Origin of the sequence: Brevibacillus nitrificans, from assembly GCF_003710965.1 — a bacterium.
Lineage (GTDB): Bacteria > Bacillota > Bacilli > Brevibacillales > Brevibacillaceae > Brevibacillus > Brevibacillus centrosporus.
On sequence record NZ_RHHU01000007.1, the window covers coordinates 57672 to 115342 of the forward strand.

Sequence of the window (57671 nt, forward strand, 5' to 3'; positions counted from 1 at the left end):
GCAGCTTTTGATGCTTTGCTAGAGAGCCAGAAATTTCAATAAGTTTTATGAACGATTACGTTTAGCACATGTAATATTGTGTCTATTTGGAAATCGATTAAACGGATAAAGTAGCCGTACTAAGGAGGCACCCACTTGTCTCAAAAATTCACTTACCACGATTGGGTATTGGAGCAAAAGTTATCTCCCGAGCAAAATATTGCCCTATCTATTTTACTTCGTTTAATGGCAGGTAAATTAGAAGGAGAGATTCTACCAGAAATTGAAAAAAAGATACGATCAAAACACCCAGGGTTGGCCCATATTCTGGATATTCCCGAAATCAGTCAGGAAATGGTCTTTACAACTCTCGAAGCGAATCTTTCTCTACCTAGAGTCCAAATATCTCGTATGTTCGAGGGTATTCAAAATCAAGGCAATTTCGCAAGACTTGCAGAATTTATGAGATAGTGAGGGTGATTTATGGTTTCTGCCCCACAATTCACTGTTGTACTGTCCAATCATTTTCCCGTTGTAAAACACAATAACCTGCAAGTATTCTCGCATTCTACTTATCTTTTCACTTGGTATTGCCAGCACTTATATTCAAATAGGTTTAATGTCGCAGCCCCTCAAATAAGCCATGTTACATTTTGCTAAACTGGCCTATAAGCACATAAAAGCCACCCGTCAATCTGAACTGCACCCCGTCAAGTAGACATAACAAATAATAAAAATCGGTTAAGCGGCCTTGGCCCTGAATTCCATGGGACTAAGGCCGTAGATAATCTTGAACGGCTCGAAGCTTAAGCTCCACCGAGTAAGTTCGATTGCGAGATTGAATCTCTAGCCCTTTGTATCCGTACACCATGAAAAAGCTCCCCTTTTTTAGCAGGTTTTATTATTTCACCTGTCTACTTAAAGGGGAGCATATCATTAGCACCAGCAGCCTCTATTTGTGTTTGCTCCGCTATCGATCCCGCTGGTTCAATAACCAACCGCTTAATTTGGGATGGCTTTTGACAGAGCACGAACCATGTTGAGCAGCGATGACAATGTGGTAGAATCCGTTACACTGCCATCCACCCCCATCACCCTGCTGACGAATGGTACCGCAATCGCTGCATCCTTTGGAATAGCTGCGCTCATCATCTTTAAGGTTAGTGTCAGCGAATGCAGAGCTGTTGAGCCGCCATCTGGATGCGGAGAAGCGCTCAAGACAGCTGTCGGCATATTCATGAACTCACCGGAGGATACGACCCAATCCAGCGCATTTTTTAACGAGCCTGGTACTCCTCTTGCATATTCTGGCGTACATATCACGCACGCATCCGCTGTCCTCAATTCCTCCCTCCATTCTCTCACAGCTCTATGCACCTGCGTTTCGTCACCATCTAAGTCCGGGTTGAAATGTGGTAAAGACGCGAGCCCTTGATACATACGAAATTCCATACCAGCGGGCAACATTCCTCCGATGGAAGAGAGCAACCGTGTATTAGAGGATTGCGTACGCAGACTTCCGGAAATGCCTAACACGATCATATTTCGTTGTTGCATTCACTTCACCATCTTTTCCATTTTGGTAACTACATTATAGAACATGACATCACAGTCAATTAGATGACCATATCTGCCCAATAGCTTTTTCACAAGGCTGCTGGATCATCCCCAGCCCCTGATGTTTGCGTAGCGCCACTCGTCGGGAAGGCGTCATCGTGACTGTTAAAGACTGACCCTTCCGTTCAAAGTCGTGTGTTTGTGCATTCATCGCTCGACTTATGATAAAGTGGTTTTGAAGAAAAGAGGAGGATGGCACGTATGCAAAATCAAATGGGTTCTGACGCTTTGCCGCCAAAAACCTGTACAATCGATCGTTTAATTACCGTGAAGCCGGATATCGAGAAAGTATTGTCGGGACAAAAAACAGCCACACGGCGCAATGGACGCTATGCAGATGTCGGTGAAATCATGACGCTCGAAGGTCACGATTTTGTAATTGACAAGGTTTATTCACAGTCGCTCGGGGAGTTAACGGATGAGCATGCCAAGCAAGAGGGGTATTCAAATGTAGAGGAATATAAAGAGTCCATTCTATCCTCTCATCCAGGGATGCCCTGGCTGCCGCAAATGAGAGTGTGGGTCCATGAATTTAGCCCGGACAAGAAAAAATAACGGTGAGCATTTTATTATATAAGACGATTCTTTATCTACATATTCTCAGTGCTATGATGTCCATTGGCCCGTTTTTTGTTCTGTTACCCATGATGAAAAAATTGCGAGAGGCTGACCTCGCCAAACAACAAGCCTATCTAGATACATTCAGGTCTACCACACGTTTGGCGAAGCATGCCGGTCATATTTTGGTCATATCCGGGGTATTGCTTGTCATGGGTGGATACTGGTCATGGAAGTCGTCCTGGATCGTGATAACTGTATTGATCCTGGTATGCTCCTTGTATTTCCTGGCACGCGCATTTTCGCCGAAGATACGGAAGTTTAATGAAGCTGACCAGGACAAGGATAAATGGGTGCAGTCGCTTACACGTTCGATCTGGATCTATTTGTTTCTTTTGCTGACCATGTTATGGTTCATGGTGGTGAAGCCTGAGGTATGGTAGAGATGATCGTCCTTCACTTGGCTGAGATGGGCTCCTACCTGTGTTCTCGTTCACTGACGGAAAAAGACGCCACTGGTGTCTTTTTCTTGTTTGTTAACGCGCAGGTTAAATCTGCCGGCTTTGATCTTCTTTTTATTCGACAAACAATTCCTCGATGTGGATACACCCGGCGGATGATGCTGGTGCTCGCATATTTGCAAGCCTGATACCCGTTAGCGAAATGAGAGTCATTTTTATGTTAAGATAGTCTCATCTAAGATTTCCAACCTTGGGATGTGAAAATATGACAAGAGACGAATTGAGCAAATTAATTGAACGGCGTGAAGAAGGAAGAGCCAAGCAAGATCAAGCAATATTAGGTGAGGTTAGAAATCACTTATTAGAACTACTTTCCTATTACCCTGATGATGCGGAGATCAATTACCAAACCGGAATAGCCCATGACAATTCCGGCCTTGGACGTGAAGCTATTCCATATTATGAGCGAGCTCTTGAATTGGGTCTTTCTGGGCCTGATCTTGAAAGATGCCTAATGGGATTGGGGAGTACATACCGCTACTGGGGACACTACCAAAGAGCCGTTGAGACGTTACGCAGAGGAATGAGCGAATTTCCAGAGAACCGGGCAATTAAAGTGTTTCTCGCTATGGCCCTGTACAATAGCCAAAGTTACAAAGAAAGCGTTGAGCTGCTGATTACAAATTTAATGGAAACTACCTCAGATGAAAAACTTCATTACTTTAAACGCGGAATATTGGCTTACAACGAAGACCTTGATGAAATAGCCGAATAAGTACAAATTAAATGCAACTATCACGGCTGCTTTTTAATTTTATCTGTTTTTAGCCTCCAGTTTCTAGGTATACTATCGTTCCCTAATATTCTGCCCGTTACCGTAACAAAGCTGCCGATCATCATCGCGGCAGCTTTGTCGTGGTACATTTTTTCGTTATCGATACTGCTTAGCTCAATGAGGGCACGGTTCTTCGCAGCCACTAGTAACACATTTGCTCCCATGTCCTTAATACCGATTACACCTCTATGCTACTATGCTAAAATTCAATATGCTATCTTCCATCGCGAGGGGGTTGTTCATTTGATTCGAAAAGCATTGCTGAGCGATGCCCAAGAGATCGCTAGGCTCTCAAGCCAACTGGGCTATCCAGTGAATGTCGCCCAACTTGAAGAGAGACTCCACTATATCTGTAACCATAACGACCATATTGTTTATGTGATGGAATCAAACCACGTTTTGCATGGATGGATTCATGCTCATGTACGTTTCTTAATCGAATCGCCACCATTTGTTGAGATAGCTGGACTGATCGTCGACAGCGCCTATCGAGGAAATGGGATTGGCAAACAATTAGTACAATCATGTGAGGAGTGGGCAGCAGCATCCGGATTCACAAAAATTAGAGTGCGTACCAATCTGACTAGATCAGATGCCGTCCCATTCTATAATCGAATGGGTTTTACATTAAAAAAATCGCAGCATGTGCTCGATAAAGAAATGTAGTGATCGACGCCCTTTCTAGCAAAAGGTTTACATCCCTATCTTCGATGCACGTTTCACCCGATACATGGCCTCATCTGCTATCTTCAGTAGCGTCGTCATGTCAGAAGCCTCTTTCGGAAATAAACTCACACCTGCACTAAAGGTAATCGGGATTTCAATCCCTTCATGGTTAAAGGGCAGCTTGTTGAAAAGCGATAATCGCTCCTCTACCATCTTATTTACATCCTTCCTTTGATCCGTACAAGAGATGACCAATACAAACTCATCTCCCCCGATCCGTCCTATCAGATCACCTGGCTGTGCATCTTTTGTTAACATATGTGCAATATGCTTCAGGTATAGATCCCCAACGAAATGCCCGTAGGTGTCGTTGATTGGCTTGAAGTGATCAAGGTCAATTAATACCAGAGCAAATAATTCGCGCTGTTCCATCTTTTGCTGCAGTTGTGCCTGGAGCCCTGTCCGGTTATACAGATCGGTTAGAGAATCATGGTGCGCCAGGTACTTGTAGCTTCTCTCCGATTCCAGTAGTTTACGTTCCGTTTCCTTTAGAGAAGTAGCATCGGTAAGGTGTATGACAAACAGCTCCTCACCGTTCTCCTCAATCAAATCAATGCCCATAAGCAAATCCATATAGCCTCTGCTAGGGTTATAGATTCGCATCTCTCCTTGGGCCTCGTACTTCTTCTCCTGACAGTACAGCGCTAACCAGTCACTAAAATTCTGCTGATCTTGAAAGGGAAAGTGACTCAACACATCACCAACGGGAATCCCTTCAAACCACTGTTTTGCCTTGGGATTCATTTCTCTGATTACACCCTTTTGATCCAAAAGAAGTATGGCATTCGGAGCGGATTTAAATAGGATATGAAAAAGCTTGCGGTAATCCGGCATCAGATCATGTTTCCCGATCAAATGACGAAGGGCAATCCCCCAGAATAAATAACCTACAAAATAAAGGATCATTGCATTGCGTGAGGTTACAACCTTCATTTGCAGGAGAGACGTGACCAGGACAAACCAAGAAAATAGGGCAAACAAACTGAGCAGCAATGACAGCAAAATCTTTTTTTGTTTTTTTTCACGCGTACGAAACCAGGAAACGATGAGTATAAGGACCGATAGCAGTATATAACCCGCTACAAACAGAACTGTGAGCAGCAGAAACAGCGGATCCAGAGGACTGCGGCCATCCGTCACAGCAGCGTTGTATAATACCCGATGATCCTTGCTCAATAAAAATGCAAATAATAGGAAAAACGGTGTCGTATAAATGACGGGTAACCATCGTTTTAATGAAATCGTTGCAGGACCGCCAATGAGTATACACAGATGGACCAAGAAGCAAATGATCAGCAGGAGCATCGGGCCATTTCCATACAAAACAATCTGCATCTGATACTCGGGCAGCAAAGACGTTTTCAGGTATTCCCCTAGAAAATAAAACAGATAAGCTAACATGAGCAGCGAAGCAACTCGATTTACCTTACTTTTCTTGTTTCGAAAAAATAAAGTAATGGCCATATAAAAAAAGAAATAAGTAGGCAGCAAAATCGTTAAAAAATCCATAAAAAGATCGTTCATGCTCATTTACCTATCGTGCCAAGTAGATTGATACAGGCCAAAAGCGACCTACTATCTACAACAATTATATCTCGGATGAACAAGGATTTCCCTAGCGAATATCACCAAAAGTGACTCCTTTGCGAAGTTGTCCGTGGTACCCCTTCCTTAGAGAGCCGCTTTCTCTATTCTTGAGATACGTCCCCCGTCATAATGTAAGCCCAAAGCACCACCTCCCCTCCTTGCCGCATAGGTCCTTGTATCGAAACCTGCGCAAAAGGTACTAACAATTTGGAAAAACAACCCAATATTAAGTAAGATGAGTGTAGTTGAATTTGAAAGGAGGGACTCTGATTATGCGACTGTCCGTCACTGTCAAAAGCATCGGGAAACGCAAAAACGCGCTTTCCCGCATCCCCGTTGAACTGCAGCCGTCACCTCAGACATTGCGGGAATTGATCTCTGTGCTGGTAGAGTGGAACGTTCGCGGCTTGCAGGAAAGACAGCAGCAGCTCTCCCTCGTTCCTTATCTGACCGAAGGAGAAGTGCAGGAGCGAGCGGAGAGTGGCAAGGTCGGATTTGGTGCCATCTACAATGACGCTGCACCCGATATTACCAAAGCGATCGATACAGCGATTCTCGCCTTTGAGGATGGACTGTACCGCGTATTTATTTGCGAGCAAGAAGTAGAGTCGCTCGATGTCCCTCTTTCCCTGAAAGAAGACGACGATGTTGTGCTGATCCGATTTACGATGCTTGCAGGAAGCTTATGGTGAAAGGAGATCCTTTGATGATCGAACAACGGCTGAAAAATGTTCCTGCGCCTCTTCACAGCTTGGCTGTGCTGCTGGCCGAAATGAGCAATAGCAGATACATAGACGATCAGGACATGAATGCGTGCAAAAAACAGCTGCACGATTTGGCAGCTGGCGATGAGAAGCGCCTGTTTGAGCCGCTCATCCAGACTGCCGATTATTTGCTTGGCGAAGAGCTTGCCCCCGTGCACAAGTATATCGTGCGCCATGCCTCTTCCTACCCGTATTCGCAGGGATATGTGCGACGACCGTTCCGAACGGCAGAGGCATCGCAGCAAATGAACCTGCTCATCCAAAAGACGGTTTCCCTTTTGATTATGGAGAAAGAGCAGTTCCGCCTGTCCGAATATTTGGGTGTGCCGAACTATTCATTATCGAACAACTATCAGATTCGTCTGGTCCTCGCAGACGTCATCGCGTATGAGCTCGATCAGAGCAACCAGCCTGTCCGAGATGCTTTGAAGGACATCATCTACGGAGAGAATCAGACGGCTCTTCTCACTCACGAAATGATCAAAGGCATGTTCATGAGTCATCAGGAAGACATGTACCAGATGGCTGGTGAGCTGCTTAAGGCTGCCCGGCTGCAAGAGGGGCTGCGGCAGAGCATTGTCGAGCGGATGGATGAAGGAACACTGGCCGCCAATCTTTACATGCTCAAGCTGATCATCGACGAAGGCTACATTCGGTACAGCTCGGTCGTCCGTGCGCTTAGCGTCTGGACCGGTATGGCTCTCGAAGCAGCCAGTCAACGAGTAGCCGGACAGCTGATCGAGCAAGCATATCGCGCTCTGACAGATTCCTCAGTCCGTGAGCAGTGGCTCGCAAGCACCAACGCCAACGAAGTGTATATCGCACTGTGGGCAACTGCGGTGTACGAGGAAAAAGATCTGTACGAGCGTATCGAGCAGCTGATGGGCAACGGGCAGCGCCACCAGAAAATCGTCGCGCTCTATGTGCTGGCGAATAGCCAAAACCGCGAGCTGCGCCTGCGTCTTGCCCGCGAGCATCTGGATGCTTCTGATCCCGAGCTGCAATACTGGGTGCTGACAAACTACTGCTATCAGTACTACCCGCTCTGGCGCAGTCCAGATGCTGACCCGGACAGTCCTACCCTCTCCTTTGAACGGGTAGAGCCTCTCGAGGACAAAAAGGAGCGCCTGCGCGATTTTCACTTGCTGCTTGCCATGTTTGACGGGATGACCAAGGAATATTCCGCTCCATCGAAAGCGCTGGATTTCGTACACATCCAGTACACCTCGGACCTGCCCATTCAAAAGCTGCTTTATCTGGCTGCTTACGACATGGACAGCGATTGGATCGCGCAGATCGTCTCTCGCAAGGATCAAATCAGCCCGGATCAGCGCGGTGCCTTGCTGTCCCATTTTATAGCCGACAAACATCATCCGGTATTGCGCAGCTTTGTTTTCGAGAGCTTGGCGGATAAAAGCATGAAAAACCGCGAAAACGCGCTCAAGCAAGTCACGGGCATGCAGCTGTCCGAAGAAGAGCTGCGAGCTATGGAGGATCTGCTCAAGCTAAAGACCGGATCCCTCCGTCAAAGCACCATTACCCTGCTGCTGGGTCAGCCGGAAGAGCTGCTTGCCGCCTCCTTGAACCGGTTGCTGCAAGCCAAAAACGAATTGCAGCGCTTGGGCGGACTGGAGGTATTGGCAGAGGTCTATCAGGATCGTGAGCGTACCGAGCAATTCGAGCGCCTGCGTCCTTTGGCTTCGGTCATCGACAGCCCGACCGCAAAGGAAGCCGCTCTCCTGGATAAACTCGGGAAACAAAACAGTGTCAGTAAAACGAAGGGCTTTGGCTTGTTTGATCCTCAGGTAACAGAGCCATGGCTCCTCGAAAAGCAAGACACTGCCCCTTTTTCGTTGGAGAAAGATGTCTTCACCCTCTCTCTAGATGACGTAAAGAAATTCATCCAGGGCTTGGATGCACTTGTACATACCCACCGCGATGTGGAGTACGTTTCCGAGTACTATTCCGGTTACAAAGATACGTATTTAATCGGAACGAACCTGCGCGAGCTGTACCCCTATCAGAGAGAGGTCGAAGGCTCTTACCTGGAGCGCTACCCTTTGCACGAGGAGTGGCGTGGCTATCTGGAGCAAAGCGGGATGTCTGCACATGGACTCATGCAGCTTTCCTTTTTCACGATGCTGGAGAATTTCGACCAAACCCTGAACCATTTCTACAGCTGCTTTTCCAACGAGATGGACTACAGCGAAATGCAAAAGCATAAATTGCTCGAGGGCTGGCGCAAAGCGTATATCGGGCACATCTACCCCCTCTCCTTTCTATTGGAAATCCAGCAGGCTTTTGCCCAGCTGACGTATTGCAATCAAGTCCAGCAGATCGTTCGCGCCTACTTCCTAGACAGCGAAAAAGCGGAGACGTTTGCTTGCGTAAATCTTGCCCTTAACAAGGTGATCCAGGAAACAGAAGCATGGGAGCAAGACAACAAGTCCGGCGTTTTCGAATTGGTAGCAAAGCCATGGCTGTACATGGCACGTGGACGCGCCTACGACGACAGCTCATTCAAAACGTTCTACCATTCCGCCTTTGCTTTCGATCGAGTCGTAAACGACCCTCAGAACAGCTCTTGCTTGCAGCTCGATGAACGCCTGCGCGCCTTTGAAAAGGGATGGATCGGGGAAGCTGAGCTGTACAAAGCCCTGCTTGGAAGCGGGGACAGCGCAAGCTACATGTGGAGTCTGACCTCGGGGCAATACGGCTCTCTGCAGGATCGCCCCAAGATTATGGCCATCCGTGATACAGCCGTAGACCGCATCGTCAGCATCGAGCTGGAACGCGGAGATCTTCCGACAGAAGTGACACCGCTCGTGACCAGGCTCCAGCGCATTGAGGGCATGCGGTACTGGGTTCGGCTGCTGGCAGGGCTCGATCAGGATGCTTTCGTACGCGGATATGTGTACAGCTACAGCGGAAGCCTCACCAAGAAGGAAGCCTTTAGCCATCTTCTGAAAAACTGCCATCCGCGCCCGGGTGAAGATAGCAAGCTTTTGGGCGAGCTGCTCAAGGAGCACAAAGGCATTACCGAAAAACGTCTGCTCGAAGCTGCCATGTACGCCCCTCAGTGGATCGACCTGGTCGCGGAGCACTTGGGATGGCAAGGTCTGCGTAGTGCCGCCTGGTATTTCCACGCACACATCAACGAAAACTTTTCAGCCGAAAAAGAGACGATCGTCGCTCACTACTCGCCCATTACGCCGCAGGATTTCAACGATGGCGCCTTTGATATCCGCTGGTTCCAGGAGGCGTATCAAACGTTGGGTGAAAAACGCTTCAAGCTGCTGTATGAGTGTGCCAAATACATCTCGGCTGGCTCCAATCATCGCCGTTCGCAGCTGTTTGCCGATGCTACTCTCGGCAAGCTCGATCTCGAGAAAATGAAGACCTCGGTCCAAGAAAAACGCAATAAGGATCACCTGCTCAGCTACAGCTTGATCCCGCTGCGGGAGGAGCTGGATTTGCGGCAGCGCTACGACTTCATCCAGCAGTTTTTGCTGCAGAGCAAAAAATTCGGTGCCCAGCGCCGGGCAAGTGAAAGTGTCAGCTCGCAGATCGCCCTGGACAATCTGGCGCGCAATGCCGGTTATCGGGATGTCACGCGTCTGAAATGGGACATGGAAGCCCGCAAGCTCGATGAGATGCGAGCTCATTTCGAACCGTACGCGCTTGACGAGGAGACCACTGTCCAGCTGGTTGTCGACGAGGATGGCCAGGCGGATATGATTGTCAGCCGAAAAGGCAAGGAGCTGAAATCCGTACCAGCCAAGTACAAAAAGCACGAGTACCTGCTGCATCTAAAAGAGCTGAAGTCGGAGCTTACCGAGCAGTATCGCCGCGCACGTCAAGAGATGGAGCGCTCGATGGTGTCGGGCAACTCCTTTACCGGTAAAGAGTTGGCTGCACTCGATGGCAATCCGGTTATTCGTCCCCTTCTCCGTTCTCTGGTGCTCAAATACGGTGACCATCTCGGCTACTACGAGGGGGAGATTGCTTCCTTGCGAGCCCCGTCTGGTCAGCTGGTCGGCTTGACGGATGAAGATGAACTGCTGATTGCCCATCCCGTCCATCTGTATGAGAGTGGACAATGGAGTGCCTTCCAGCGCGATCTGTTTGAGCGCCAGCTGCGACAGCCTTTTAAGCAAGTATTTCGAGAGCTGTACCTGCCGAATGCGGATGAATTGGCCCACGCCACACATTCACGCCGCTATGCAGGTTATCAGGTGCAGCCGAAGAAAACAGTCGCTCTCCTAAAGGGCAGGCAGTGGACGGTCAGCTATGAGGAAGGCTTGCAAAAGGTCTTTTATTCCGAAAACCTGATTGCCAGCCTGCATGCCATGGCGGACTGGTTCTCCCCTTCGGATACGGAAGCGCCTACCCTGGAGGTCATTCAATTTGTCGACCGCGCGACCTACAAGAACGTGGAGCTGAGCAACGTTCCTCTCGTCCTTTTCTCAGAAGTCATGCGCGATGTCGATCTGGTGGTCAGCGTGGCCCATGTCGGCGGCGTTGATCCGGAAGCGAGCCTGACGACCGTCGAAATGCGCCGCGTCATCGTTGCGGAATCGCTGCGTCTTTTGAAGCTCGGCAACGTGCGTATCGATGGCAACTATGCTCGCATCGAAGGAAGCCTGGGAGAGTTCGCGGTTCATCTGGGCAGTGGCATGGTCTTCAAGCAGGCAACTGGTGCCCTGCACATTATCCCGGTACACTCGCAGCATCGTGGACGCCTTTTCCTGCCCTTCCTCGACGAAGATCCAAAGACGGCGGAAATTTTGTCCAAAGTAGTGCTGCTGGCGGAAGATACGAAGATCAAGGACCCGCAAATATTAATGCAATTGCAAAGCTAGATGGTTAAAAACCCCTCTGAGCAGTCAGGACAAAAGTCAGATTTCCTTCGTGCTTGGAGGGGCTTTTTATTAAATTTACAAAATAAGGAAGGTCTTTCTTTTCTTTGAAAGAACTATATCAAAGATTTGTAAATCAAAGAGAGGGTGAAGGAATTATGAGGGTTAGAAAAAGGCTTTTTCATTTTTGGGTAAGTCTGCTGCTGCTTGCGCTATCGCTTGGTGGGGGCATCCGTTTGGCTCAGGCCGCCGAGCAAGAGGACAGTCCCTACCAGCCCGTACTCTACGAGAACAGCAAATTCTTTCACATGTCCGCACCTGTCAGCTGGTTGACCATTACGATCAGCAAAGGCGACAAGCTGCTAGCCACGGTTACCACCTACGGAGAAGATCGCCGCTCCACCTGGGGCTACCAAACCTACCTCGATACGTCCCTCTTTCATAAAGGGGACATCATCACATTTCAAATCTACGATCCTACCCAAGAAAAAACCTACACAGTCCCAGTCGAAGTGCAGCCGACCTCCTCTACCAAAACCACTCCTCCTACCAAACTGACAACGATCAAAGAAAAGGATACCCAGATTCGCGGAGAAATCCGCGGCGATGTTCTGTACGGTTTGAAATCTCTCGTAACCATCACAAGAGATGACGAAACGGTGGCCCAAGGCATCACAAACGTCAACGACGACGATTCCCAGTTCTTCAACATTCCGTTGGCCGAAGGGGTATCCCTTCAAGAAGGTGACCAACTGGCATTCACAGCGGAAACTCCCGGCTTCTTGCCCAGCGATTCCATCGAAGCGACTGTACATGCATCCGATTATTCTCCAGAGGATGAGGAAGCGGTCAACCAAGATGTCACATGGCTGCAAGAGACGATGAGCTATATGGAATACGTCCCGCCCAGAGTGGATCTTCCCACCGCAGGCATGAACGGGACAACGATCACTTGGTGGTCCAGCAAGCCTGACGTGATTGCCCCCACCGGGGAGATTCCTCCCCCCGAGAAAGACGAAGAGTCCGTCACCCTGAAGGCAACCATCACCAAAGGGAACGCCTCCAAAGCAGTAGAATTTCAGGCCATTGTCCGAAAGCAAAAGGATTCCACGCCCCCGGTGACCACACTGAAGCTATGCGAGAAATGCGCGCCCTCTGCACAAGGCTGGTTCAACCAATCCGTCTCCTTTACGCTGTCTGCCATAGATGATCAATCCGGTGTGAAACAAACCGAGTACCAGCTGACCAAGAAAAAATGGGAGCGCTATAAAAAAGCCGTCTCCGTCAAAAAAGAGGGCATCTACCAGATTCAGTACCGCAGCACCGATCTTGCAGGTAATGGAGAAGAACCGCAAAAGTTCGAGCTGAAAATTGACAGGACTGCCCCAAAGCTTGACGTATCGGTCAACAAATCCAAGCTGTGGCCCGTCAACCACGAGCTGGTTCCCATCCAGGTGAAGCTAAAGTATCATGATTCCTTGTCTGGGCTTCATTCCGTAGAGCTGGTATCCATCACAAGCAATGAAGCAGATATGAACCCGGATGATATTCAAGGAGCGGATTACGGCACAGAAGACACCTCGTTCCTGCTCCGCGCAGAACGGACTGGGTCAGGCAAAAAGAATGCACCGCGCATTTACTCGATCACGTATGTGGCAAAAGATGCAGCAGGCAATGAGACGAAAAAAGTCGTGCAGGTAACCGTGCCGAAAAAATAACGAGGAAACAGGAAAAGGCTTGCGTCCTGGAATGAGGAGCGCAAGCCTTTTTGCTGCATATGAAATGCTTTATTGTTCTTCAAACAACCCTTTTGGAATTTGGGCATCCCAGTTTTTCGGGATATCGAGTCGCAGAGCGCGTGCTACTACCGCAGCCGTATCCATATTTCTTACCTGAGACAGCTCGGTTCCCGGTTTGATGGAGGCACCTTTGGCTGCCCAGAAAATAGTCTGCTCCTCCTCAGACGAACCACCATGCCCTGTACCTTTACCGCCGTGATCCGTGGTAACGATGACCAAGGTGTCCTCCATCAGCCCCGTCTCTTCCAATGCCTGGAGGATAGCTCCCACATTTTCATCCTCTTTTTGGAGCTGTTCATAAAATTCCGGTGTGAAATAGCCGTGATTGTGTCCAGCTCCATCGACTTCATCGAAATGAACGAAGATGCTGCGGGCGTTCTTTCCTTCTTTTTGGATGTAATCGACCACTTTTTTGGTCGTATCTCGATCGTTTCCACTGTTTTGCTTGACCGCACCAGCGGAATCCTCAATGATCCCGATGTTGATGGAGCCCCACGTAGCGAAGGACGCTTGCGCCAGCTTTGGACGCTCTTGCTTCAGCAGCTTCATGTAGGACGGGTACGCGTTTTTCTCTGGATAAGGATTCGCTGCTACGATATCGTTCGTCAATTCATGCTTCTCTGGTGTGACACCGTGCAGAATCGCTCCCCAGTTTTGCGCACTGATCGTGGGCAGCATCGATTTGGCTTCAAAGGTTCCCGCGCCTTCTTCCATCAGCTTCAGGATATTCGCAGCATTTGCCTCCGGGTTCTTCACAGCGTCGCCTGCTCCATCAATCCCAATGACCACAACCCGCTTGTAAAGGAACTCATCCTGATAAGGCGCCAGCTTGTTGCTCATCATTTTCAGGTCTTTTTTGTCTACCTTTTTGTCGTTGTTGATATCCGCAGTCTGCGCTTTTGCCCAGAGCTTATCTCCCGATCGGCTGCCCTGGTATTTTTCAATAATCGTCAGATCATCCTCGCTAAGTAATCCATCCCCTGATACGTCAATCGCGTTGGTCACCGTGACATCGGCTTTCGCTGTTTTGCTGCCATCGACGGTTTTCACCGTGATTTTTGCTTTTCCTGGCTTGCCGGCTACAACCGTTGGGCGGCCATCCACCATGACGATCTTGGCGACTTCTTTATCGCTGCTGCTCCATTTCACATCTTGGATGGATGCCTCCTTTGGAGCGACTATCGCCGTTATCGGCATCGTTGCGCCTGTCTTCAGATTCAGCTTGGTCTGATCCACCGACACGCTCTTCACCGGAATTTTAGGAGCACTGGCAAATACACTTGCAACCTCTTTCGCCGTCACTGTACGAGCCAAAATTTGCATTTGGTCTAATTGAACATCGTAGCGGCTTCCGAAATGGTTTCCGGCTCCGTCCAATCCGATCTTGGTAGTGAAGCGGGTATCGATCGTGCCCTTGGATTTGCTGATGTCAATCGTCTGCGCTACCTTTCCATCGAGGTAGATCGTCGCCAGTCCATCCCGATCATGGGACACGACTACATAGTGCCAGACATCATTTGCCACATTTGCAATAGTCGCATCCAGGCGAGAGCTCTCGGATGTCCGCCAATTCCATTTCAGCGTAGAGCCTTGCAGACCGATGAACCAGCCCACATTTCCGCCGCTTGACCAGTCTTTATTGGAGATAATGCCGGGATCTGCATCCACACCAGGAGACTTCACCCAAAAGGAAACGGTGAAATCCTGTTCCGCTCCAAACTTCAATTTATCATTCTCACCTAGATCAACCCAGGTTGCATTGTCTTTGGACGTCGATTGGAAGTGAACGGCTTTGCCCAATCCTGCTCGACCTTGTGTATACTTTGGTTTTCCGTGAACGTCTACAGGATAATGAGCGTCGGAGCCATCCTCGATTTTGTTTTCAAACAGGAATCGATAGAGTTGCTTTTCAGGTGAAAGTTCTTTTACCGTCGTCTCTTTTGCATGAACAGTTGCATTCAGATACGGGGCTTGTCCAACTACGCCGCCCGTCATCAGAGTCGTAGCGGTCAAAAATGCAGCAAGCCCTTTTTTGCCGAGGACTTTTTTCATGATTTCTCTCCTCCTAGATTCTCCCTTTTTCTACCTGGTAGATCTTCTCGCCGAGCTCATATGGTAGGATACCAATCCTCCCTTTCCTCCTGCCTCATTGCATGTGGGCTGGAATGTTTTCCTAAATTGATTGTAGAAGTGTAATGTTAAGCTTTCATGAAACCCCAAAGTAAAAACAGTAAATTTGATATTAATAACACATACAAAGGCTTCAAATCGCAACAAAACACATATTTTCTACCTACAACCAGGGGCCTAACGAAATGCTGTCGCTAGGGATTCAGACATAAAAAAGCTGCCTGCCGAAGAGACAAGCTGCCTTACCTTTGGATGATGGAGGAAGAATGAATGGTTGGATTTGCTTCGGTCTTTACATTTTCTTTACAGGGGAAGGACATTTTGTGCGCACCTCCCACACGAGAATGCTTCTTTGCCTTAGCGGATGTCGCCGAGCAAAAGCGGCTATTGCACACCTTGCCCAATGCCCCATGACAAAGAGGCTTGACTACGCAACTGCTAGCCAAGCCTCTTGCCCGATCTTTAGAACCACCATTTCCACACGGCGAGTCCTATCAAAAGATTCACGGCCCCTTGCACGAGCAAAAGTACCCGTCGCACCCATACGGCCGCTGCCTTCCTCTGCTCTTCGTTGATAGGCAACAAGAACGTCTGGCTGCGATGGCGTGCCTGTCCGCCCATTCCTTTCAGCTGACTTGCCGACATCAGGAGAAAGACCGCGATGACCGCCAGCTTCCCCAGCGCTCCAGGCAGAATCAAGATCAAGAGAGAGCTGATCACAACCAATCGCAAGTAAATACCCGCGAGATCGCCCGATCGCAAAAACAGCTTCACGTACAGAGTCCGTGCCGCATTCGCTTTTCCATAAGGAATGAGCTGCGCTGTCCACAGCAGCCACCTGCGCGGTTTGACTCGCAGCTGCAGGGACGGGACATCCCGAAACTGATTGGCGATCTGGTAAAACCGCAGGCGCAGTCTGTTTTCCATCTCCAAAAACATATACCACTGATATCGATGGCGTTTTGCGATGGACTGGACACGAATCATAAACCAGACAAGCAGCACCATCCAGACAACGGCACCATACGGGACGTGCTGGTAAGCAAGAAAGCTTCCCTGGCTGAGCATCCATGCGAGCACGTAATACGTCAGGATAAATCGCGCCAACGTGAAGCGGCTTTGGCGTTTCTTGTCCGGCAGGCGCAAAATGATCCAGCTGCTGTACACATTCCAGCCCTTGAGGATCAACGGCACTCCCCAATACAGCCAGCTCTGTGCGCCTGTCATCCCAACCTTTCCTTGATACACAGGCAAAAACAGCAACAGAACGAGAAACAGCCCGATACTTTGGACCACAAAATTATAGACCTGCGTCTTTTGAAAATACCGATCCATTTTGGTCTCAGCAGGCGTCAAAAAGATCAGGTCCGCCTCTAGCAAAAAGGTCCGATGCGGCGTTTTCGTCACCAAAAAGGCAAATACCAGGGCAAGCAAATACGGGACGGGAACCCACGAAGGAATCGCCTGAACGAGACTCGGGTAGTAGTAGGCCAATAGCCCGCAAAGAAAGACGGCGACCATGAGCACGCCTCCATTTGCCATATACTGACCGTAGCGGATTAGCTCAGTGGAAAACCGCTGCATTCGTTCGCGAAACAGCGCATCTACATCCATCTTCATTCTTCCTCGACCAAGTGCAAATAAATATCGTCCAGCGAGTGCCCCGTCATTCCCGTGGACTGGCGCAGCTCATCCAGCGAACCCTGCGCTTTGATCCTGCCTTTATGCAAGATAATAAAGCGGTCGCAATACTTCTCCGCGGTAGCCAGAATATGGGTGGACATCAATATGCCTGCCCCCTGCTCTTTGCAGCGCGCAAGCCAAGTCAGCAGCGTGCGGATTCCCAGCGGATCGAGCCCGAGTATCGGCTCGTCTACGATGTAGAGCGAGGGCTGGACCATCAGTGCCATCATAATCATCAGCTTTTGGCGCATTCCTTTGGAAAATTGCTGCGGAAACCGATCCTTCGCTGCTTCCATGCGAAACTCTTTGAGCAGCGGGAGCGACCTTTCCTCCCATTCCTCTTTGGACAGGCCGTGACTCATCGCCGCCAGCTCCAGATGCTCCCACAGCGTCAATTCCTCATAGTAGATAGGAGATTCCGGGATGTAGGCGTACGCGTGACGATACGAATCCGGATCATCGAAAAAGGTTCTTCCCGCTATGCTGATCTCCCCTTTTTGAGGCTCCAGCAATCCCAATATATGTTTGATTGTCGTGCTCTTCCCGGCACCATTCAAGCCAATCAGCGCAACAATCTCGTTTTTTTGAATACGAAAGGAGACATCCTCGATTACTGCATGGCTAGCCGAATAGCCACCTGTGATCCCTTTTACTTCCAACAAGGCTGACATGGTGCCGCCCCCTTTCCTTATCCAAACAGCAGGGACACAAATGCCTCTTGCTCCAGATTGCCAAAGAACGCTCGGAGGTCGGTGTCGGCAAGTGCACTTGCCACTGCTTGACGATCATACGGTATTTCTCGAAGCAGCGCCTCCAGCTCCGCTACATCTCTTACCCCGAAGAAGTCTCCGTAGATTTTGGCCGTCTGAATGCGCCCCTTCTCAATATCCAGCTGCACTTCGATCGTGCCGATGCCTTCGAAGCGCTTGGTGGCGCGATAGTTGCTCTTTGGCGATTTTCCGTAGTTCCAATCCCAGCTTTGATAGCGCTCGCGGGACAGCTCGTGAATCTTCTCCCAGTCCTCTTCAGTGAGCTTGTATTCCTCGACTTCTCCGCCGCCGAAAATGGAATGCAGGATCGCCACACGGAACTCCTCGATCGTCATGTCCCGCTCCAAAAATTCGGTAATATTGGCAACGCGGCTGCGGATGGATTTGATCCCTTTGGACTGGATCTTTTCCGCATTTACCTTCAACGCCGATACGACATTCTCCATTTCCGAATCAAACAGGAGCGTCCCGTGGCTGTACATACGTCCCTTGGTAGAGTATTGTGCATTGCCGGAGATCTTTCTCTCGCCCACCTGGATATCGTTGCGGCCAGTGAGCTCGGCTTCGACTCCCAGCTCTTTTAATGCCTGTACGACTGGCTCCGTAAATTTGCGGAAGTTGTGAAAGGACTGGCCGTCGTCGTTGGTAATAAAGCTGAAGTTGAGATTGCCCAGGTCATGATAAACCGCTCCCCCGCCAGACAATCTGCGGACGATGTGGATGTTGTTTTCCTTTACGTATGCAGCGTTGATTTCTTCGATAGTATTTTGATTTTTTCCGATGATGATCGAAGGCTCGTTTATATAAAAGAGCAAGTAGTCATCGCTCGCCGGCAGCTGTTTCAGTGCGTATTCCTCGATGGCCAAATTGATTCGGGGATCCGTAATTCCTTGATTATCAATAAATTTCATCGGATACTTCCTCCATCCAAAAAACGTTCTTTTCTCCATCATACCATTTCTACTAGCCATTCGCTTCCTTGCAGAAGCCGTGCGATACATTCACGACGCAGCCTAATAGATTTCAAGCTTTGCTGGAAATCACTTACCCACTTTCCCGCCGCCTTTTCCCCCCTGTTACAGCACTTGAAAGCTGGATTATCATACGTTTTCTAGTCCCCGCACAAACGGACGATATAAGCGTCTTCTTATGTAACAATTCACTAAACTCTCACTGAGGTTCTGACGATAAGAATAAATGACATCATAAGACTTCTTCTTCTGCTGAACGCTCGATTGTGCCCTTATTCTTATGTCGCTACGCATTCATTCAGCTCAGAGACTGCATTATGATGAACAAAATTTGCGAAGAAGGATACGAGGTGAATCAGCATGAAGGCAGGAAAAAAAGCCGGTTTTTTTTCATTTCGCTACAAACTGATTATCATGTGCTTGCTGTTACTCGCAGTACCCAGTATCGTCATTGGATTGAAAAGCTACTACTCCGCTACGGCCAATCTCAATGATCTAGGGGCGCGTTCGCTGAAGAACAACGTCAAGCTGACCATTGAAATGATTGATGCCCTCCATAAATACGTCGAAGCAGGCAAAATCAGCCTGGAAGACGCGCAAGAACAGGTGAAGCAGCACATTCTCGGACCAAAGCAAGCCGATGGTACGCGCCCGATCAACCCCAATATTGACGTGGGTGCCAACGGCTATTTGTACGTCGTTAGTGAAACAGGAACCATGCTGGCCAACCCTTCTTCTGAAGGCCAAGAAACCTGGGAGCGAAAAGGAGCTGATGGCACGCTTTTCATGCAGGACTTGATCAAACAAGCCATCGCTGGAGGCGGCTATACGGTCTATCAATTGGAGGACAGCCAAAAACCAGGCACCTATCAGGAAAAAGTCGCTTATGCCGAGATGGATCCGCATTGGAGATGGATCGTTGCCGCTTCTACGTTCGTAGATGACTTTAATGCTCCTGCCGACAAGGTTTTGGCTGACATGCTCCTGATTCTCGGAATTTCCCTCATAGCCGGAGTTATCGTCACCTGGATTTTTGCAGTCCGCTCTACCAAACCGCTTGTCTCCATGGCTTCTTCCGTCAATCGTGTAGCCGAGGGCGATTTGACTGTCGAGCCGCTGCAAGTAAAAAGCCGGGATGAGATCGGACAGCTTGCCCATGATTTTAATTCCATGACAGCCAATCTGCGCGGACTCATTTCTCATCTGGGAGAAAACGCGGAGCAGGTCGCAGCCACCTCCGAGCAGCTGACAGCAAGCGCTGAACAAACGAGCAAAGCAACGGAACAAATCGCTGTCACCATGCAGGAAGTAGCCGCTGGCACGGATGAGCAGGTTCGCACTGTCGAAGATACCGTGCAGACGATGAACATCATGGCTGGACGACTCCAGCATATTTCCGCCAACAGCGAACAAGTATCCTCTACCGTAGAAGAAGCCTCACAAGCAATCACGAGCGGAAATCAAGCCATCCATACAGCTGTTGCCCAAATGAGCTCGATCAGCACGACTGTAAACGGGCTGGCTTCCTCTATCAAAATGCTCGGTCAACGCTCGGCAGAAATCAGCAACATCATTCAAGTGATCACGTCCATTGCCGAACAGACGAACCTGCTGGCTCTCAATGCTGCGATCGAAGCTGCACGTGCTGGCGAGCATGGCAGGGGCTTTGCTGTCGTTGCCGACGAGGTGCGCAAGCTTGCGGAGCAATCGGCCCAGTCCACCAAGCAAATTACGGAACTGATCGCTTCGATCCAGAACGATACGAACCAAGCCGTCGAAGCGATGGAAACAACGACGACTGAGGTTGCCGCAGGAATCGAGGTCGTAAACGTTGCGGGACATTCCTTCCAGGAAATCTTGAGCAGCATTCAGGCGGTTTCCCAGCAAATTCAGGAAGTAACAGCGGCTACTGTGGAAATGAATGCAGGTGCCGAACAGATCACCCACTCGATCGAAGGCATTGCGAGCACGGCAGAAACGACTGCGTCTGGTACACAAAACGTCTCTGCTGCAGCCGAAGAGCAGCTTGCCTCCATGGAAGAAATCACCTCATCCGCTGGCTCTCTCTCGCAAATGGCCGAGGACCTGCAAGCGCTGGTCCAGCAATTCAAAGTATAGGAAGCCTTACAAGAAACTGTCTCCTGCTAGCACTTCCCTTCTAGCACAGGCAGTTTTTTTATACCCATTTTTGTATATATTAATTATTTTCTGACTTCATTTTTCACTCTCTATTGTCGATATATTTCGTAGAACCACAACAAAAGAATCAGCAAGGTAGGTGTTCTTTATCATGGGAGTCAAAAAACGCACTCGTACTTTTTCTCTACGCTCCAAGCTTGTCCTCATGTGTCTATTTCTGTTGGTGATCCCGAGCCTGGTCATTGGGGTGCAAGGCTATTGGTCCGCCAATAACAACCTCAACGAGCTGGGAGCACGCGCTCTGAAAAACAACGTGAACTTCACCATTGAGATGATCGATTCGCTGCAAAAGTACGTTGAGGAAGGGAAAATCAGCCAAGAGGAGGCCCAGGAGCAGGTCAAAGCCCATATTCTCGGTCCAAAACAGGCGGACGGCACGCGTACGATCAACAAAAACATCGACGTGGGTGAAAATGGGTACATTTTTGTCTTGAGCGATAAAGGCTCCATGCTGGCTTCCCCTAAGATGGAGGGCAAGGAATCCTGGGATGCCAAAGGGCCTGATGGCAGCCTGTTTACCCAGGAAATCATCGGAAAAGCGGTGAACGGCGGCGGCTACACCCAATACCAATGGGCGTCCGTAAACGATCCAAACGTCCTGGCTCCGAAAATCACCTATGCGAAGCAGGACCCGCACTGGGGCTGGATCATCTGTGCGGGCACCTACATGGAGGATTACAACAAACCAGCCAAAATGGTGCTGTACAATCTGCTGCTCTTCTTAGGTCTATTCATCCTCATCGGCGTTATCATCTCGTGGATTTTTGCCAGTCGAATCGCAAAGCCGATCAAAGCGATGGCTGTATCCGTACGAAGAGTGGCAGCCGGTGACCTGACGGTTGAAAAAGTCGCTGTGCAAAGCCGGGATGAAGTCGGACAGCTCGCTACTGACTTCAATGACATGACGGAAAACCTCCGTGGTCTGATCCAACGAGTAGGGGCGAGTGCCGAGCATGTGGCGGCTACCTCTGAGCAGCTGACAGCAAGCGCCGAGCAAACCAGCAAAGCGACCGAGCAGATCGCTGTCACCATGCAGGAAGTCGCCACAGGTACAGATGAGCAAGCGCGCACTGTCGAGCAAGCCTCTGAGACGGTCACCGGCATGTCGACTCGTCTGCAGCAAATCGCGGCCAGCACGGAGCAAGTGTCTGCCACAGTGAAGGAAGCTTCGCAAATCATCGCCCAAGGAAATCAAGCGATCGGGACGGCTATTACCCAGATGAGCTCGATCAGCGACACTGTTGGCGGATTGTCTGCCTCCATTCAAATGCTTGGGCAGCGCTCTGCTGAAATCAGCAAGATTGTCGAGGTCATTACTTCGATTGCGGAGCAAACCAACCTGCTTGCGCTGAATGCTGCGATCGAAGCGGCCCGTGCAGGAGAGCACGGCAGAGGGTTCGCCGTCGTTGCGGATGAAGTACGCAAGCTCGCGGAACAATCCGCCCATTCTACCAAGCAAATTACCGGGCTGATCGCAGCCATTCAGGATGAAACGAACCATGCCGTAGATGCCATGGGAATCACGTCAGCAGAGGTAGCAGCAGGTATCGATATCGTCAACGGTGCCGGACAGTCTTTCCACGAAATCCTCCGAGGCATTCAAAATGTCACCGCCCAGATCCAGGAAGTGACGACCGCCACCTCGGTCCTGAGCTCAGGTGCCGAGCAAGTCGTTCACTCCATCGATGTCATCGCGCATACAGCGGAATCCACTGCCTTTGGCACACAGAACGTCTCTGCTGCAGCTGAGGAACAGCTGGCTTCGATGGAGGAGATCTCCTCCTCTGCTGCGTCTCTATCCCAGATGGCAGAAGAGCTGCAAGCTTTGGTGCAGCAGTTTAAAGTCTAGATTTACGCCAAACAAAAGGCTGCCTCATCGGAAAGTATTCCGGTGCTGGCAGCCTTTTTCGTCTTCTCACTGGCTTGAAAGACAATTACATTTCGTTTATGATCGAATTATCATTGCAATCCAAGGAGGTTATGTGAGATGAGTTCTGTGCCTAATATCGGTGAGGTCGCTTCGTTGATCGGAGAACCATCCCGGGTCGCTATGCTGCTCTCTTTGCTGGGTGGCAAATCGCTGCCCGCCAGTGAGCTTGCGCGTGCGGCACGCATCACGCCCCAAACCGCCAGCTCCCATTTGTCCAAGCTCGTCGAAGGTGGCCTGTTAGTGAATGATTCCTACGGCCGTCACCGCTATTACCGTTTGGCCAACGCAGAAGTCGCGCACGCTCTGGAAGCATTGCTCGCCATCGCAACTCCGAGGCCGATCCGCTCTCTGCGCGAGGCCGATCAGGTCCGTGCCATGCGCTTTGCCCGTACCTGCTATGATCATTTGGCGGGGGAAGTAGGCGTTGCGCTGACGGATCAGCTGCTCTCTCTGCAGATGATTGAAGAAGCGGATCAGGAATTTGTCTTAACGGAAGCAGGGAGACAAAAGCTGCAAAGCCTCGGGGTCGATGTGGAATTCAGTCCCAAAAGCCGCCGCCGCTTCGCCCGCCCCTGTCTGGACTGGAGCGAGCGCCGTCACCATTTGGCAGGTGTGCTCGGTGCGTCCTTGACCAATCGCTTGTTTGACCTCGGCTGGATCGAACGACTGCCGGAAGGACGTGCGGTGCGCCTCACTCCTGCCGGGATAGCTGGGCTCTATGAACAGTTCGGAGTAGACATTTCTCAAGGAAAGGAATCCGTACACTAACCGTTCATCCCGCCCGGTCACTTTGAGCTGCACTAGGCTGCAATTGCCTTTTTGCTGAAAACGTCCAGTTTACGAGAAAGATACCTGCGAAAATAAGCAGCCCACCTGCGTAAACATGCCATTGCACGACTTCATCCAGAAGCAGCCAGCCAGACAGCACGCCAAAGAACGGGGCGAGGAACAGGAAGGCACTGGTCCGCCCCGGGTCTCCCTGGTTCAGCAGATAGAACCATGTGGCAAACTGGACGATCGATGCCATGATTGCCAGCCAGAGCACGATGAACACCGAGGTTGGCGTGACGATCAGCTTCGGCACCTCCAGCGTGACCCCCATGATGAGCAGCACGATTCCTCCCGCCAGCATCTGATAGGCCGTCATCACCCACACGTTGAAATGAATGCCCCATTTCTTCACCAGAATCGTGGCAATCGACCAGGAGATCGCGGAGCCAATGCCAAACAAGGTCCCTGTTTCCCATTGCAAATGCGATCCGAGCGTAATAAAGACACCTGCAATCCCGACCAACACCCCCGCCCATTGGCTGAAACGATACCGCATGCCGAGGAAAACCGTTCCCCAGATGACGACCAGCAGCGGATTCATGAACGTCAAAATGGAAGACTCGCCAGCCGTGATGGTACGCAGGCTCAGAAAGATGCAGCCCATGACCGCTGCCGTTTGCAAAAAGCCGATGAGACCGACCTTCCCCCATTCTCCCAGCGTTGCCGGAAGGGGCTTTTTCCGCACCCACAGCGCCATGAGCAATCCGGCGAGCGTAAAGCGCATCCCTACCAAAAGCAGTGGTGAAACATACGTCAAACCAATCTTTCCAATCGCAAATGAAGATCCCATCAAGGACGTTGTCACCACGACCAAAATCGCAAACAAAATTGGATTCATCCCTCTCGCTCCCATCTCTCTCGTCCGGTTGTTGCTCTCATCATACCTGATAATTATTTCGATGGGAGACGAAGCATGAAAGAGAAAGCTACTTGGGTATTCTTTTTCCCCAAGGCTTAAATACGGACAGCAGAAAAATAGCAGCTAGCGAAATGATCTGCAGGATGATCCCGATCAAGAGCATATCCCCGTTTCCTCCGTGAAGCGCTCCAGCCGTCCAAACGTACATCCCGATAGGTCCGAGAAGGATTGCTACAACAGACAGAGCCTCCTTGGCAAGAATCCAGTGATAACGCAGGAAGCCCCAATGGGTAAAAGCCGACAGAAGAATGCCTGTCACCAGCGTCCCAATCGTCGATGCGCGGACAGAGCTCGCGGATAGGATATGCATGACCGTATAGCAAGCCTGAGCGACCTGTGAATCTCCAGTGGTTCCGGCAACAATACTCAGGACCAGAAAAATGACCGCCCCTCCCAGCATGATCGCGGAGAAGATCACGTGAAGCAGCAGCAGCCACTTTTTCTGCGTCATGCTGATTGTCTTCATCTTTTACACCTCCCGAGCTGCTGACTTTCTTTACAGCTGAAAACGATAACCGACACCCCAGATTGTCTCGATATACTGGGGATTCGAAGGGTCTGTCTCGATTTTTTCCCGAAGCTTGCTCACATGAACGGTTACGGTTGCATTGTCTCCGTACGCATCCATCCCCCATATCTTTTCAAACAGCTCATTTTTGCTAAACACCCAGTTGGGATGAGACGCCAAAAAGAGCAGCAGATCGTATTCCTTGCTGGTCAAAATCGTCTCTACCCCATTTACGAATACCTTTCTCGCGAGCTTATCGATGCGGATTCCGCGTATTTTGAGCTCTTCTGCAGGCAGCTTCCGCGTCTGATCTGCAAGCAGCCGGTCGTAGCGGGACAAATGCGCTTTTACGCGGGCGACCAGCTCTCCCAAGCTGAACGGCTTGCTGATATGATCATCTGCACCCAGACCCAGGCCGCGGATTTTATCGACATCCTCCTTTTTGGCGGAGACGAGCAGGATCGGGATGTTTTTGGCTTCTCGCACACGCTTGCATATTTCAAAGCCGTCCACTCCCGGCAGCATCAAATCGAGCAGGATCAGATCGTACTCCTCCGTCAGCGCCTTTTGAAGCCCCAGATCGCCGGTCATCGCGACCTCCACCGCATAGCCGCTCGCTTCCAAATAATCCTTTTCCACCTCTGCGATGACTGGATCATCCTCAATGATCAGAATAGGTCGCAAACCCGTTCACCCCTTGCGTCTTGGTATGGTCATGCAAATGCTCGTTCCCGCGCCAATCTGGCTCACCGCTGTCACGCTGCCCCCGTGTCCCTCGATGATTTGCTTTACGATCGCAAGCCCGAGTCCGCTTGCGCCCTTCGCTGTGTTGCGCGATGGGTCCGCCCGATAAAAGCGGTCAAAAATATACGGGAGCGCTTCTGGCTCGATGCCTGACCCGTTATCCTCGATTGCGATCATCACGTTCTCGTTGTCATGGGAAAGCGTCAGACGAACTCTCTTTTCCGTTTGATGCAGGTACTTCAAGCTATTGTCGATCACATTCATGAACACCCTCGCAAGCTTTTCGCGATCGGCCATGACCAGAACGGGCGACAGCTCGGGCAGGCTGCAGCTCACATCGACATCCTCCAAGCGCGGGTCAAGCTGCAACTCCTCCGTAAAATCCTTCAAGAAAGCCGCCATGTCCATCTCCTCCCAATGGAAAGGAAGCTTCCCCTGGTCCAGCCTGGAAAACAGAAACAGCTCGTCGATCAGCCGGTTCATCTGCTCGGATTTGATCCCGATCATTTTCAAATACTTTTCCCTTTTTGCTTCAGAATCGGCAATGCCGTCCGTCATCGCCTGCACGCACGCCTGAATACCGGTAATAGGTGTCTTGAGATCATGCGAGATACTGGCGATCAGCTCTTTGCGCTTTTCTTCATACTGCAGCTGCAAACGAATCGAGTCGTGCAGTCGTACCCGCATTTCTTCAAAGGCATCGCCCACTTCGCCCAGCTCATCCTTTCGATTCAGCCGAAAGGATCTCTCCAGGTTCCCTTCTTTGATGTCTCCTGCCACCCGCTTTAAGGCATTCAAAGGCTTGATGATACTGCGGGAGACGAGATAAGTCAGAAGCCCGTTCGTCAGCACGATGATGACCAAAAGCGACAAAACCAGCGACAGGATAAAATTTCTTCCCAGGGACAGCAGGGGCTTGTTGTCAGTAAGGAAATAGGCTATGCCTGCACTCTGATCCTTGTAGGTAAATGAGAGGGTCTCGACGCTCTTCTCTTTTCTCCATGACCACGGCCTGCTATCGTTATCCCACGCCCCTGTCATGAGCTGCTCCAGCTCTGGCTTGCTGACTGTGGGCGATGCATGCACGACCGCTCCCTTTTTCACAAGTACAACGGCCGCCTGTAGTGGACCCAGCTGACCGTCCACGCTCTTCAGTACGTCTGGGTCCAGCAGACGGTCGGGATCGTGCTGTGCCATGAACTTCACGCCTGCGAACACCTCGCTCTGCTCGTTGAACAGATTGGCGAAAGGAGGTCCGCCACGATCTATGCCCCCTCTTTCCATATCGCCAAAAAAGAACGTAGCCAGCGTCGATGCCGTCAATCCGAACAAGACGACAGGTACGACAATCATGGCGAGATAGGATAGCAGAAGTCTGGTCTTGATAGACATGGCGTTCATTCCCCTCCTTTACTAGCGCAGCAAAAACTCCCACATTTTTCCGATTGGTGCCGTACAAGCATTATACTATACAGCCTCGGCGGACTCACCCGATCTGAAGTCTCGCTACTTCCATACGGGATGCTGCCACTCCTCCAGCGTTTCTACCTGCTTTCCCGTCAGATCGACGTGCTCTACCTTCGTTTGGGAATAGCCGCTGAGAGCTACGTCTACTTTCAGGACGAGCTCATGCTTTTCCCCTGCCGCGTCACTCCCCGATACGTGGATCTGGGCATCCTGGCTTTTTATCCGGTTGTCCGCGTCAATGCTGGCATGAAAGGATACCTGTTCGACATCAACATCCCCTTGCAGAGCAGGCAGGCTGATTTTTGCTGGTGCGTCCTGCTTGTGCTCCGCAATCTTGGCGAACAGCATCGTCGCTGCTTTGTCTGCAAATATAGGAAGCTTATCCTCTGTCAGCTCCAGGCTGACTTGCTTGCTCCCATCCGGCAGATTTTCCACGGTGGAAAGCTCACGAATGTTACCCAGCGCAATGTTTCGGATGTGCTCCACGATCACCGGCGGCTCTGCATGCTCGCGTTCAAAGCGCCCTGTCGCCCCGTTCTTTTTCTCCAGAATGCGGTACGTGTCGCTGCCGTCTGTTTTGACGATCACCTTTCCGTCCTCTCGATAGGCTTGAAAGCTCTGCTCTTTTTCACCGAGAATGTCTTGGATGACACCGGACACGCTCGCTTCCTGCTTCTCCCGATCGACCTTTGCCTCACCGCTTACGTGGATCAAGTCCTTGCCGTTGTCCGTAATACCCACGCTGACATGCGCCGTCAGATTCGGTTCTGTTTTGGTATGCTTCATCGCTGCCTGATACGCTGCCAGTCCGGAATTGTCCGCTTGCACGGGCAAACCGGCTCCCCACAGCACGATCGCACCCAGTCCGACACTCAATCCGATGCCCCACCCTTTTTTCTTCATGGTCATTCACCGCCTCATTAGGTTCAGCGCCTTGCTTGGAAGGCCCTGAACAAAGAATAGCCCCTAGGTCTAAACCGCCTCTAAATCAAATCTAAAAAAAGGCTAAAGTCTTTTCCGTTTGGAGATAGAGGGGAGGAAAAAAGAGAAAAAACCAGCCAAAACCCGTCATTGCAACGAGCTTGGCCAGCCTGTTTACGAGAAGCTATTTTTTCTTTCGCGAGCGATCAGAAACAAGAAGTACGGCGCTCCGATGATTGCCGTCATGATGCCGACGGGCACTTCCATCGGGGGAAGTATGCCTCTGCCGATGCTGTCTGCCACGACCAAGAGCAGCGCACCGATGAGGGCAGCGACGGGGGTTAGCAATGTGTGCTGACCGCCAACCAGTCTGCGGGCGATGTGCGGGGAGAGCAGTCCGACAAAGCCGATAGATCCAACGACTGCGACACATGCTCCTGCGAGAGCGACAGACGTAATCAAAAGCAGGACGCGCAAACGGTCTACCCGCTCTCCCAGGCCTTCTGCCACGTCATCACCGAGCGACAATACATCCAGCTTACGTGACAAGAGCAGTGTCAATGGCATAAAGACAAGCAGCCAGGGCAGGACGGCCAGTACGTGCTCCCAGCCCCTCCCCCACAAGCTTCCAGCCATCCAGAGCAATGCGGAATTCACGTCGCCTGGATTTTTGACCATGAAATATTGAATGCCGGCCTGACAGATGACACCAATGGCAATCCCCACGAGAGCCAAAGTCGATGGCTGGACGCTGCGCCGTCTCGTATACAGATACAGCACGAGGGCTACCACTGCTGCACCTCCAAATGCCGCCAGTGGCAAGAGAACAGCAGGCGACTTCGGAAACAGGAAAATAACAATAGCCGCAGCTAATCCTGCTCCCTTCGTGATCCCGATGACATCGGGGGAGGCCAGTGGATTGCGGATCATTCCCTGCAAAATGACGCCAGATACGGCTAGCCCTGCTCCTGCCAGTATCCCAAGCACAACACGAGGCAAGCGGTACTGCCCGATAATAAACATCTGGTTTTTCGTTCCTGTCCCGAGCAATGCCTCCACGACCTCACGCGGTGAAATAAACACAGCTCCCGTGCCGATGCCGATTATCGCAGCGATCACGAGCAATACCAGCAGGAGCGGCACGATCATACGTCTGCGCATCATGCACCTCTCCTTTCTTTACTGACCAGATAGAGAAAAAAAGGAGCACCTAAAAGAGCGGTGACGATACCAACGGGAGACTCGTACGGATACGCGATAAAACGGCACAAAATGTCTGCGACTACCAGCAGGACGGCCCCCGCCAAAGCAGTTAGCGGCAGGTACATGCGTGTCTGTGCGCCAACCGCATAGCGGACCAGATGAGGAACCATCAGTCCGACAAAGCCGATTGGACCTGCCACCGCTACCCCTGAGCCGGCCAGGACGATGACGATGACACCACATACAAGGCGCACACGCATCACATTTTGCCCTAGATTTCTGGCTACGTCTTCCCCCATTTTCATCACGCTGATTGACCGCGACATGAGAAACGACAGCAAGAGTCCTGCAACTGCCCACGGAAAAACACGCTGAATGTCTGTCCAGTCGGCACCATCGAGCGAGCCAGCCAGCCAGAATAGCACCTGATCCGTCGAGTGCTGATGAAACAGGATAAAGGCTTCGGTAATCGAGGACAAAAACAGATGCACTGCCGTTCCTGCCAAAGCCAGCTTGACAGGTGTCATCCCTCCCGCCGATCCCATGGAAAAGACGGCAAACCCGCCCAAAATCGCGCCGCCAAACGCCATCAACGCAAAGTACGGCATCGGCAGATTCGGCAGCAAGACTAGGCTCGCTACCACCGCCATGGAAGCACCCGCATTGACGCCAAACGTCTGAGGCGACGCGAGCGGATTTCCCGTCATCGCCTGCATGATCGCACCTGCAACTGCGAGACTCGCCCCGATGATCGCCGCCAACAGTGCACGCGGCAGGCGAAGCGTCGTCACGATGATATGTTCCTTGGAGCCGGATGAGTCAAATAAAGCCGACACAGCGCTCCCCAGCCCCATATCGGTCCACCCTACCGAGATACTGCCAGCAAGTCCGAGCAAAAGCAGAATGATTGCTCCGATTGCTATGACTCCAGCCTTTGCGGCTCCCTTCATCCGATTCATCCCTCCTCCCAGAAAAAATGACGGGATCGGTGCTTGACGTATGCACCCATCCCGCTCGCTTGTTTTTTATTTGCCAGACAAAAGCGTGATCGCCTCTTGTGCACTCAATTCCGAACCGATCAGGCCGCGTGACAGCGCCCATTTGTTGCGGGACACTTCAAACACCTTCCCGTTCTTCACCGCGTTGATTTGGTTCCAGAGCGGATTTTGCTTCCACTCATCGACGATCGTTTTTTCTTCTGTCTTCATCAGGAAAAGGACATCTGGATTGAGAGCCACGAGTTGCTCCAGGTTGGTTTTCGGATACGCCTCTTCGCTCTTCGCCGCATCATGCATACCGAGATACTCCATGAGGGAGCCGGCATAGGAAGCGTTCGAGTGAGCGAAGAAGCCGGTAGGGTTGACAACCGCAGGCAGTACCTTCAGTTGTGCATCGCCTTGGGGAAGCTTTGCCTTGACTTCGGCCAGCTTGGCGTTATGCTCTTCCAAACGTTTCTTGCCCTCGTCCGCTTTGTTCACCGCTTCTGCAATGACCATATAGTTTTTCAGCATCTGCTCATAGTTGGCTTGGTGATCGTTCAAAACAACTGTTGGCGCGATTTGCTTGAGCTTGTCGTAAACCGCTTTGTGCTTGTTCAAGTCAGCGATGATCAGATCCGGGTTCAGGGAGCTCAGCAGCTCGATATTCGGTTCGTAACGGGATCCAACCGATGTGTATGTACCGATCTTCTCTTTTACCTCAGGGACGATGAGGTTCGCATCGTTGTCATCTGCCATCCCGATTGGCTGAATGCCAAGCGTGACCAATGCATCCGCAAACGAGAAATCCATGACGACAATACGCTGTGGCGTACCGACAATCTCTGTCTCCCCCATCTCGTGCTTGACGACCCGTTTTTCATCCTGCGCTGGCTGGGCTGCGGCAGGCGTCGCCTCAGAGGTGGAAGCAGGAGCATTCGATGCGGGCGCTGCATTCTGATTCGATGCCCCGCAGCCTGCTAGAAGCCCAGATAAAGTAAAAAGCATAAGGAAGCCGAGTAAAACCTTTTTTGATCTCATGATGACAGGATCCCCCTAACTAGATACCACTCTATCGAAATTGAAAATCATTTTCAATAAGAATTATATCCAGCGTCCCCTGCCCATTCCATGCAGTTTTATGCTCACTTTCATGAATTATCTTGTCTGACTTGCGACTTGATGTACTCCGATGGCGACAGTCCTACTACCTTTTTAAACATCTTGCTGAAGTAGAACTCGTCGTTGTAGCCTATACTCTGTGCCACATCCCGCAGACGACTCGCCGGTAAAAGCAGCAGCACCTTTGCCCGGCTGATTCTTAGGCTCGTGATGTAATCGGACAGGCTTACCCCTTTCAGCGTCTTGAACATCCGGGAGTAATAGCTTGCGCTGACTCCTGCCTTGCTCGCCAAAATTTCCAACGACAGATTCAGCATGTAGTGCTGCTCCACGTACTGGATCGTTTCTTCGATGCTGCCCAGCGTATCTTCCCGTTTTTCGATCGAGGCCATGTCCTTGACCAAGATATAAAGGATTCGCTCGAACAGCAATCGCTGCCGAAACTGCTCGTCCTCTTTTTTGGATACAAAGCTTTTCTGGAGCTCCTCCATCAAATGAAGCACCTGCGAATGGCTTCGTACCCGCAAAGTCCCCGCTAACGGAAACGCGCTTTCGCCCCGGACAAATTGGCGGTCGTCCAAGGCTATGCCACTCTCTTCCTTCCAGGAGCAGAAACCGACCAAGAAATACTCCAATTCCTTCTCGCGCTCCGCAGCTAGCTCGACCGCCTGGTAGGGCTCGATAAACGCTATATCGCCCGCCTCGACTCGAATGCTTGCTTCTGCGATTTGCAGCTTTCCTTTTTGTTTTTTGATAAAGGCGATTTGATGATACGGCTTCGGTTCGAGAAAAAATGCTTTTTCATCCGAGCACACTCCATGAAAAACCGTTGAGAGGGAAAAAATCATCTGTCTCAACTGTCGGTATGCTTCACTGGCAATCATGATTCTTCCTCTTTCCTTGATGAGATTGTCTGCCGCCGAGCTATCTTGTCTCTCTATTATACTGATTTTTTGATAGGCAGCTCTCTTCTTCTCGTACAAAACCCAACAGAAAAAGCCGCCCTTGCTCATGGTTCATGCGAGCAAAGACAGCCTTCGTCCTGTTTTCTTTTCTCTTTCTTAGGGCAGGGCCTGTGAAAAGATCCGTTTGACTTTGGAGTCCAGCACATGACTGCCACCGCGCCCACGGACATCCTCTACCATCATCACGAGCAGGAGTCTGGGATCATCGACATTGAAAGCTGCGTACCAGCCATTTTCACGCCCAAGCTCGCCCTTCTTTTGCTTGAGCTCAGCTGTACCTGTCTTCCCCGCAAGCTGATGACCGGCGACACGCGCTCCTCTCCCTGTTCCCCGCGGATCCTCCATGACTTGCAGCAAATCCTGCCCAATGATCTGGGCACTTTCTTTCGTCATGACGTTCTGCTTCCAGAATGGCTCATGCTGCTCCCCCTGGATTAACGAAGGATAGACCATGCTGCCATCGTTTACGTAGGCACTGTATACCAAGGCGAGATGCAGCGGGGTCATCGTCACTTCCCCTTGACCGTAGCCTGAATCCGCCAGTTGAATCTCGTTTCTCATTTCTGCGTTCGTCAGCTTGGATCTTTCTACTGGAAAAGGGATCGGGATCGCCTCTCCAAAGCCAAATTCGGTTGCCTGCTGCAAAAAGGGATCCTCGCCGATCGCCAGTGCCGTCTGCGCAAAATAGATATTATCGGAATAGACGAGTGCTTTTCGCAGATTGACCGGAGCTTTGTAGTCACTGACACGCGTAACTTCGTAATTCCCCCATGATGAATCCTTTTGCCAGTGCAGCCCTGCGATGCTTCTCTCCTCTTGCGTCGTGATCGCGCCGGTGTCGAGACCAATCGCTCCCGTAATCGGTTTAAACGTCGATCCTGGAGCATAGCTGTGCGCAAAACGATTGAGCAGTGGCTTCTGCGGATGGGTATTCAACTCGTTCCACTCCGTCGATGACATGCCGAGAACAAAATCGTTCGGATCGTAGGCTGGCGTACTGACCAGCGCGAGGATATCCCCCGTCTTGGGATGAATAGCTGCGGCTGTACCTGCCTCCTGCTTGATCTGTTCGTAAATCTCTTTTTGGAGCTCGGCATCAATGGTGAGCTTCACGGTCTCCCCGTTTTTTGCGGGCTTTTCCCCAATGAGCTTTTTCTCGATTCCTTCTGCATTCAAAATCGAGATTCGCCCACCTGCAGACCCTCTCAAACGCTCCTCGTAGATTTGCTCCAGTCCTACCTTGCCGATTCGGTCAGAGGATATATAGCCTTGTTCTTTTCGTTTCTCTAGTTCCTCGGCACTGATCGCGCCTGTATAGCCGATCAGATGTGCCATTGCTTCCTTGTAGGGGTAGTACCTCACTTGCTTCTTTCTGAGGACGATTCCTTTGGTACCCGTCAGTTGAAAGAGTCGTTTATCGTCCTGCGCCAGTGTCGCAATCCGGATAAAGGTACTCTTCGCGGCAGAGCTTCCCTTCAAAAAGCCAGCTAATTCCTCTGAGGAAAGCTGCAGGATGTCACCTACCTGGCTTTGACCGGCTTGCGGTAGCTCGCTCCATTCGCTAGGATCTACGCCTACTTCCACAACGACGCGATTGGTTGCCAGTGGTCGACCTGCACGATCCACGATTTCACCGCGCTTGGGTGCCACCGTAGAAGCCCGCACTTTGTCCCCATCCTGCATGTCCGGCAGCAGGAAAGACGGATTCCACATGACATACCAGCCTTCCTTACCGTTTTGCTGCTCCTTCACCAAGGTCGCTTTCCCTGTGAAGGCGATTGGGTCTACAAAGGTCTCCATGCTGAAACGATAGTGCAGCTTGATGGTCCCATCTTCATCTGGCTCGAGTGGACCGTTGTACAAGGGCTCAACCGTGACGTGACTCGCCTCGATCCCCTCATAAATATTTTGATAGCGCAAGATAAACTGCTCTTTTGTCATTTGCTGTTTGGTCTTAGCCGAAAGCTGTTCGTACATCTGTGCAAACTCTCCGTTTTGCCAGTGAGCCGTGTACGCCGAAAACATCTCTTTTGCCTTTTCTCCCTCTCGCTGCGGGCTGTCCTGCCACAGGCTCCAATAGACTACGCCAAATCCCGCCAAGACGACCACGAAGACCGTCCAAAACCATATCCATGTCTTTCGCACTAGGATCTTCTCCCTTCCCATTCCCCAAGATAATATAGAGGCATTGGAAAATATATGGAGAAATCCTCATGCACCCATATAAGCAGGATCATAAAGGTGTGATATGATGTTGAATATTCAGACTACGAACGATACCTGGAGGAAGATGGTCATGAAAGAGCTGGAGCTCAAACTGGACTATAGCTGGGTAGCAAATGCAGAAAGCTCGTCACGAATCAAGCCGTGCGGGACGAAATCATCCGTTATCGACCGAGCAGAGTCCTCGATGTAGGCTGTGGGGAAGGCTGGCTGGCACGCACTCTCAACGAGGAAGGCATCGATGTGGTAGGAATCGATGGCAGCCCTGCTCACCCCGCATGGCGTGCTGATCCTGCAAACGCTGCATCCTTTTTCCGCTATGCAAAATGACCGCTACGAGGACGGCTGGCGTGAAGAAACCTTCAGGGGTATGGGAGAAGGGTATCGTTCACCGATGCACAAAAAAGGAGGCTCATCCTCAGCCTCCTTCTTCCATTTCCCACATATAGCCGTAGCGAGGGATGGTCGTGACGTTTTCGCCGTAACGCCCCAATCGCTTGCGGAGCCGGTAGACCAGCGCATTGATTTCAGCCTTGCCCACATCGGGAATCGTTTTGTCCGAGCCTGCCAGTCTTTCCGGCCAGATCAGGACCATGATTTCCTCGTAGCTTACTGCCTGATTGGCCCTTTGGTACAGAAGCATCAACAGGTCCATGTCTTTTCCTGTCAGATGAAGCCGTTTGCCGTCCAGACGAATTTCCCGTCGCTCCAGATTGATCAGCAGCCCGGGCAATTCGGATGCCGCTTGCATCATGGGCAACGACAGCTCGCGAGTCGCATCCAATTCGCTCCCTTCCGCGAAAAAGATCAGCTCAACGGCTCCTTTCGCCAGACTGATATGGTCCCCATGCCGCAGCAGCTGCGGCGTATCGTAAACGTCCACTCCATTGACTTGTGTACCATGCTTGCTTTGCAAATCCGTAATGGCGAACAGCTCACCCATCTTTTGCAACAAGGCATGCTTTCTGGATACGTACAAGCTGGAGAAAGCGATGTCTGGCTGAAATTGCGTCCCGCGGCGTCCAATCGTGTAAGCGTCCTTGGACAAGAACTTTCGCTTGTGCAGCTGGTCAGGATCGCCTTTTTTAATCAATATATAGGCACTGTCGTCCAACAACGTGCATCACCTCAAAAAAACGAGTTGGCAATCTTACATTCTCTTATTTATATACCTCTACCGCCAGATTTGTCTATTCTATCATAATCACCTGGTAGGATTGTAGGTTTGCCAGTCCTCTTGAGCAGCAAGTCTTTTTCATGCAAAAACTCCCGTCGATGGCAGGCACCGCGGGAGCTTTGAAAGTTTCCTTATCCTACACGATTCTTCTTTGAACAAAATCCAGCACCGTCGCTACGTAATGGGCATGCTCGTCTTTGATGACGCTATGACTGCTGTTCTCAAAGATGACCAGTTCGCTTTCCGGTATCAGACTTGCGATTTCCTCAGAGTCCTCCACAGGGGTAATCCAGTCGTGTCTTGCCCCCATGACGAGTGTTGGCACGTGAATGGAAGAGAGCTTGTCGCGCAGGTCAAAGGTCTTTAGGAATCCGCCGAACCCTTCATTCAATGCCTCGAAGCTGCGGTTGGAACGCGCACGTGCATCCATCGCCGCTTTTCTCTCCTCTTCATTCGGATCGGCGTTGTGCGTCACCGAGTACATCGGCGCCATCAATTCATAAAACGAGGAAAGCTGCTCCTGAGATGAAAATGCCCCCTCCCACAATACCTGGGCGATTGCTTTCATCTCTTCTGTGCCCTTCTGCTCCACTATTTTTTGGGCCTTATGCAAAAACTCGTAGCTTGGCGACGTCGTCAAAAGCAGCAGCCCTGCCACATTGTCCGGGTAGCGCAAAGCATATGTCTGCGCAACCATCCCCCCATAGGAATGTCCGTGCAGGATGATTTTGTCCAATCCCAGATGCTTGCGCAGTGCTTCAATATCCTCCACGTTGTTTTCGAGCGAGTACGACTTCTGCGGTCCTTTTGCTGAACGCCCGCTCCCCCGGTTATCGATATAGATGAGCTGCATCTCCTCCGCCAGCGGAGTCAAGCCTGGCTTGTAGCCCGTGTGATCCCCTCCCGGCCCCCCGTGTAGGACAAAGCAAACCGGCTTCTGACGCAGGATCGGCCCATCCGGTACCCATCCCATTCCTTCTACATCAAAGAAAATACGCGTTCCGTTGATATTCGCATACATGCGCTACATCTCCTCGCTTCTTATGAGTACAGATGGCATTTAACCATTTGTCCGAGTACGTATGTTTCTTTGGGTTCTTCTGTCCTGCAAATATCCATGCACGATTGACAGCGGGGATGAAAGCGGCATCCCTTTGGCGGACTCGCCGGAGAAGGCAGATCTCCCTGTAAAATGATGCGTTCTTTCTGTTCATCCGGGTCCGAGATCGGGATGGCGGAAATCAGCGCTTTCGTATACGGATGGAGTGGATTTTGGAACAGCTCTGCCTTGCCCGCAAGCTCGACAATCTCTCCCAAATACATCACAGCCACCCTGTCCGATATGTGCTCAACGACGCCCAAATCGTGGGAAATGAAAATATACGTCATGCCGAACTGTTCCTGAAGGTCCTGCAGAAGATTCAATATTTGTGACTGAATGGACACGTCCAGAGCGGACACAGGTTCGTCCGCCACAATCAGCTGGGGACGCAGCATCAACGCTCTAGCGATTCCGATCCGCTGCCGCTGTCCCCCTGAAAATTGATGGGGATAGCGATCCAGATGGGAGGGGTTCAAGCCTACGATATGTATCGTCTCTTCAATTAATGCTGCCCGCCGCGCCTTCGGGACGTTTTGCGCGATCAGCGGCTCCTCCAGGATACGGCGAATGGTCAGCTTGGGATTTAACGTAGCAAAAGGGTCTTGGAACACCATCTGCAGCTGGCTTCGCATCGCCCGCATTTCTTTTCCCGCCAGCTTCGTCAAATCTTTTCCCCGATACCAGATTTCACCTGACGTAGGCTCCAGCAATCTCAGCAGGCAGCGGCCCGTCGTCGATTTTCCGCAGCCTGATTCCCCCACAATACTCAACGTCTCTCCCTCATGAACAGTCAGATTGATTCCATTTACTGCCTGCACATACTCCGTAGGTTGAAACCAGCCGCTTTTTGCGGCGAAAAGCTTTTTCAATCCTTTTACTTCCAGAATCGGTTTCGTCACGGGATGCTCCTCCCCTCTGCCGGCACAAGGTCATCATGCAGCCAGCATCTGCAAAAGGAGCCATCCTGCAAGGTCGTAAGGGCAGGACTCTCTTGGTGGCAGATCGGCATCGCCTCCGTGCATCTTGCAGCAAAACGACAGCCTGTAGGCCATTCACCCGGTGAAGGGACATTCCCCGAAATGGCATACAGCCGCTTTTCTCCCCGAGAGTGATGGGGCACAGAACGGATCAGTCCTTTGGTGTAAGGATGCTTGGGATGGCGCAGCAGCGTACGGACATCCGCCGACTCGATGACTTGACCTGCGTACATGACCAGCACGCGATCGCACATTTCCGCGATGACGCCAAGGTCATGGGTGATCAGCATCACAGACATCCCCGTTTCCTTGCGCATCTCACGGATCAGCCCCAGCATCTGGGCCTGAATCGTCACGTCGAGGGCAGTCGTAGGCTCATCGGCGATAAGCAGCTGCGGACGGCAAGCCATCGCCATGGCGATCATGACACGCTGCCTCATTCCGCCAGATAAACGATGCGGGTACTCGCCGTAAATCTCTTGAGCGCGTGGAATTCCCACTTGGGCAATCAGCTCGATGACACGACGTTTTCGCTCCTCTTGTCCGAGAGAGGTATGCAACTTCAGCACTTCTCCGATTTGTCTGCCGATGGTCAGCACCGGATTGAGGGAAGTCATCGGTTCCTGAAAAATCATCGCCAGCCGATTGCCGCGAATCGTCCGCATCTCTTTCTCTTCCAACTCCAAAATATCTTTTCCTTCAAACAGGACACTGCCTGCGACCACTTTCCCGTTTTTGCCCAAAAGCCGCATGATCGACAAGGAGGTGACGCTTTTCCCACAGCCAGACTCCCCGACAATGCCCAGCGTCTCACCTTTTTGCACTGAAAAGTCCACCTGATCCACGACTGTAACTGCTTTTTTGCGGGCGGAAAATTGGGTGGTCAAGCCCTTTACCTCCAGTACGGGCGGTTGGCGTTTCATTTGGCACCTCCAATCCGCAAGTTCGCTTGCTTTTTTGTGTTATACTTCTGCTCATATCAAGGAGTAGTAATATTCTGAAAGGTTGTGGGTGCGATGAATCTTGATAATATTGAGGCGTTCTTGTATGCGTTTCAGCTCGGTAGCTTCAACAAGGCAGCAGAAGCGCTCTACCTGACTCAGCCGTCTATCACCGCCAGAATTCAGTCCCTGGAGAGAGAATTGGAAGGCCCTCTCTTTCACCGCGACGGCAAGCAGATCGCCTTGACAGAGCGCGGCAAGCAATTTCTACCGTACGCGCAAAAAATTTTGCATGCCTATCAAGAGATTTCCTCTACGCTGCGCGAGAAGCCTTTGGCGGAAAAAAGCTTGACCATCGGCTGTACCCTGCTCATGTCTACGCATATTCTCCCGGAAATTCTCCCGATCTATCGCAGGAAATACCCAGGCGTCAACATCCGGATTCTCGTTGGGTCCTCCGACTATATCATGGACAAGGTATTGAAGAAGGAGGCCGACTTTGGACTGGTGCGGACGGTGTCGCATCCCTTGATCGAATCGTTTCACCTGCACACTGATACACTCCATCTGGTCGTGCCGCCGCATCATCCGTTTCGAGAGATACCTCCCTCGAAGCTGACCTGGGACAAGGTGGGCAAAGAACCGCACATTCTTCTCGCTCATGGCACGATTGAGTGGCTCTTGGTCCAGCGTCACTATCATCGAAACCAGATCAATCCCCATATCATGATGGAAGTAGACAATTTTGAAGCAGCGAAAAAAATGGTCATGCGCGGAGTCGGCATCAGCTTTTTACCGGAGCTCTGTATAGCGGAGGAGCTGTCCAACAACCTGCTCTACGAAATTTCGCCACAGCCAAGTGCTCAGCTCACGCGCAAGATCGATATCATTTTTTTACGAGACGGCAATCGCGATCTGGTCGAATTTTTCATCCACGCCGTCAAGGCTTTGGAACGGAAAACGCTCCTCGCCAAAGCGTACTAAGCTGATTTCGGGTCAAAAATATCGCGCAAGGCATCCCCTAAAATATTCACCGTAAACACAACGATCGTGATCGAAATACCTGGAAAGGTCGCCAGCCACCAGGCATCGTGAATATATTCCTTGCCTTCGCTGAGCATCGTTCCCCATTCAGGTGTTGGCGGCTGTGCCCCCAGACCGATAAAGCTTAAAGCGGCTGTATCCAGGATCGCGATGCCAATCTGCAGCGTGGTGTACACCAGCAAAGGACTCATGATATTCGGCATGATCTGAAAGAGCAAGATACGGGAATGAGAGGTTCCCACCGCTCGGCTCGCCTCCACATATCCCGAGGATTTGACTGACAAGGTGGCACCTCGCGTCAGCCTGGCGTATTTGGGAATCCCCGCGATCCCTACCGCAATCATCGCATTCGTCAAGCTCGGACCGAGGATGGCCACAATCGCCATAGCCATGATGATATTCGGGATGGCGAGCAAAATATCCATGATCCGCATCAAGACCTGGTCGACGATGCCGCCGACGAAGCCACTCGTCACGCCAATGAAGGTCCCTGTAATGAAAGTGATGGATACGGCCATGACGGCCACCATCAGCGTGACCCTCGCTCCGTGCAAAAGTCTGGATAAAACATCTCTGCCAATGGAATCCGTCCCCAGCATATGCTCAGCCGACGGTCCTGTAAGCAAGTCCTCATAGAACGGTTGGGTCGGGTCGTGCGGAGCGAGCCACGGCCCGGCTATTCCTACAGCGATCACCACCAGCAGGATTCCCAAGCTGTATCGGGCCTTCGGATTGCGCCACAGCTTTTCCAGAAAGCTGTCCTCCCGAATCCACGTCATCCTGCTGGTTCCTTTTTGCGAAGGGACCGGCGGAGGGGCTGGCAGAACTGGATTGGCTTGATTCATGGTCATGTTCCCTCCTTGAGCTTTCCGACCTCGATCCGCGGATCAATTACGCTGTATAAAACGTCGACCAACACGTTGATCAGGACAAAAATCACCCCGATGAATAAAATGATTCCTTGGACGAGGGGAAAATCACGGGACGCAATGGCACTGATCGCCAGCGACCCAAGTCCAGGCCAGTCAAATACCCGCTCAATGATGACGGTACCTCCCAGGAGCGATGCAATCTGCAAGCCCACGATCGTCACAACTGGAATCATGGCATTGCGAAAAGCGTGAACGAACAGTACCGCACTCTCCCCCAGCCCTTTTGCTCTCGCCGTACGAATGTAATCAAACGTGAGCACTTCTACCATTCCGGCTCTCGTCAATCTACTGATCACCGTCGAAGCCAATACACCGAGCGTAACTGCTGGTAAAACAAGGTCCATGAAGCCGGTTCCGCCCGCAATGGGAAACCACCCCAGCTTCACGGTAAAAAACATGATCAGTAAAATTCCCAACCAGAAGCTGGGGATAGAAACTCCGAGCGTAGCCAGGCTCATCGCAGAAAAGTCGAGCAGGGTATCTTTAAATCTGGCCGCGAGAATGCCCATCGTAATGCCGATGAATATCGCGATCAGCATCCCGCTCGCTGCCAGCTTGACGGTGGCGGGAAAGCGCTCCATGATTTCCGTCAGGACGGGGCGTCCCGTCTTGAAGGACGTCCCCAAATCCCCTTGGACTACATGAGAGAGGTATTGAAAATACTGCGTCAACAGCGGCTGATTCAAGCCTAGCTGCTCTCGGAGGGCATGAACCTGCTCCGCCGTCGCATTTTCCCCCAGCATGATGCGAATCGGATCACCCGGGATCAAATGAATCAAGGCAAAGGAAAAGATCGAGATGCCCAAAAGCACAATCAACCCGGAGCCCAAGCGCTGTATTAGAAACTGTCTCATTATTGATTCACCCAGCTGTCTTGGTACATCAAGCCTCGCAACGGATGCATCCGTACTCCTTCCACCGGCTTACGCACCACGTTGAACTGCTTCTCCGTATAAAGCGGTACCCACCATGCTTGCTCCACGACGTATTTTTGGATTTCCTTGTAGACTTCCTTGCGGGCAGCGCTGTCTACTGTCGTTCTGCCTTTGATCAACAGGCTGTCCAGCTTGTCGTCCTTGACGGCACTGAAGTTCAGACCATTGGCGATTTGGCTGGAGTGCAGGAACAGGTAAAGGACGTCCGGGTCATTTAGCGTGTACCCCATCAGCGTCATATCAAAATTCCCTTTTGTCGCCGTGTCAACCAAAGCGCCCCACTCCAGCGTCACGATTTTCACATCGACACCGACATCCTTGAGCATCGCTTGAATGACTTGCGCAGCCTGAGCCCATGTACCTGTTTGCGCCAGGATCTCCATCGTCAGCGGCTTGCCGTCCTTTTCGTAGATTCCTTGCGCATTCTTCTGATAGCCGGCCTTTTCCAACAGCGCCTTTGCTTCATCGGCTTTATAGGCATAGCCGTAGTCTTTTACTCCTTCATCGTAACCAAACAAGGAGGGAGGAAGCGGACCGTAGGCCACAACACCTTCGCCTTGTATGACTGCCTTCATGATAGCTTCTTTATTAATCGCCATATTCAGAGCCTGTCTGACTTCAAGCTGCTGGAATACCGGCTTTCTCGTGTTCATCATAATGAACAGCCCCAGACCATTGCGGAGCATTTCCTTTACCTCATACTGCGGGTTATCCTTGTATTTCTTCACGTCCTTGGCATCGATTTTGGAAGCAATATCGATCGAGCCGCTCTCGAGCGCCGCTAGCATGGTTTGGTTTTCGTTGATAAATTTGTACACGAGCTTGTCAGGGTAAACCGGGCCTTGGTTCTTGGCGATCGGATCCGCCCAGGTGAAATCTTCATTGCGGACGAACGTAATGGATTGACCATTCTCCCAGCTCTCAAATTTCCACGGTCCGACGCCCACCGGTTGACGGCCGTATTTGTCCCCCGCTTTTTTGATCGCCTCCAGAGACAGCGGCTGCAGCCAACCCGGATCACTCAAGTATTGCAGCAATGGAGCAAACGGTTGTTTGAGCGTAAGGACTAGCGTCTTATCATCCGGCGCTTCCACCGAAGCTACCTCAGACAGGTTGCTGCCTGCAACTTTGGCAGCCGTCTGTGGGTCAAGGGCTCGCTGATACGTTTCAGCAAACGATTTGGCCGTCAGCGGTGTGCCGTCCTGAAACTTCACACCGGAGCGTATGACAAAGGTCCATGTCTTCCCGTCCTCCGACACGGTCCAGCTCTCCGCTAAATAAGGCTTGAATTCCAGCGTTTCGGGATCCTGCGTAACCAGTCCCCCACCGAGGTTTCCTGCGATTTGGTTCGCGACCGCCATCCCTGTTTTTTGGATATCTAATTGATCCGGCTCGTCTTTTAATCCAATGGTGATGGTCCCGCCCTTTTTCGGCTCCAGACTCGCACTAGCAGGCTGTTCTCCTGTCGTTGCCTGTGTACCGCTCGGCGCAGCTGTGTTGCTCGTGGACGAGCTGCTACATCCCACGAACAACGAAGCTACCAGCGGCACCATTGCCGTCAAGGCTACTATTTTTTTGAAAGATACGGTCGTACCCATATCGTCGCCCCCTCGTATGTAGTAGAAATACTTTACGAAAACAGTATCATAATTCTGAAAATACAGATTATCAGACGTTTTTATATGGTATAGATGATTTGTTTCCTATCTGCTCAGAAAACAAGAAAAGCCGCCACAATCCCGCTCCCTTGGCCGGATCATGACAGCTTTTACGATCTATTTATCCTTGTTAAGAGCATCTCTTAAGCTTTGCTTGTAAATGTTGATTGGGCTCAATGAACAGCGTATGACATTCTCCATTTGGAACGAAGATCTTGTAAGCCACTCCTTTTGGAATGACGATCAGCTCTCCTGCTTCCACCCAGATGTTGCGCTCATGGTACATCATGAGCAGTCGACCTTTGATTACATACAGGAGCTCATCCTTATCATCATGCTGCTGCCAGTCAAATTCGCCCTGGAGCTTTTCCAGTTTGATGGAGGATCCGTTGATTTCCCCTATTACCTCGGGACCGCTAGAACCTTGAAACTGAGAAAAATGCTGACTGATATTTATCTTTTCCATCACGATGACCCTCTCCTTTTTTCTATATCCAAATGATACGCAAACGAGTAGGGAAGTTACATAGAACACGCCTCATAGCTAGATGAGAGATCGAATCACAAAACGATGATAAGGTGCAGAATATTGAGATTCCGCACACGCGCAAAGCCTGGTTTCCATCGATGAAGCTCTCTCTTCCAGGCTCTACTCGGTCTCGCTCTTCCGCAGCTTCCCCGCCACATTCAGCATGAGGAGAAGCAAAGCAGGCAGCAGCACACAAAAGCTGAGATCAAACCACGGGTAGTAGTTCTTTATGATTTCATTGTAAACAGTCACATTGGGTGTTCCTGCAACCGCACCGACCAGAAGAAGCATACCGAGCGGAATCGTCAGCATGCGATCCTCCTTTAAGCGGAGCATTTGCGAGATTCCTGTCGCCAGCCCAAAAAAGAGAATGAGCGATTTATAAAATACGGTAATGATCCACAGAAAAGTAATGATAACCTCGACCCGCTCCAAAAAGTTGCCGACTTCTATTTTTTGTGCCAATACAAATGTGGGATAGTATTTCGTAAGCATCAAATTCGTCCCCAGCACCAGTACGCAGAACAGAACAATGACAAACAAAATCGCTCCACCCAGGAAAAATCCCCACAGAATCGGCTTCGTGAGCGAATCATTGCCTACAACATGGGGGACGAGCATCAGGAGAATATACATCTCCGCAAATCCGAAGGTAAAGGCAGGAAGCACTCCCCTTATCATGGGACCCATGCCCTTAGCCGCAAGTGGCTGTAGATTCGATATTTCCACTTGCGGGATCAGGAACACGACGAGAAATACAAACAATCCGAGAAACATCGGAAACAAAAGCTCACCCATTCTTGCAAACGCCTTTACTCCATACCGATAGGCGATGATGATCACCGTTGTGTACAGGATGATAATGGCTTCAGCAGGGGTCTCCGGCATCATCTGCGTAGTCATGAATTGACTCATCTCGCTTACTAGCGCGAGGCTGCATATAAACATTTCAAGCAGAAAAAGCAGAGAAAAGACACTCCCCAGCCCTATCCCCAGATTGCTTTGAGCCACTTCAATCAGGCTTTTACGCTGCTGCTTGTGTGCGATTCCGGAGAATACCCCACCCACGGCAAGCCCGAAAAATAAGGCAATCAGCATCGACAGCCAAGCGTCCTGCTTTACGGAGGACGCAATGACAGTGGGGAGCACGAGGATCGAGTCTCCGATCACCCCGAGAATGATTAAAATCGTGAACTGCCTCTCCGATATATGGGCGTTGACGTATCGGTTCACCTGCGCCTCCTGATCCGTTGCACCGTTCCTCTTCTAAACAAAATCTCTGAAGACGACTTTCAACCAGGCAAGTGGATTTGGTAGTTTCACATCCAGCGCCAGTAGGGCACAACACGTTGTAGATACAAACAGCAGCAAAATAAAAACGGTCAGCTCCCGTTTTTGCTTTCTCTGGACCAGCTTGGGAGCCTCCATCCAAAAAACACCAAATGACAGAACCAGTACTGCAACAAATGCTGCCATTCGCGGACCGCCCTTTCTCGCCTTTTCACTGCCGCATGGTGGAATTGCCTATCGTTCCTGTCTGTCTGATCGTCACCTTGCAATCATAATGAACGACGAGCTGGGGGTAGATTTCCTCGTTCCAACGATCCTTGATCTTCTCCCAATATTCCGGATGCTGCTTTTCTAGCTTGCTCCCGAAGCCCAATATGTCTGACTTTAGCTCCTGCGTCCTTATGACCGCTTCTTCCGAATTTTTTTGGACGATCCGCCCGGTTTCTTCTTGAAGTCGAGTAATCGTCTCCGGTTTGGACAAATCCATATTCTTGCATACGCGGTCAACAACGTTTGCATGGGTCCTCATATGAATCGTGATTTCCGGCTTTCCTTTGCTAAGCTTCGTTTCCAGTTCGGTTTTGGAAGAAGTGATTTCAATACCTACATACTTTTCGCTGCCACACGGTATCTCCACGGAGGTGCTTTGTAGTTTATCCGTGATGTCTGTATAGCCTTTGCTCTCCGATTGGTTCAGCCAGCCAATCAGTTTATCCTTCTTGAACACAGCTATTCCTTCATAGCGCAATCGGCTCGGCGGAAAAAATTTCTCGATATTTTTCTTCGACTCCCCCATTTCAGGGCTGCCGATCAGATTGATGCCGGTTAAAGCAAGCTCTTGACCTTGTCCCGACAATCTATTCATGACTTCGTCCAACGTAATCGCTACGGTCGGTGCCCAGGTTTTCTCGGAGGTTCGAAGGGATTGCTGCATGCTGTCCGTCGGCAGTTCCTCCAGTGGAGTGTACATCCTGAGAATGTCCTGTGCCTTGACTCCCCTCGCGATGACGACATTGAAGTCCATCCGGTTTTCATTATCGCGGATCGAGTTATCAATCAAGTCGCTGATACCTTTTCTGGCTAACTCTTCACTGATCACGTACATCTGCAGATGCCCCATATACACCTTACGTGGTGCCTCTGCAGTCAGAGACCTTGCAGCTTCAAAAATCGTACGGCCTCTCCCTTGAAACACCGAGCTGGGAGAACGATCCTCGTTTCTTTTCTGCATCGAGATTTGACTGGGGTTGACGACCTGAAAGGAAACCAGGTATTGGCCATCCTCCCAGTCGATCCCGATCCCGAGCACGATCATCAGGTCATTCAGCTCGCGGCGACTCCAGCAGCCGGTCAATACCAGCAAGCAGAGAACAATCAAGGCTATTTTGTACAGGCTGCGACTTCCACCACACTCTCTCCTGATCATCGCCTCCGATACCTTCTTTCTCCACTCCCCACAGCTGTGTCCGGACGCTTAAAGCTCATCCATTTCGGTAAGCGGACGAGTGAGTCCTCCATGAAGGTCGAACGGTACGGAGACAAAGGAGACATATAAGGCTCGCCAAAGGATTGCAGGGAGCATAAATGGAGCAGCAGCACAAACAGCCCCATAAAGATGCCGAACAAGCCGAAGCTCGCAGAGACTGCCATGAAGACAAAACGGAGGATGCGCACCGGAATCGACATGCTGTAAGCTGGCAGAGTAAAAGTGGAAATCGCAGTCACTGAGACGACGATGACCATCGCCGCTGAGACGATCCCCGCTTCTACAGCCGCTTGTCCAATCACGAGCGTCCCCACGACTGATACCGCCTGACCGATCGCACGGGGCATACGCAAACCGGCTTCGCGCAATATCTCGAAGGTGATTTCCATCACCAGTGCCTCCACAAATGCTGGAAAAGGAACTCCCTCTCGTTGGGCTGCGACGCTGATCAACAGGGAGGTCGGGAGCATCTCGCGGTGAAAGGTTGTGATGGCGATGTACAGCGAAGGGAATAAAAGGGAGATAAAAAAGCTGCCAAAGCGTAAAAGACGGAGCATGCTTGCATACACCGGGCGCTGGTAGTAATCCTCCGGAGATTGAAAAAAGCTGATAAACTGCGTCGGCACCAGCAAGACGTTTGGCGTACCGTCTACCAGAACAGCTACTTTTCCCTCCAAAAGCTGAGCCGCCACGCTATCTGGCAGCTCGGAGTTGTACACAGTCGGAAACAGGGAAAACTTTCCGTCCTCGATCAATTCCTCGATAAAGCTGCTATCCAGAACACTGTCAATATCGATAGCCCGTATCCGTGAGCGTACTTCTTCGATCACCGAAGGCTTGGCGATCCCATTGATGTACATGATGGTGACGTCTGTTTGCGTCAGTCGCCCCATTGATATCGTTTCCAGCCAGAGCCGCGGGTCCTTTATTTTCCGTCTGACCAGTGACGTATTCGTACGCAGCGTCTCCGTAAAGCTCTCTCTTGGACCGCGCACGACCGTCTGCGTCGTCGATTCCGTAACGGCACGACCGTTCCATTCACGAACGTCTGCGTGATAGGCCAGGGCATCTCCTTCCATCAGAATGACCGCTTCACCCGCGAGCAAATATTTGTACAAGGATGCCATTTCGGAAACTGTGCGAATCGCACCCATGCCGAAAAGCAGCTCCTTTGCGAGGACCGTCGTACAGATCTCTTCCTCTCGTTCTTCCGTGAAAGCTGTCTTGATGGAGTGGTTTAAAACATCATAAATATAGCAATTGATCGCAGCAGCGTCTGATAGCCCGTCGATGTAAACGATCGCCGTGACCACCGCTCCCGTTTTCTCATAGCGAATTTCCCGTACGACTACATCATCGCTTCTGCCCAAATCGTTCATGATCTGCGCGAGATTGTGTTCTACTCTTGGGTCGATCGGAACCGCTTCGTACTTGTGCATGATAGGGGAATGATTCAGATTTCGATGATCTAGTGATGACCTGCTAGTCATGCGCGAGCTACCTCCTGCTGTCGTAACCATCGTTTCTTGTCCCCATTATTGCCATCGGAATTTTGAGATAAACACAGGGAGGACGTGCTCGCTTCTGCTTAGAAAAAAGGGGGGAAGTTTACGATTTCCTACCGGTGGAAGCATCCTTTTGTTTGCCAACGCTTTTGCGCGCAGATAAACGGTACCCTGCCAGCAAAACGGCTGCGCCGATACAACCGCATTTCCATCCCTCCCCCTCGAAATACACTTACAGAATAAAGTTTAGAAACTAAACTAAATATCCAAAAAATTAAGGTTGCAAATGAGCAACCAGTTTGTCGAGACAGGCTTCGAAGATTTCGATTTCCTTTTGGTCGAATTGGGCATACAACTCTTTGTAAAAGCTCTCGTGCAATTGCTGGTGGGCCAAATAAGCGCTTCTTCCCTTCTCGGTGAGCGAAACGAGAACGACGCGAAAGTCTGCTGGATCGTGGACGCGCTCTACCAGCTCTTTTGCCTGCAGGCGTGTGATTACCTGTGTGACAGCCCCCTTTGTGACGCCCATGTGTTGTGCCAGCTCGCTCATGAGCAGACTTCCTTCGGTGCCGATCGCATCAATCGTATGGATTTCGCCAGGGGTTAAGGCTCCACCGTCTCCAAAGGTACGCGGATGCCTCTCCAGCTTTCTTAGCTGCTGAATGAATCGTCCAATGGCATAGCTTCCGGTCTGCGGTACTTGTTTTTTATCATTCATGCATGTAGTTTAGTTCCTAAATTAACCATTGTCAACTGCTTCCTGCTCGCTCCTAATGCAGGACATTCAGCAAAAACGTGAGCGTCCCTACACTGATGACAGTCGTCACCAGCACACTGCTGGATACAAACTGCGGTCTCATATTGAATTGAATCGCGTAGATCGCAGTGGTCGCCGCTGAAGGCATCGCTGCCAGAATGACCAACACATTTCGCAGCAGCGGATCGATCGGAAAGAACAGACAGATCAGATACGCCAGCAAGGGAGATGCGACCAGCCGGATCACACTCACGACACTCAGCTGCTGCCACGCGAAGTTGGAGGAAGACACATTCGCCAGCTGCATGCCGAGAATCAGCATGATGACAGGAATAGCTGCCTGTGCAACCAGATCAATCGCTTGGTAGTAGCTCTCGGGGATGACGATATTCATCTGTTGCAGCAGGATCGCCACTACCACTGCATAATTGGAGGGCTGCTTGAAAATGGCTTTGATCGCCGTCCCCACTCCCCCTCTTCCCCGGGAGGCAAAATACACGCCGAACACTCCCATAATAATCGAGTGAAAGACCATGATCTGCACGGCATACGTAAAGCCTGCTTCCCCAAACGCAAAGAGGATGATCGGCGTGCCGTAGTTCCCGCTGTTCATGAAGGCGGTGGACAGCATCACGGCACTCTCCAGCTGCTTGTCGTATTTAAACAGCTTGGAGGTCAGGAGCGTCACCAGAATCAAGGCAGCCAGAAGCAGCAGCGAAATGATCACGATGTAAAAGAGCTGAAGATCCAGGGCCGTCTTGTAAAAGGTACGAAATACGAGGGCGGTCGTCAGCACGTAAATAGCCAGCGTCGATATCGGTTTCAGGTCCAGCTTGAAAATACGTTGGAGGATATAGCCGGAGAGAAAGATCAACAAGACCGGCAAAATGACTTGAACAAAGATCATGGCTTGTTACCCACTTTCCGAATCAAATGAATGCTAAGAACAGTATAGCAGAGCGAAACAAAAAAACTCGCCTGAAAAAGCGAGTTTTTCACAAGGAACGCTTCTTTGTCCAGCACTCCATTTGTCGTGGACAGACCTTTTTCCGTTACCCTACTGTTTGACGCTGCTTCCTAGATCAGAAACAGACACACCGGCTGGCTCTGCGATCGCAGCTTCCACTTCGGGCTCTGGGGAACGCTGCAGGATGTAAGCTGCGATCAGGATCAGGGCACCTCCGACGATTTGCACGAAATACAGCTGCTGGGCCAAAAAGATTGCAGCTAGAACAGAGCCTACAACCGGTTCAAATATTTGCAGCATGGAGGATCGTGTAGCACCGATCATCCGGATCCCTGTCAAGAGCATCATCGTAGGTACGGCTGCTGCAATCACACCGGCGAACATCAGAAGCGGCCAATGCGAACCATCCTGGAATGGAAGCAGCAGCGAATCCTTGTCACCGAACGAAAAACCAATGATCGCAAATGCAATCGCACCGGCAACGAGAAAAATAGTCGTCGCGTACGAAGCTGGAACACTGGAATAGCCACTGCGCCCTACGAGGATGTATACCGACATACCGACAGCAGCGAGGAGAGCTAGGGCAATTCCGATCCAATCGAAGCGTACTTCTGTGCCAAACATTTGCCCCACAATGGCCATTGTACTGCCTCCCAACGCGAGTAAAAGCGCTATTAATTTCGGCTTCGTCAACACTTCACGTCCTGTGACGGTACTGATCAGCGTGACGAGTGCGGGATTGATGTAAAACAGTAGATACGCCAATGCCACAGTCAAGTGGACGAACGCGTAAAAAATAGCAAGGCTGTAGGTCATAAAAGCAAGTGCCCCGATGCACAGGTTTCGCAGCTCCGATTTCGGGATTTGGGAAAAGGGGATACGCTGTGCACGAGCAGGACGTCCCACTCCAAAAAGAAGCAGAATCATCATGGTAATGGCACCAAAGGTTTCACGCCAAGCTGCAAAAGCAACAGGGCTAATGCCGGACTCAAATGCCAGGTTGGTTAAAACCCCAAGGGTGGAGAACAGAGCTGCGGCAGAAAGAACGATCAGGATACCGGCGAGCTGTGACTTTCCACCGTTTGTTTTTGAACCAGGATTCGGTTGGATCCCATTCTTACTCATCGCGGATCGCCCACTTTCATTCAATAATGAGGATAAGTACTACCGCTCCGTAATGTTCACTTCTTCACCGATTTCAAATGTCATAAGATCCTCGCCGACGATTACTTTTCCGTCATAGGTCGACTGTGTCCGGTACAGGAGATGGGCACTTGCTTCGCTCATGTCACCTAGCAGTACGACATGGGAATAAACAGCGAGCTTAGGTTTTGTTTGACTGAACACTTTTCCTGCTTGTTCGGGTGTCGTATGAACAGATAAAATTTTTTGAAACGCAGGTATGTTTACTAGATCTTCCGGTTTTGCTACAGCGACCTCGTGGATCAGAAGATCAGCCCCTTTGCCGTGCTGAACCACATTCTCGTTATAGGTGGTATCGCCGGAGAGTACGACAGAGTGTCCCTTGTAATTGATTCTGTAGCCAAAAGACGGATCAATATCATGGCTAACCAGGAAAGCTTCCACTTGAACGCCATTTTTCTCATACACGATTCCCGGTTTGATGTCATGACCCATCGGTTTTGCACCCTCGGGCACGATATAGCCATGTTCAATTCGCGTATCAATATCCCGTTTATAGGCCTTTTCCAAGTCCTCCATCATGGTTCGGGTACCTGCTGGCCCCCAGACTTCAAATTCCGTACTCCGATGACCGGTTGTGGTTAAGGTTCCTGTCAGCCACACATCCGGTAATCCGACGGTATGATCGGAATGCAAATGAGTCAGGAACAGCTTCGTGATCTCACCAGGCATTACGTTGATCTGGCTCATGCGTAAAGCGACTCCTCTGCCTGCGTCAAAAAGCAATTTTTCACCGCCAGCCTCCACTAACGTAGCCGGACCGAATCGCTTCATGCTAAGCAGCGGAGTGCCCGTTCCGAGAAGCGTTACTTTAAAATCGCTGGTTGGTGCGGCTTCCTTTTGCGAAGCATCCTTGGCGAGTATCGCGGCTTCCTTTTGCGAAGCATCCTTGGCGAGTATCGCGGCTTCCTTTTGCGAGGCATCCTTGGCGAGTATCGCTGTTGGAGTAGGAAGGACAGTCAGTGTAAGTGCCAGTATCAGGGAAACAGAGAATTTGCGGAGTGCGCTCTTTTTCATCTTTACGTAATCATCCTCCCATCATGGGTAGCCAGTAATCCTTATAAGTCCGGCACTTCCGTTAACGAAAAGACATCTCCTGCACCCGTCACATGCCTCGCTGCGGTACTGATCATCCGATCAACATTCTCGGATCCCAGTGTTTTGCGAATGACCTCCGAACGGATTCCGAGCAACTCCTTTGGCCATTGCGCAGCAGCCGAGCCGTATATTCTCGACCAGAGCTGCGTCTTTTCTGCAGTCGGTCTCATCAGCTTCTCCCAATCCTTTAGAGCGGTGTCGATGTCGTTCTTTTCGAGTTGCTTGGCTAATTCTAGCGCGCTCGTAATACTTACCCCCGCTCCTTGTCCTAAATTGGGCTCCATCCCATGTGCCGCATCCCCCAGCAGCGCGACTCTTCCCTTCGACCACGATTGCAGAAATACGTAATAGAAGTAACGATCCAAGCGAGTATGTTCGATTCGCTCCAGAATGGATTCCAGATGTGGAAACGAGGAGAGCCAGGCTTTTTTGTTCCATGGATCTGATAGCCCCTCCTCATCTGCAGAAGAAGCTGTCAGGTACACATACATGAACTGCTCAGTAGAAGGAGAAATACCGATGCGGCGGTAAGCAGACCAATGCTCCTCTGCTATGCCTTTTTTGTCTTCTTCTTTACGAGAGATGAGAGCTCTGACCGCTCCGTTATTTACTTTTTCAAACGTGTGGGGAATATTCAGCGAGTTTCTGATGTTTGAATAGATCCCGTCCGCTCCCACTACCAAATCAGCGGAATAGGTCTTTCCGTGATCCAAAGTAACTGTCCCTGAACAATCAGCAGAAACAGCGCATGCATTCGTTTCCATTTGCACGCCCGCTTTGATCGCCGCACGAGCCAGCGCACTGTGGACATCCTTTCGCGGGATAATGCAAAAGCGATTGCTTTGGGTAAAAGGTGTGGAATGAATCAGCTCCTGCTTTTCATCGATCATGTCCAGCTTCGTAATGAATTCCACATTCGCGCAGGCTTCCTCGTACACTCCGATTTCTTCCAGCACCTTCAATCCATTTTCCCACGTATAAAGACCGGCCCCGATTTCCCGAAGCTCCGGGGATCGTTCCAGAATTTGCACATCGAAACCGCGTTGAGCGAGAGCCGTTCCCAATGTTAAACCGGATAGACCTGCGCCAGAGATGATAATTTTCTTTTTGCCCACTAGCCTCATCCCCCATTTCCAAGTTGTTCCTCGATGAAACACCGCTCCAACTACGACTCAATCGTTTCCATGATTCGCTGCAGCCATGTGATTGGCAGTCTTTAAACCTACTTGCAGCTGTATCAATTCTTTTGCTAAATTCGCGATTCTGTTTCCCACGTCTTCATCCACAATTTCATTCTGCTGATTAAAATGGTCGGTGTGTGCGTAAACATAGCCTGGCGCGACATATGCCCGAAAGTATCCTGCAATGGGCTTCAACTGGTTTTCAATCACCAAGTAATGCTGGTAGGTTCCGCCATTCGCCACAAATCCCATCACTTTATTTCGCAGAGCCTGCGGCTGAATATGGTCCAGCAGGTTTTTCAGTGATCCGGTCATTGATCCCTGAAAGATCGGCGTTCCTATGACATAAAAATCTGCCGAAGAGACGATATCGATCACCTTTTTTGTATCGTCTGTATAGGCGGACGGATTGCGCCCGTCACATAGGGAGACCTGGTAATTACGAAGATCGAGAAGTTCTACTTCGATATCAGGCCTAGCTTTTTTAACTTCGTCCAAAACTCGGTTTACGAGAATGCTGGTTTTTGCTCCAATCATCGTGCCGGATATGCCTAGCAGCTTCAACCGAAATCCCCCTTTCCAATAAACAGTTCAGTCCGCAGCTATTGGCTGCTACCGAGCTCATAAGAACCGAATACGTCACTGGCCGCATCAAAGTTCAAATATCCATGCATGGACATGACTTTCACATCTCGCCAATAAACCTGCATGACGTTCCAATCGTAAACAGCCGCTGAACCACTGAACTGAAACAATTCGTCCACAGCACTACTGCAGCTTCGTGCGAGATAGGAATAATTGCGGTGCAATCTTGCCCGTTGCCCCAGGTCAAATTCCCCGCCTGGGCGAATCACATCCAGTGCTTTTCTTAGCAGCGTTTCTGCCGCATCTATCTGTGCGGACAATTCTGTCACTCTCTGTTTGAAATGGGAGGGTACACCCGATTCGTTATTTGAATTTTTAGACAATCTTTCCCGAAGCGTTTTGATAAAAAACTCGTAAGCTCCGAGCGATGCTCCTACGATGGCGGAAGTCAGGCAAGTAGGCAGTGCACAATACAGAGGGACGTTATACGACGCTCCACGATTGATGGACATACCTGGCGTGACTCCTGGGCCAGCCCACTGCGACAGATTAATCACCCGATGCTCGGGAACAAATGCATCCGATATCGTAAATCCATTGCTGCCACTGGCTTTTAGTCCTGCCACCTGCCATTCGTTCACGATCGTATAATCACTTCTGGGCACCAAAAACATGTATCGCTGTGGATCTTCTCCTGCAAAGGACCTTTCCGTACTGCTCGCCATGACCCATTCCGAATGCTCGATCCCGGATGAGAATGACCACTCTCCACTTAGCTGATATCCGCCCTCGACACGTACGATCTTTTCATTTCGAGGAAAAGCCAATGCGGTAGCAATGTTCACATTTGGATTTTCTGACCATACCTCCTGCTGCGCTTGCTGTGGCCAAGTTGCCAGCATCCATTGGTGGGCGACAACAAACGTATAGCACCAGCCCGCCGCAGGATTTGCTTTTGCTACTTCGATCGTAGTATCCACAAGCGCATCCAGCGTTAATTCATGACCGCCAAAGCGGGCAGGCTTCAAAATCGTTGCCAGTCCAGAATCCATAATATCCTGTATCGTTTCGTCAGGCTGTCGGTAGAGCAGCTCTCCCTCCTTCATTCGTCCACGAAGCTTTGCCGCCAATGCTTTCGCCCTAGCCACCGCCTCGTCGTGAGTCATCCTTTTTGCTGTTTGAGCCTCCATACTAATTGCCCCCTCTTTTCTCCTTTTGAGAAATGCTTTTAATCATACCTTCATGCAACAAGCTGTTAATCGACTCTGCCCTGAACCGGTTCAAAAATACCGTCCATGTACCTCGTGAACATCGTCGTTGCAAGCCAGAGTGGATGTTCACCCGAAAACGGATGAGAATCGGGTGAACATCCAGCTCCTCAATATGAATTCCGGTGCCAATGCTCCTAGATGATGGCGACTATTTTCCTGCCGGTATCCCTTGGGCATAAGCGCCAGCGAAGTTTCCACCCGCCATACGCTCGCCCATAGCGAACCATTGCGCTACCTCTTCCGGAGTTTTTCGTTTGAGTCTGGCTGCCGCCTGCTGGATGCGCTCCAATGCCTGATTGGCACGGGTGCGCACGGTGACCAGATCGTAGCCAACCAGCTGCCCGTGACGCTTACGGATGACTCCATCGAGGATCACCGTATCCACGTCAGCGGCCGTTGTCTGCAGAACGACGGAGCCTGCTGGATAGCTGGATGGTACAAATGCCCGACTTTGCGAAACGATGATCAGATCCGCCTTCTTGCCAGGGGTAAGCGAGCCGATCTCGGAAGCCAGTCCCAGTGCTTCCGCTCCCCCTTGGGTCGCCCATTTGAGTGCATCACGCACACTCAAATCGATCTTGCTTGGCATGTGACCACGCTGATGGACGCAATGATTGTCCATGCAGCGCTGGAACTGCAGACCAAGGCGCATTTGCGAGAAGAGGTCGCCGGAGCCTACGCAGACGATGTCCGTGCTAAACGATGGCAGGATTCCGTGCTCGAGCGCTGCACGGAATGGCGGGTACCCCATCCCCATCTGCATCTCGGTCTCAGGCGAGATGGAAACCTTCGCACCTGTTGCAGCCAGAAGCTCCCATTCCGGATGAGTCAATCCGTTGCAATGAATATGCAGATGGCCAGGGCGCAGCAGGCTATGGTCATTCAGCTCACGCAGCCCTTTCAGCAGAATCGAAGTGGATGCCGCTCCAGTATGGGAGGCGACCAGCAGGCCCAAATCACCGGAAAGCAAGATCTCAGATGCCGTCTCGGAAAAGGGGAGCGTACCAAAATCACTCAGCAGCATGCCCATTCGCAAGCGTGAGTCTTCGCTTGAAAAAGCTTCCTTGCGAAGTCTTTCAGCATCTTTTAAGCGCTGAGCATGGGCAGTAAAAGCGGGCGGCTGGAAATCATAGGCTTGCATACCGTAGGCATAAACGCCGCGAATACCGGATGCGCGCAGAGATTCTACTGCAGCCGTGGCATGATCCGGACTGTTGACACAATCGCAGCAGTCCATGATCGTAGTGACTCCAGAGTCGATCGCTTCCAGTGCGCCAACCATAGTGGCCGCACCCATATCCTCGGCTCTGACCAAAGCTCCCAGACCATAGAAGGTGTTTACCAGAAACTCCGGCAAGGACTCATCCGCAGAGATCGAGCGCAGCAGCGACATCCAGGTATGGCGATGGCTGTCAACCATCCCAGGCAGGATGATCCCGCCCTGTGCATCGATGACTTGCGCGTCAAGGCCGGCAAATTCCTCCGCATTTCTCGTTACGGCCACAATGCGATTGTCTTCTATCAGGACCGCACCGCCCTGAATATCTCCCAGGCTGTCATCCAAGGTGATGATGTAGCCGTTGGTAACAACAGTCCGATTCATACTCATACTTGCCCTCCTCCTCATCGTGGAAAAGCAGAAATTAAGAAGCGCATTGCTACAGGACCAAGCTGGGATTACGAATTATCAGAAACGAAATCGCTGATGACTTTCGCAGTTTGTTCCGGAGACTCCAACGTAGGGAAATGCGTCTTGCCGTTGATCACGCGGTAGCCGAACCACGGATTTTGCTTCATGAAATTTTCCTGGATCTCTTCGTAGCCAGCTACAGGTGCTTGGGAGTATACGTGGATGATCGGGCGCTTTTCCTTCAATGCAGCCATGCGCTTAAGTGGCGAGCCCCACATCTTGTAAGCGTTTTCAATCACACGGCAGGAGCGCGCCCACATATCGAAGCCAAAGCTGGCCATCTCCTTCTCGATATGGTCGATCACCGTGCGGTTGTCGCTCGCGCCGATCCAAAAATCAAAGAGATGCTGGCGTCCTGCCTTCCAGCTTTCCGGTTTTTGACTTTCCTGCAGATCTTTGATGAAGTCCTCTCCCGCCTCGTTCATGATCCAGTCGATCACGATGGTGCGCGGTACTCTTCCTGTCCCAAGACGATCGGTAATTTCTATATTTGCCCATCCGCCATGCGAGGTCGAGACAGGAACCACTTGTTCAATGCCCAGTGCGTCCAGAACCGCAATCACATCGTCTGCCTGCTCTTTTACACCAAAGTCAG

The 57671-nt window shown here is 50.9% G+C and carries 50 protein-coding genes (1 of these 50 only partly in view); 13 read left to right on the plus strand and 37 right to left on the minus strand.

Features of this window, described 5'->3' with window-relative positions:
* Positions 1 to 135: 135 nt before the first annotated feature.
* A complete protein-coding gene (locus EDM59_RS12805; RefSeq protein WP_122923944.1) occupies positions 136 to 450 on the plus strand; it encodes a hypothetical protein in 315 nt (104 codons plus the stop codon).
* A 531-nt stretch (positions 451 to 981) separates the two neighbouring features.
* Here EDM59_RS12805 and EDM59_RS12810 read toward each other — a convergent pair.
* Entirely contained in the window at positions 982 to 1536 is a 555-nt protein-coding gene (locus tag EDM59_RS12810) for an NADPH-dependent FMN reductase (protein WP_122923945.1), read from the minus strand.
* Positions 1537 to 1797: 261 nt separating this feature from the next.
* On the opposite strand from EDM59_RS12810, the gene EDM59_RS12815 reads away from it, so the two are divergent.
* The 4 genes from EDM59_RS12815 to EDM59_RS12840 all read left to right on the plus strand — a co-directional run bounded on the left by EDM59_RS12815 (position 1798) and on the right by EDM59_RS12840 (position 4116).
* Positions 1798 to 2151 (plus strand): ASCH domain-containing protein, encoded by a 354-nt coding sequence (locus tag EDM59_RS12815; RefSeq protein ID WP_122923946.1) that lies wholly within the window; start codon positions 1798 to 1800, stop codon positions 2149 to 2151.
* A gap of 2 nt (positions 2152 to 2153) precedes the next feature.
* Positions 2154 to 2597 carry a DUF2269 family protein gene (locus tag EDM59_RS12820; RefSeq protein WP_122923947.1) on the plus strand — a complete coding sequence of 148 codons (444 nt, stop codon included), beginning with the start codon at positions 2154 to 2156 and terminating at the stop codon, positions 2595 to 2597.
* Positions 2598 to 2880: 283 nt separating this feature from the next.
* A complete protein-coding gene (locus EDM59_RS12830; protein ID WP_092276397.1) occupies positions 2881 to 3390 on the plus strand; it encodes a tetratricopeptide repeat protein in 510 nt (169 codons plus the stop codon).
* Between the two features lie 303 nt (positions 3391 to 3693).
* Positions 3694 to 4116: a GNAT family N-acetyltransferase gene (locus tag EDM59_RS12840; protein ID WP_246011022.1), complete on the plus strand. Its 423-nt coding sequence runs from the start codon at positions 3694 to 3696 to the stop codon at positions 4114 to 4116.
* 27 nt (positions 4117 to 4143) lie between these two features.
* On the opposite strand, the gene EDM59_RS12845 is transcribed toward EDM59_RS12840, so the two are convergent.
* Positions 4144 to 5577 (minus strand): sensor domain-containing diguanylate cyclase, encoded by a 1434-nt coding sequence (locus EDM59_RS12845; protein WP_246011023.1) that lies wholly within the window; start codon positions 5575 to 5577, stop codon positions 4144 to 4146.
* Between the two features lie 458 nt (positions 5578 to 6035).
* Here EDM59_RS12845 and EDM59_RS12850 point away from each other — a divergent pair, with 458 nt between their 5' ends.
* From EDM59_RS12850 to EDM59_RS12860, 3 genes are all read left to right on the plus strand, one after another.
* On the plus strand, positions 6036 to 6455 hold the full coding sequence (locus tag EDM59_RS12850; protein ID WP_122923952.1) for a hypothetical protein: 420 nt from the start codon (positions 6036 to 6038) through the stop codon (positions 6453 to 6455).
* Between the two features lie 14 nt (positions 6456 to 6469).
* Positions 6470 to 11389: a DUF4132 domain-containing protein gene (locus EDM59_RS12855; protein WP_246011024.1), complete on the plus strand. Its 4920-nt coding sequence runs from the start codon at positions 6470 to 6472 to the stop codon at positions 11387 to 11389.
* A gap of 155 nt (positions 11390 to 11544) precedes the next feature.
* Positions 11545 to 13104, plus strand: coding sequence for an OmpL47-type beta-barrel domain-containing protein (locus EDM59_RS12860; protein ID WP_122923954.1), 1560 nt, complete (start codon positions 11545 to 11547; stop codon positions 13102 to 13104).
* A gap of 69 nt (positions 13105 to 13173) precedes the next feature.
* On the opposite strand, the gene EDM59_RS12865 is transcribed toward EDM59_RS12860, so the two are convergent.
* The 4 genes from EDM59_RS12865 to lplA form a co-directional block, all read right to left on the minus strand.
* Positions 13174 to 15237, minus strand: a complete 2064-nt coding sequence (locus EDM59_RS12865; RefSeq protein ID WP_122923955.1) for an alkaline phosphatase family protein — start codon at positions 15235 to 15237, stop codon at positions 13174 to 13176.
* 540 nt (positions 15238 to 15777) lie between these two features.
* Positions 15778 to 16929, minus strand: coding sequence for an ABC transporter permease (locus EDM59_RS12870; protein WP_246011025.1), 1152 nt, complete (start codon positions 16927 to 16929; stop codon positions 15778 to 15780).
* 2 nt (positions 16930 to 16931) lie between these two features.
* Positions 16932 to 17669 (minus strand): ABC transporter ATP-binding protein, encoded by a 738-nt coding sequence (locus EDM59_RS12875; protein WP_122923957.1) that lies wholly within the window; start codon positions 17667 to 17669, stop codon positions 16932 to 16934.
* Between the two features lie 17 nt (positions 17670 to 17686).
* A complete protein-coding gene (lplA, locus tag EDM59_RS12880; RefSeq protein ID WP_122923958.1) occupies positions 17687 to 18679 on the minus strand; it encodes a lipoate--protein ligase in 993 nt (330 codons plus the stop codon).
* A 420-nt stretch (positions 18680 to 19099) separates the two neighbouring features.
* Between lplA and EDM59_RS12885 the strand changes: the two genes are divergently transcribed.
* From EDM59_RS12885 to EDM59_RS12895, 3 genes are all read left to right on the plus strand, one after another.
* A complete protein-coding gene (locus tag EDM59_RS12885) occupies positions 19100 to 20857 on the plus strand; it encodes a methyl-accepting chemotaxis protein (protein WP_122923959.1) in 1758 nt (585 codons plus the stop codon).
* 172 nt (positions 20858 to 21029) lie between these two features.
* Positions 21030 to 22787 (plus strand): methyl-accepting chemotaxis protein, encoded by a 1758-nt coding sequence (locus EDM59_RS12890; protein ID WP_122923960.1) that lies wholly within the window; start codon positions 21030 to 21032, stop codon positions 22785 to 22787.
* A gap of 138 nt (positions 22788 to 22925) precedes the next feature.
* Positions 22926 to 23636 carry an ArsR/SmtB family transcription factor gene (locus EDM59_RS12895; RefSeq protein ID WP_122923961.1) on the plus strand — a complete coding sequence of 237 codons (711 nt, stop codon included), beginning with the start codon at positions 22926 to 22928 and terminating at the stop codon, positions 23634 to 23636.
* 4 nt (positions 23637 to 23640) lie between these two features.
* Here the strand turns inward: EDM59_RS12895 and EDM59_RS12900 are convergent, their stop codons facing one another.
* From EDM59_RS12900 to EDM59_RS12945, 10 genes are all read right to left on the minus strand, one after another.
* Positions 23641 to 24537: a DMT family transporter gene (locus EDM59_RS12900; RefSeq protein WP_122923962.1), complete on the minus strand. Its 897-nt coding sequence runs from the start codon at positions 24535 to 24537 to the stop codon at positions 23641 to 23643.
* An 88-nt stretch (positions 24538 to 24625) separates the two neighbouring features.
* Complete coding sequence (locus tag EDM59_RS12905; protein WP_122923963.1) at positions 24626 to 25084, minus strand: hypothetical protein; 459 nt, start codon at positions 25082 to 25084, stop codon at positions 24626 to 24628.
* A 30-nt stretch (positions 25085 to 25114) separates the two neighbouring features.
* Positions 25115 to 25810, minus strand: coding sequence for a response regulator transcription factor (locus EDM59_RS12910; protein WP_122923964.1), 696 nt, complete (start codon positions 25808 to 25810; stop codon positions 25115 to 25117).
* A 6-nt stretch (positions 25811 to 25816) separates the two neighbouring features.
* Complete coding sequence (locus EDM59_RS12915; protein ID WP_122923965.1) at positions 25817 to 27262, minus strand: sensor histidine kinase; 1446 nt, start codon at positions 27260 to 27262, stop codon at positions 25817 to 25819.
* 114 nt (positions 27263 to 27376) lie between these two features.
* Positions 27377 to 28246 (minus strand): hypothetical protein, encoded by an 870-nt coding sequence (locus tag EDM59_RS12920; RefSeq protein WP_122923966.1) that lies wholly within the window; start codon positions 28244 to 28246, stop codon positions 27377 to 27379.
* 186 nt (positions 28247 to 28432) lie between these two features.
* A complete protein-coding gene (locus EDM59_RS12925) occupies positions 28433 to 29422 on the minus strand; it encodes a FecCD family ABC transporter permease (RefSeq protein WP_122923967.1) in 990 nt (329 codons plus the stop codon).
* Positions 29419 to 30411, minus strand: coding sequence for a FecCD family ABC transporter permease (locus tag EDM59_RS12930; RefSeq protein ID WP_122923968.1), 993 nt, complete (start codon positions 30409 to 30411; stop codon positions 29419 to 29421). Before EDM59_RS12930 ends, EDM59_RS12925 begins: the two co-directional genes overlap by 4 nt.
* Positions 30412 to 30486: 75 nt before the next feature.
* Positions 30487 to 31479, minus strand: a complete 993-nt coding sequence (locus tag EDM59_RS12935) for an ABC transporter substrate-binding protein (protein ID WP_122923969.1) — start codon at positions 31477 to 31479, stop codon at positions 30487 to 30489.
* A 110-nt stretch (positions 31480 to 31589) separates the two neighbouring features.
* Positions 31590 to 32444 carry an AraC family transcriptional regulator gene (locus EDM59_RS12940; protein ID WP_122923970.1) on the minus strand — a complete coding sequence of 285 codons (855 nt, stop codon included), beginning with the start codon at positions 32442 to 32444 and terminating at the stop codon, positions 31590 to 31592.
* A gap of 177 nt (positions 32445 to 32621) precedes the next feature.
* Positions 32622 to 34670, minus strand: a complete 2049-nt coding sequence (locus EDM59_RS12945) for a penicillin-binding transpeptidase domain-containing protein (RefSeq protein WP_122923971.1) — start codon at positions 34668 to 34670, stop codon at positions 32622 to 32624.
* A 222-nt stretch (positions 34671 to 34892) separates the two neighbouring features.
* Between EDM59_RS12945 and EDM59_RS12950 the strand changes: the two genes are divergently transcribed.
* A complete protein-coding gene (locus tag EDM59_RS12950; protein WP_221176052.1) occupies positions 34893 to 35078 on the plus strand; it encodes a class I SAM-dependent methyltransferase in 186 nt (61 codons plus the stop codon).
* Positions 35079 to 35166: 88 nt separating this feature from the next.
* Here EDM59_RS12950 and EDM59_RS12955 read toward each other — a convergent pair whose 3' ends face one another.
* The 4 genes from EDM59_RS12955 to EDM59_RS12970 all read right to left on the minus strand — a co-directional run bounded on the left by EDM59_RS12955 (position 35167) and on the right by EDM59_RS12970 (position 38927).
* A complete protein-coding gene (locus EDM59_RS12955) occupies positions 35167 to 35865 on the minus strand; it encodes an FHA domain-containing protein (protein ID WP_122923972.1) in 699 nt (232 codons plus the stop codon).
* Between the two features lie 196 nt (positions 35866 to 36061).
* Positions 36062 to 36946 carry an alpha/beta fold hydrolase gene (locus EDM59_RS12960; RefSeq protein ID WP_122923973.1) on the minus strand — a complete coding sequence of 295 codons (885 nt, stop codon included), beginning with the start codon at positions 36944 to 36946 and terminating at the stop codon, positions 36062 to 36064.
* Between the two features lie 20 nt (positions 36947 to 36966).
* Positions 36967 to 37926, minus strand: a complete 960-nt coding sequence (locus EDM59_RS12965; RefSeq protein ID WP_122923974.1) for an ABC transporter ATP-binding protein — start codon at positions 37924 to 37926, stop codon at positions 36967 to 36969.
* On the minus strand, positions 37923 to 38927 hold the full coding sequence (locus tag EDM59_RS12970) for an ABC transporter ATP-binding protein (RefSeq protein ID WP_122923975.1): 1005 nt from the start codon (positions 38925 to 38927) through the stop codon (positions 37923 to 37925). The genes EDM59_RS12965 and EDM59_RS12970 overlap by 4 nt, the downstream gene beginning before the upstream one ends.
* A gap of 93 nt (positions 38928 to 39020) precedes the next feature.
* Here EDM59_RS12970 and EDM59_RS12975 point away from each other — a divergent pair, with 93 nt between their 5' ends.
* A complete protein-coding gene (locus EDM59_RS12975; RefSeq protein ID WP_122923976.1) occupies positions 39021 to 39929 on the plus strand; it encodes a LysR family transcriptional regulator in 909 nt (302 codons plus the stop codon).
* On the opposite strand, the gene EDM59_RS12980 is transcribed toward EDM59_RS12975, so the two are convergent.
* The 17 genes from EDM59_RS12980 to EDM59_RS13060 form a co-directional block, all read right to left on the minus strand.
* The gene (locus EDM59_RS12980; protein WP_327933445.1) at positions 39926 to 40840 is read right to left on the minus strand and encodes an ABC transporter permease; all 915 of its coding nucleotides are present in this window, start codon (positions 40838 to 40840) and stop codon (positions 39926 to 39928) included. The two genes, EDM59_RS12975 and EDM59_RS12980, sit on opposite strands and share 4 nt — an antisense overlap.
* Positions 40837 to 41775: a nickel ABC transporter permease gene (nikB, locus tag EDM59_RS12985; protein ID WP_122923977.1), complete on the minus strand. Its 939-nt coding sequence runs from the start codon at positions 41773 to 41775 to the stop codon at positions 40837 to 40839. The genes EDM59_RS12980 and nikB overlap by 4 nt, the downstream gene beginning before the upstream one ends.
* Entirely contained in the window at positions 41775 to 43454 is a 1680-nt protein-coding gene (locus EDM59_RS12990; RefSeq protein ID WP_122923978.1) for an ABC transporter substrate-binding protein, read from the minus strand. Before EDM59_RS12990 ends, nikB begins: the two co-directional genes overlap by 1 nt.
* Positions 43455 to 43644: 190 nt before the next feature.
* Positions 43645 to 43980 (minus strand): cupin domain-containing protein, encoded by a 336-nt coding sequence (locus tag EDM59_RS12995; protein ID WP_122923979.1) that lies wholly within the window; start codon positions 43978 to 43980, stop codon positions 43645 to 43647.
* Between the two features lie 183 nt (positions 43981 to 44163).
* Complete coding sequence (locus EDM59_RS13000; protein ID WP_122923980.1) at positions 44164 to 45276, minus strand: GerAB/ArcD/ProY family transporter; 1113 nt, start codon at positions 45274 to 45276, stop codon at positions 44164 to 44166.
* A 33-nt stretch (positions 45277 to 45309) separates the two neighbouring features.
* Positions 45310 to 45519, minus strand: coding sequence for a hypothetical protein (locus tag EDM59_RS13005; RefSeq protein WP_122923981.1), 210 nt, complete (start codon positions 45517 to 45519; stop codon positions 45310 to 45312).
* A gap of 25 nt (positions 45520 to 45544) precedes the next feature.
* The gene (locus EDM59_RS13010) at positions 45545 to 46759 is read right to left on the minus strand and encodes a Ger(x)C family spore germination protein (protein WP_122923982.1); all 1215 of its coding nucleotides are present in this window, start codon (positions 46757 to 46759) and stop codon (positions 45545 to 45547) included.
* Entirely contained in the window at positions 46756 to 48309 is a 1554-nt protein-coding gene (locus EDM59_RS13015) for a spore germination protein (RefSeq protein WP_122923983.1), read from the minus strand. Before EDM59_RS13015 ends, EDM59_RS13010 begins: the two co-directional genes overlap by 4 nt.
* A 289-nt stretch (positions 48310 to 48598) precedes the next feature.
* Positions 48599 to 49042 (minus strand): MarR family winged helix-turn-helix transcriptional regulator, encoded by a 444-nt coding sequence (locus EDM59_RS13020; protein ID WP_122923984.1) that lies wholly within the window; start codon positions 49040 to 49042, stop codon positions 48599 to 48601.
* 52 nt (positions 49043 to 49094) lie between these two features.
* Entirely contained in the window at positions 49095 to 49988 is an 894-nt protein-coding gene (locus EDM59_RS13025; RefSeq protein WP_122923985.1) for an AEC family transporter, read from the minus strand.
* Between the two features lie 150 nt (positions 49989 to 50138).
* Positions 50139 to 51173: an EamA family transporter gene (locus EDM59_RS13030; RefSeq protein ID WP_122923986.1), complete on the minus strand. Its 1035-nt coding sequence runs from the start codon at positions 51171 to 51173 to the stop codon at positions 50139 to 50141.
* Positions 51174 to 51212: 39 nt separating this feature from the next.
* Positions 51213 to 52268 (minus strand): MBL fold metallo-hydrolase, encoded by a 1056-nt coding sequence (locus EDM59_RS13035; RefSeq protein WP_221176053.1) that lies wholly within the window; start codon positions 52266 to 52268, stop codon positions 51213 to 51215.
* A 41-nt stretch (positions 52269 to 52309) separates the two neighbouring features.
* The gene (locus tag EDM59_RS13040) at positions 52310 to 53464 is read right to left on the minus strand and encodes an FAD-dependent oxidoreductase (protein WP_183192905.1); all 1155 of its coding nucleotides are present in this window, start codon (positions 53462 to 53464) and stop codon (positions 52310 to 52312) included.
* A 57-nt stretch (positions 53465 to 53521) separates the two neighbouring features.
* A complete protein-coding gene (locus EDM59_RS13045; protein WP_122923988.1) occupies positions 53522 to 54094 on the minus strand; it encodes an NADPH-dependent FMN reductase in 573 nt (190 codons plus the stop codon).
* A 38-nt stretch (positions 54095 to 54132) separates the two neighbouring features.
* Positions 54133 to 55305: an acyl-CoA dehydrogenase family protein gene (locus EDM59_RS13050; RefSeq protein WP_122923989.1), complete on the minus strand. Its 1173-nt coding sequence runs from the start codon at positions 55303 to 55305 to the stop codon at positions 54133 to 54135.
* A gap of 229 nt (positions 55306 to 55534) precedes the next feature.
* On the minus strand, positions 55535 to 56995 hold the full coding sequence (locus tag EDM59_RS13055) for an amidohydrolase family protein (RefSeq protein WP_122923990.1): 1461 nt from the start codon (positions 56993 to 56995) through the stop codon (positions 55535 to 55537).
* A 68-nt stretch (positions 56996 to 57063) separates the two neighbouring features.
* A protein-coding gene (locus EDM59_RS13060) for an alpha/beta fold hydrolase (protein WP_122923991.1) crosses the window boundary here: on the minus strand, positions 57064 to 57671 show its 3' portion. Its footprint extends 217 nt past the window's final position; 608 of the gene's 825 nt are visible here — the last part of the coding sequence; its start codon lies off the right edge, out of view; it ends in the stop codon at positions 57064 to 57066.

Coding starts and splice junctions, on each gene's coding strand:
- EDM59_RS12810 (WP_122923945.1), bottom strand. CDS start 1,536: ATGCAACAACGAAATATGATCGTGTTAGGCATTTCCGGAAGTCTGCGT.
- EDM59_RS12815 (WP_122923946.1), top strand. CDS start 1,798: ATGCAAAATCAAATGGGTTCTGACGCTTTGCCGCCAAAAACCTGTACA.
- EDM59_RS12830 (WP_092276397.1), top strand. CDS start 2,881: ATGACAAGAGACGAATTGAGCAAATTAATTGAACGGCGTGAAGAAGGA.
- EDM59_RS12845 (WP_246011023.1), bottom strand. CDS start 5,577: ATGTTAGCTTATCTGTTTTATTTTCTAGGGGAATACCTGAAAACGTCT.
- EDM59_RS12850 (WP_122923952.1), top strand. CDS start 6,036: ATGCGACTGTCCGTCACTGTCAAAAGCATCGGGAAACGCAAAAACGCG.
- EDM59_RS12855 (WP_246011024.1), top strand. CDS start 6,470: ATGATCGAACAACGGCTGAAAAATGTTCCTGCGCCTCTTCACAGCTTG.
- EDM59_RS12860 (WP_122923954.1), top strand. CDS start 11,545: ATGAGGGTTAGAAAAAGGCTTTTTCATTTTTGGGTAAGTCTGCTGCTG.
- EDM59_RS12865 (WP_122923955.1), bottom strand. CDS start 15,237: ATGAAAAAAGTCCTCGGCAAAAAAGGGCTTGCTGCATTTTTGACCGCT.
- EDM59_RS12870 (WP_246011025.1), bottom strand. CDS start 16,929: ATGGATGTAGATGCGCTGTTTCGCGAACGAATGCAGCGGTTTTCCACT.
- EDM59_RS12875 (WP_122923957.1), bottom strand. CDS start 17,669: ATGTCAGCCTTGTTGGAAGTAAAAGGGATCACAGGTGGCTATTCGGCT.
- lplA (WP_122923958.1), bottom strand. CDS start 18,679: ATGAAATTTATTGATAATCAAGGAATTACGGATCCCCGAATCAATTTG.
- EDM59_RS12885 (WP_122923959.1), top strand. CDS start 19,100: ATGAAGGCAGGAAAAAAAGCCGGTTTTTTTTCATTTCGCTACAAACTG.
- EDM59_RS12890 (WP_122923960.1), top strand. CDS start 21,030: ATGGGAGTCAAAAAACGCACTCGTACTTTTTCTCTACGCTCCAAGCTT.
- EDM59_RS12895 (WP_122923961.1), top strand. CDS start 22,926: ATGAGTTCTGTGCCTAATATCGGTGAGGTCGCTTCGTTGATCGGAGAA.
- EDM59_RS12900 (WP_122923962.1), bottom strand. CDS start 24,537: ATGAATCCAATTTTGTTTGCGATTTTGGTCGTGGTGACAACGTCCTTG.
- EDM59_RS12905 (WP_122923963.1), bottom strand. CDS start 25,084: ATGAAGACAATCAGCATGACGCAGAAAAAGTGGCTGCTGCTGCTTCAC.
- EDM59_RS12915 (WP_122923965.1), bottom strand. CDS start 27,262: ATGTCTATCAAGACCAGACTTCTGCTATCCTATCTCGCCATGATTGTC.
- EDM59_RS12920 (WP_122923966.1), bottom strand. CDS start 28,246: ATGACCATGAAGAAAAAAGGGTGGGGCATCGGATTGAGTGTCGGACTG.
- EDM59_RS12925 (WP_122923967.1), bottom strand. CDS start 29,422: ATGATGCGCAGACGTATGATCGTGCCGCTCCTGCTGGTATTGCTCGTG.
- EDM59_RS12930 (WP_122923968.1), bottom strand. CDS start 30,411: ATGAAGGGAGCCGCAAAGGCTGGAGTCATAGCAATCGGAGCAATCATT.
- EDM59_RS12935 (WP_122923969.1), bottom strand. CDS start 31,479: ATGAGATCAAAAAAGGTTTTACTCGGCTTCCTTATGCTTTTTACTTTA.
- EDM59_RS12940 (WP_122923970.1), bottom strand. CDS start 32,444: ATGATTGCCAGTGAAGCATACCGACAGTTGAGACAGATGATTTTTTCC.
- EDM59_RS12960 (WP_122923973.1), bottom strand. CDS start 36,946: ATGTATGCGAATATCAACGGAACGCGTATTTTCTTTGATGTAGAAGGA.
- EDM59_RS12970 (WP_122923975.1), bottom strand. CDS start 38,927: ATGAAACGCCAACCGCCCGTACTGGAGGTAAAGGGCTTGACCACCCAA.
- EDM59_RS12975 (WP_122923976.1), top strand. CDS start 39,021: ATGAATCTTGATAATATTGAGGCGTTCTTGTATGCGTTTCAGCTCGGT.
- EDM59_RS12980 (WP_327933445.1), bottom strand. CDS start 40,840: ATGACCATGAATCAAGCCAATCCAGTTCTGCCAGCCCCTCCGCCGGTC.
- nikB (WP_122923977.1), bottom strand. CDS start 41,775: ATGAGACAGTTTCTAATACAGCGCTTGGGCTCCGGGTTGATTGTGCTT.
- EDM59_RS12990 (WP_122923978.1), bottom strand. CDS start 43,454: ATGGGTACGACCGTATCTTTCAAAAAAATAGTAGCCTTGACGGCAATG.
- EDM59_RS12995 (WP_122923979.1), bottom strand. CDS start 43,980: ATGGAAAAGATAAATATCAGTCAGCATTTTTCTCAGTTTCAAGGTTCT.
- EDM59_RS13005 (WP_122923981.1), bottom strand. CDS start 45,519: ATGGCAGCATTTGTTGCAGTACTGGTTCTGTCATTTGGTGTTTTTTGG.
- EDM59_RS13010 (WP_122923982.1), bottom strand. CDS start 46,759: ATGATCAGGAGAGAGTGTGGTGGAAGTCGCAGCCTGTACAAAATAGCC.
- EDM59_RS13015 (WP_122923983.1), bottom strand. CDS start 48,309: ATGACTAGCAGGTCATCACTAGATCATCGAAATCTGAATCATTCCCCT.
- EDM59_RS13020 (WP_122923984.1), bottom strand. CDS start 49,042: ATGAATGATAAAAAACAAGTACCGCAGACCGGAAGCTATGCCATTGGA.
- EDM59_RS13025 (WP_122923985.1), bottom strand. CDS start 49,988: ATGATCTTTGTTCAAGTCATTTTGCCGGTCTTGTTGATCTTTCTCTCC.
- EDM59_RS13030 (WP_122923986.1), bottom strand. CDS start 51,173: ATGAGTAAGAATGGGATCCAACCGAATCCTGGTTCAAAAACAAACGGT.
- EDM59_RS13035 (WP_221176053.1), bottom strand. CDS start 52,268: ATGAAAAAGAGCGCACTCCGCAAATTCTCTGTTTCCCTGATACTGGCA.
- EDM59_RS13050 (WP_122923989.1), bottom strand. CDS start 55,305: ATGGAGGCTCAAACAGCAAAAAGGATGACTCACGACGAGGCGGTGGCT.
- EDM59_RS13055 (WP_122923990.1), bottom strand. CDS start 56,995: ATGAGTATGAATCGGACTGTTGTTACCAACGGCTACATCATCACCTTG.